General features: G+C 36.9%; 54 protein-coding genes (1 of these 54 running past the window's edge). 8 read left to right on the forward strand and 46 right to left on the reverse strand.

The window, feature by feature from the left end:
• The 4 genes from HCB45_RS07360 to mdrL all read right to left on the reverse strand — a co-directional run.
• On the reverse strand, nt 1–478 hold a 478-nt coding region (locus HCB45_RS07360; protein ID WP_185619452.1), incomplete at its 3' end, for a P-loop NTPase family protein.
• Between the two features lie 6 nt (nt 479–484).
• Entirely contained in the window at nt 485–724 is a 240-nt protein-coding gene (locus HCB45_RS07365; RefSeq protein ID WP_185607745.1) for a helix-turn-helix domain-containing protein, read from the reverse strand.
• Nucleotides 725–739: 15 nt separating this feature from the next.
• On the reverse strand, nt 740–1288 hold the full coding sequence (locus HCB45_RS07370) for a DUF2975 domain-containing protein (RefSeq protein ID WP_185607744.1): 549 nt from the start codon (nt 1286–1288) through the stop codon (nt 740–742).
• A gap of 132 nt (nt 1289–1420) precedes the next feature.
• Entirely contained in the window at nt 1421–2614 is a 1194-nt protein-coding gene (mdrL, locus tag HCB45_RS07375; protein ID WP_185619454.1) for a multidrug efflux MFS transporter MdrL, read from the reverse strand.
• Nucleotides 2615–2781: 167 nt separating this feature from the next.
• Between mdrL and HCB45_RS07380 the strand changes: the two genes are divergently transcribed.
• A complete protein-coding gene (locus HCB45_RS07380) occupies nt 2782–3312 on the forward strand; it encodes a helix-turn-helix transcriptional regulator (protein ID WP_185318733.1) in 531 nt (176 codons plus the stop codon).
• 33 nt (nt 3313–3345) lie between these two features.
• On the opposite strand, the gene pflA is transcribed toward HCB45_RS07380, so the two are convergent.
• The 11 genes from pflA to HCB45_RS07435 all read right to left on the reverse strand — a co-directional run bounded on the left by pflA (nt 3346) and on the right by HCB45_RS07435 (nt 18140).
• A complete protein-coding gene (pflA, locus tag HCB45_RS07385; protein WP_185619456.1) occupies nt 3346–4092 on the reverse strand; it encodes a pyruvate formate-lyase-activating protein in 747 nt (248 codons plus the stop codon).
• A 77-nt stretch (nt 4093–4169) separates the two neighbouring features.
• Nucleotides 4170–6401, reverse strand: coding sequence for a formate C-acetyltransferase (gene pflB, locus HCB45_RS07390; RefSeq protein ID WP_185318731.1), 2232 nt, complete (start codon nt 6399–6401; stop codon nt 4170–4172).
• A 426-nt stretch (nt 6402–6827) separates the two neighbouring features.
• Nucleotides 6828–7376: a glycerol-3-phosphate responsive antiterminator gene (locus HCB45_RS07395; protein ID WP_185318730.1), complete on the reverse strand. Its 549-nt coding sequence runs from the start codon at nt 7374–7376 to the stop codon at nt 6828–6830.
• A gap of 16 nt (nt 7377–7392) precedes the next feature.
• Entirely contained in the window at nt 7393–9204 is a 1812-nt protein-coding gene (mutL, locus tag HCB45_RS07400) for a DNA mismatch repair endonuclease MutL (RefSeq protein WP_185619458.1), read from the reverse strand.
• A 20-nt stretch (nt 9205–9224) separates the two neighbouring features.
• A complete protein-coding gene (mutS, locus tag HCB45_RS07405) occupies nt 9225–11807 on the reverse strand; it encodes a DNA mismatch repair protein MutS (protein ID WP_185619460.1) in 2583 nt (860 codons plus the stop codon).
• A 109-nt stretch (nt 11808–11916) separates the two neighbouring features.
• Complete coding sequence (locus tag HCB45_RS07410; RefSeq protein ID WP_003744056.1) at nt 11917–12279, reverse strand: YlbF/YmcA family competence regulator; 363 nt, start codon at nt 12277–12279, stop codon at nt 11917–11919.
• Between the two features lie 16 nt (nt 12280–12295).
• The gene (locus HCB45_RS07415) at nt 12296–13099 is read right to left on the reverse strand and encodes a TIGR00282 family metallophosphoesterase (protein ID WP_185323722.1); all 804 of its coding nucleotides are present in this window, start codon (nt 13097–13099) and stop codon (nt 12296–12298) included.
• A gap of 4 nt (nt 13100–13103) precedes the next feature.
• Nucleotides 13104–13601 (reverse strand): GNAT family N-acetyltransferase, encoded by a 498-nt coding sequence (locus HCB45_RS07420; RefSeq protein WP_185619462.1) that lies wholly within the window; start codon nt 13599–13601, stop codon nt 13104–13106.
• A 114-nt stretch (nt 13602–13715) separates the two neighbouring features.
• Nucleotides 13716–15278 carry a ribonuclease Y gene (gene rny, locus HCB45_RS07425; RefSeq protein WP_003721904.1) on the reverse strand — a complete coding sequence of 521 codons (1563 nt, stop codon included), beginning with the start codon at nt 15276–15278 and terminating at the stop codon, nt 13716–13718.
• Nucleotides 15279–15579: 301 nt separating this feature from the next.
• Nucleotides 15580–16626, reverse strand: coding sequence for a recombinase RecA (recA, locus tag HCB45_RS07430; RefSeq protein ID WP_003766841.1), 1047 nt, complete (start codon nt 16624–16626; stop codon nt 15580–15582).
• 266 nt (nt 16627–16892) lie between these two features.
• Complete coding sequence (locus HCB45_RS07435; protein ID WP_185318725.1) at nt 16893–18140, reverse strand: competence/damage-inducible protein A; 1248 nt, start codon at nt 18138–18140, stop codon at nt 16893–16895.
• A 410-nt stretch (nt 18141–18550) separates the two neighbouring features.
• Here HCB45_RS07435 and HCB45_RS07440 point away from each other — a divergent pair, with 410 nt between their 5' ends.
• Nucleotides 18551–18877 carry a hypothetical protein gene (locus tag HCB45_RS07440; RefSeq protein WP_185318724.1) on the forward strand — a complete coding sequence of 109 codons (327 nt, stop codon included), beginning with the start codon at nt 18551–18553 and terminating at the stop codon, nt 18875–18877.
• A 176-nt stretch (nt 18878–19053) separates the two neighbouring features.
• Here HCB45_RS07440 and pgsA read toward each other — a convergent pair whose 3' ends face one another.
• The 9 genes from pgsA to HCB45_RS07485 form a co-directional block, all read right to left on the reverse strand.
• Nucleotides 19054–19632, reverse strand: a complete 579-nt coding sequence (gene pgsA, locus HCB45_RS07445) for a CDP-diacylglycerol--glycerol-3-phosphate 3-phosphatidyltransferase (protein ID WP_185318723.1) — start codon at nt 19630–19632, stop codon at nt 19054–19056.
• A gap of 88 nt (nt 19633–19720) precedes the next feature.
• The gene (locus tag HCB45_RS07450; protein ID WP_185318722.1) at nt 19721–20656 is read right to left on the reverse strand and encodes a helix-turn-helix domain-containing protein; all 936 of its coding nucleotides are present in this window, start codon (nt 20654–20656) and stop codon (nt 19721–19723) included.
• A 45-nt stretch (nt 20657–20701) separates the two neighbouring features.
• The gene (gene ymfI / locus HCB45_RS07455; RefSeq protein ID WP_185318721.1) at nt 20702–21433 is read right to left on the reverse strand and encodes an elongation factor P 5-aminopentanone reductase; all 732 of its coding nucleotides are present in this window, start codon (nt 21431–21433) and stop codon (nt 20702–20704) included.
• A gap of 100 nt (nt 21434–21533) precedes the next feature.
• Nucleotides 21534–22820: an EF-P 5-aminopentanol modification-associated protein YfmH gene (yfmH, locus tag HCB45_RS07460; protein ID WP_185318720.1), complete on the reverse strand. Its 1287-nt coding sequence runs from the start codon at nt 22818–22820 to the stop codon at nt 21534–21536.
• Complete coding sequence (gene yfmF / locus HCB45_RS07465; RefSeq protein ID WP_185619464.1) at nt 22801–24093, reverse strand: EF-P 5-aminopentanol modification-associated protein YfmF; 1293 nt, start codon at nt 24091–24093, stop codon at nt 22801–22803. Before yfmF ends, yfmH begins: the two co-directional genes overlap by 20 nt.
• 117 nt (nt 24094–24210) lie before the next feature.
• Nucleotides 24211–25161, reverse strand: a complete 951-nt coding sequence (locus tag HCB45_RS07470; protein WP_160463862.1) for an ABC transporter permease — start codon at nt 25159–25161, stop codon at nt 24211–24213.
• Nucleotides 25158–26210, reverse strand: coding sequence for an ABC transporter permease (locus HCB45_RS07475; protein WP_185318718.1), 1053 nt, complete (start codon nt 26208–26210; stop codon nt 25158–25160). Before HCB45_RS07475 ends, HCB45_RS07470 begins: the two co-directional genes overlap by 4 nt.
• Nucleotides 26203–27744, reverse strand: a complete 1542-nt coding sequence (locus HCB45_RS07480) for an ABC transporter ATP-binding protein (protein ID WP_185318717.1) — start codon at nt 27742–27744, stop codon at nt 26203–26205. Before HCB45_RS07480 ends, HCB45_RS07475 begins: the two co-directional genes overlap by 8 nt.
• Before the next feature lie 428 nt (nt 27745–28172).
• Complete coding sequence (locus HCB45_RS07485; protein WP_185318716.1) at nt 28173–29246, reverse strand: BMP family lipoprotein; 1074 nt, start codon at nt 29244–29246, stop codon at nt 28173–28175.
• 353 nt (nt 29247–29599) lie between these two features.
• Between HCB45_RS07485 and proG the strand changes: the two genes are divergently transcribed.
• Nucleotides 29600–30439 (forward strand): pyrroline-5-carboxylate reductase ProG, encoded by an 840-nt coding sequence (gene proG, locus HCB45_RS07490; protein WP_185318715.1) that lies wholly within the window; start codon nt 29600–29602, stop codon nt 30437–30439.
• 37 nt (nt 30440–30476) lie between these two features.
• On the opposite strand, the gene HCB45_RS07495 is transcribed toward proG, so the two are convergent.
• Nucleotides 30477–32765: an FtsK/SpoIIIE family DNA translocase gene (locus tag HCB45_RS07495; RefSeq protein ID WP_185319013.1), complete on the reverse strand. Its 2289-nt coding sequence runs from the start codon at nt 32763–32765 to the stop codon at nt 30477–30479.
• A gap of 150 nt (nt 32766–32915) precedes the next feature.
• Entirely contained in the window at nt 32916–33842 is a 927-nt protein-coding gene (locus HCB45_RS07500) for a YitT family protein (RefSeq protein ID WP_185318714.1), read from the reverse strand.
• A gap of 251 nt (nt 33843–34093) precedes the next feature.
• Between HCB45_RS07500 and trhO the strand changes: the two genes are divergently transcribed.
• A complete protein-coding gene (gene trhO / locus HCB45_RS07505; protein ID WP_185318713.1) occupies nt 34094–35053 on the forward strand; it encodes an oxygen-dependent tRNA uridine(34) hydroxylase TrhO in 960 nt (319 codons plus the stop codon).
• Between the two features lie 41 nt (nt 35054–35094).
• Here the strand turns inward: trhO and fni are convergent, their stop codons facing one another.
• On the reverse strand, nt 35095–36171 hold the full coding sequence (fni, locus tag HCB45_RS07510) for a type 2 isopentenyl-diphosphate Delta-isomerase (protein ID WP_185318712.1): 1077 nt from the start codon (nt 36169–36171) through the stop codon (nt 35095–35097).
• A gap of 28 nt (nt 36172–36199) precedes the next feature.
• Nucleotides 36200–36547: a DUF1033 family protein gene (locus HCB45_RS07515; protein ID WP_185318711.1), complete on the reverse strand. Its 348-nt coding sequence runs from the start codon at nt 36545–36547 to the stop codon at nt 36200–36202.
• Nucleotides 36548–36686: 139 nt separating this feature from the next.
• On the opposite strand from HCB45_RS07515, the gene HCB45_RS07520 reads away from it, so the two are divergent.
• The 3 genes from HCB45_RS07520 (at nt 36687) to HCB45_RS07530 (ending at nt 38199) form a co-directional block, all read left to right on the forward strand.
• Entirely contained in the window at nt 36687–36968 is a 282-nt protein-coding gene (locus HCB45_RS07520; RefSeq protein WP_185607741.1) for an acylphosphatase, read from the forward strand.
• An 85-nt stretch (nt 36969–37053) separates the two neighbouring features.
• A complete protein-coding gene (locus tag HCB45_RS07525; protein ID WP_185318710.1) occupies nt 37054–37335 on the forward strand; it encodes a hypothetical protein in 282 nt (93 codons plus the stop codon).
• A gap of 36 nt (nt 37336–37371) precedes the next feature.
• Nucleotides 37372–38199: a membrane protein insertase YidC gene (locus HCB45_RS07530; protein ID WP_185318709.1), complete on the forward strand. Its 828-nt coding sequence runs from the start codon at nt 37372–37374 to the stop codon at nt 38197–38199.
• A gap of 37 nt (nt 38200–38236) precedes the next feature.
• On the opposite strand, the gene HCB45_RS07535 is transcribed toward HCB45_RS07530, so the two are convergent.
• The 4 genes from HCB45_RS07535 to HCB45_RS07550 all read right to left on the reverse strand — a co-directional run bounded on the left by HCB45_RS07535 (nt 38237) and on the right by HCB45_RS07550 (nt 43216).
• Complete coding sequence (locus HCB45_RS07535) at nt 38237–39688, reverse strand: HAMP domain-containing sensor histidine kinase (protein WP_185318708.1); 1452 nt, start codon at nt 39686–39688, stop codon at nt 38237–38239.
• Entirely contained in the window at nt 39685–40365 is a 681-nt protein-coding gene (locus HCB45_RS07540) for a response regulator transcription factor (protein ID WP_003719652.1), read from the reverse strand. The genes HCB45_RS07535 and HCB45_RS07540 overlap by 4 nt, the downstream gene beginning before the upstream one ends.
• Before the next feature lie 190 nt (nt 40366–40555).
• A complete protein-coding gene (gnd, locus tag HCB45_RS07545) occupies nt 40556–41974 on the reverse strand; it encodes an NADP-dependent phosphogluconate dehydrogenase (RefSeq protein WP_185607740.1) in 1419 nt (472 codons plus the stop codon).
• Nucleotides 41975–42118: 144 nt separating this feature from the next.
• Nucleotides 42119–43216 (reverse strand): M20/M25/M40 family metallo-hydrolase, encoded by a 1098-nt coding sequence (locus HCB45_RS07550; protein WP_185607739.1) that lies wholly within the window; start codon nt 43214–43216, stop codon nt 42119–42121.
• A 117-nt stretch (nt 43217–43333) separates the two neighbouring features.
• Between HCB45_RS07550 and prli42 the strand changes: the two genes are divergently transcribed.
• On the forward strand, nt 43334–43429 hold the full coding sequence (gene prli42, locus HCB45_RS07555) for a stressosome-associated protein Prli42 (RefSeq protein WP_003722501.1): 96 nt from the start codon (nt 43334–43336) through the stop codon (nt 43427–43429).
• A gap of 157 nt (nt 43430–43586) precedes the next feature.
• Here the strand turns inward: prli42 and HCB45_RS07560 are convergent, their stop codons facing one another.
• The 14 genes from HCB45_RS07560 to xseA form a co-directional block, all read right to left on the reverse strand.
• The gene (locus HCB45_RS07560) at nt 43587–44837 is read right to left on the reverse strand and encodes a dihydrolipoamide acetyltransferase family protein (RefSeq protein WP_185607738.1); all 1251 of its coding nucleotides are present in this window, start codon (nt 44835–44837) and stop codon (nt 43587–43589) included.
• A gap of 30 nt (nt 44838–44867) precedes the next feature.
• On the reverse strand, nt 44868–45851 hold the full coding sequence (locus HCB45_RS07565) for an alpha-ketoacid dehydrogenase subunit beta (protein ID WP_185318704.1): 984 nt from the start codon (nt 45849–45851) through the stop codon (nt 44868–44870).
• Nucleotides 45852–45867: 16 nt separating this feature from the next.
• The gene (locus HCB45_RS07570) at nt 45868–46863 is read right to left on the reverse strand and encodes a thiamine pyrophosphate-dependent dehydrogenase E1 component subunit alpha (protein ID WP_185607737.1); all 996 of its coding nucleotides are present in this window, start codon (nt 46861–46863) and stop codon (nt 45868–45870) included.
• Nucleotides 46864–46887: 24 nt separating this feature from the next.
• Nucleotides 46888–48315 carry a dihydrolipoyl dehydrogenase gene (gene lpdA, locus HCB45_RS07575; protein ID WP_185318702.1) on the reverse strand — a complete coding sequence of 476 codons (1428 nt, stop codon included), beginning with the start codon at nt 48313–48315 and terminating at the stop codon, nt 46888–46890.
• Between the two features lie 15 nt (nt 48316–48330).
• Nucleotides 48331–49398 carry a butyrate kinase gene (gene buk / locus HCB45_RS07580; RefSeq protein ID WP_185318701.1) on the reverse strand — a complete coding sequence of 356 codons (1068 nt, stop codon included), beginning with the start codon at nt 49396–49398 and terminating at the stop codon, nt 48331–48333.
• A 136-nt stretch (nt 49399–49534) separates the two neighbouring features.
• Nucleotides 49535–50401 (reverse strand): phosphate acyltransferase, encoded by an 867-nt coding sequence (locus HCB45_RS07585; protein ID WP_185318700.1) that lies wholly within the window; start codon nt 50399–50401, stop codon nt 49535–49537.
• 127 nt (nt 50402–50528) lie between these two features.
• Entirely contained in the window at nt 50529–52220 is a 1692-nt protein-coding gene (gene recN, locus HCB45_RS07590) for a DNA repair protein RecN (protein ID WP_185318699.1), read from the reverse strand.
• A 22-nt stretch (nt 52221–52242) separates the two neighbouring features.
• Nucleotides 52243–52692, reverse strand: coding sequence for a transcriptional regulator AhrC/ArgR (ahrC, locus tag HCB45_RS07595; RefSeq protein ID WP_003722493.1), 450 nt, complete (start codon nt 52690–52692; stop codon nt 52243–52245).
• A 190-nt stretch (nt 52693–52882) separates the two neighbouring features.
• Complete coding sequence (locus HCB45_RS07600; protein WP_185318698.1) at nt 52883–53707, reverse strand: TlyA family RNA methyltransferase; 825 nt, start codon at nt 53705–53707, stop codon at nt 52883–52885.
• Nucleotides 53704–55623: a 1-deoxy-D-xylulose-5-phosphate synthase gene (gene dxs, locus HCB45_RS07605; RefSeq protein WP_185318697.1), complete on the reverse strand. Its 1920-nt coding sequence runs from the start codon at nt 55621–55623 to the stop codon at nt 53704–53706. Before dxs ends, HCB45_RS07600 begins: the two co-directional genes overlap by 4 nt.
• Before the next feature lie 167 nt (nt 55624–55790).
• Nucleotides 55791–55991, reverse strand: a complete 201-nt coding sequence (locus HCB45_RS07610) for a cold-shock protein (protein WP_003719639.1) — start codon at nt 55989–55991, stop codon at nt 55791–55793.
• A 198-nt stretch (nt 55992–56189) separates the two neighbouring features.
• The gene (locus HCB45_RS07615) at nt 56190–57071 is read right to left on the reverse strand and encodes a polyprenyl synthetase family protein (protein ID WP_185318696.1); all 882 of its coding nucleotides are present in this window, start codon (nt 57069–57071) and stop codon (nt 56190–56192) included.
• A gap of 2 nt (nt 57072–57073) precedes the next feature.
• On the reverse strand, nt 57074–57301 hold the full coding sequence (locus HCB45_RS07620; RefSeq protein ID WP_003722489.1) for an exodeoxyribonuclease VII small subunit: 228 nt from the start codon (nt 57299–57301) through the stop codon (nt 57074–57076).
• Nucleotides 57291–57671: the 3' portion of an exodeoxyribonuclease VII large subunit gene (xseA, locus tag HCB45_RS07625; protein ID WP_185318695.1), read on the reverse strand. Its footprint extends 972 nt past the window's final position; 381 of the gene's 1353 nt are visible here — the last part of the coding sequence; its start codon lies beyond the right edge, outside the window — the gene reads right to left on this strand; the stop codon is at nt 57291–57293. Before xseA ends, HCB45_RS07620 begins: the two co-directional genes overlap by 11 nt.

A 57671-nucleotide genomic window follows, 5' to 3' on the forward strand; every position in this document is an offset into this window, starting at 1 on the left:
ATACATTTGCTAATAATTCTTTCGTTTGTTTACCAGAACGCTTATTATACTGCAAAGCATAAATTAAAAATGAAAAACTTAACTTTTCGTCGCAACCTGCAGTTATATCAGGACGCGTACTAAACATGTATTTAAAGCGTCTTTTGATTATATTTGCTACACATACTAATAACGGAATTTTAATCCAAATAACTAAGTCAGTGTCTTCCAGTCTTTTACTAAGGTTAAAAAAATAGTCTCCATCGATGATATACGGCTTTTTTGAACTCATTATTTCATTTACTTTCTTTTCGAATTCCAATTCAGATATATGATTCCAATTTTCTTGCCAAAAAATCTTATCAAGATGACATACTTCAAAGTCATATTTTTCGCCAATTTTTGCTGCGAAAGTTGATTTTCCAGCGCCATTTGGACCGATTACTAATACTTTGTTCTTGTTTACCAACACGGCTTCTAGTTGATTGTTATGCTTCATAGTTGTTCATCCTCCGCTTTTTAGTTTATTTTCAGGCGTATCATCAGCCACATACTCTAATATATCACCAGGCTGGCAATTTAATGCTTTACAGATTTCATTTAACGTGGAAAATCGTATCGCACTTACTTTGCCAGTCTTGATTTTAGATAAGTTAACATTAGCAATTCCGACTTCTTCGGACAGCTGGTTTAAAGATATTTTACGGTCAGCCATTATACGATCTAACCTCAATACAATTGCCATCGTTTTTCGCTCCATTCATAAAGTTTCGTCAGATTCTTTTTGCAAAGCTGCACCATAACGAAATATTTCAGTCAAACAATAAAAAATAATTGCAAAGAAAAATGCCATGTCTAGTCCTAAATGAATACTATAACCTGGGATTAAAATTGTATGCAAAACTGAGTATACAATTTGCGGACCTAACGCATAAACGAGCATTAATTGTGCAATTCTATGTAACCTTTTGATTTCAACATCAGCAAAAGGTGTAAATTCAACTGCTAAATCTTGAAAAATGGTACTAGCAATCCATAGCATCCAAGCGATTAAAATAGCCGAAAGAACTGAAATACCAACTGTGAGCCACTCTTCCGTTTGAATATATTGGGAAATGTCATTACCTGCAAAATATTCAGTATTAAAATTTAAAATAGTGTTTAATTCCATCTTATTTATACTGATATTATTACTATTAAGCAACTTCATCACAATAGCTAAAGCGGCTACCAGAATCGCGCCTACAGACAGAATCTTAAGGGTAATATGTAGAAAATAACTCATTTTTTGCAATCGTTTTAGTTTCATGTAAATCTCCCCCTTTTTTCTCGATTATACATAACAGAGCGATAGTATGTCAATAATTATTTAATGATAAACGTTAAATAATTAATAACTAGCATAAAAAAAGACTGAACAAAATTGCTCAGTCTTTCATTTTTATTCACTTTTTATTGAAGTAGATTGTTGAAGTGCAAAATGTGCCGGTTTTAATTTAATAAAAAGTAGTCCCATACCAGCTAAACAAATGACACTGGCTACAATAAATGGCATTTTCATACCAAATGCTTCGCTAAGTAAGCCGGAACAAAGTGGTGCAAATGCTGCTCCTAACCAACGTACAAAGTTATATGCCCCACTAGTGACACTTCTTGCATACGGCGAGTGCTCCATCACAGTTGTTGTAAACAAGGCGTTATTTATGCCTAAGATTAAGCCGGAAATAACTATTAAACCAATATCAATGGCTGTATTATCAATAAATCCGAGTAATGCTAAGATAACAGCACACGCAAGTAACGATCCCTTTAATATTTGTTTACTATTAAAACGAAATTCTAATGCATGAGAAACTTTTGCAGAACCAAGAGCTAAGCATAGTCCCCAAGCAAAAAATACAAAACCGATTTGAATCGCTGATAAACCAAGAATGAGTGGTGAATAAGCTAAAATAGTGAAGAAGCAATAATAATAAAACATGCCACTAAATGCGATTTGTAGAAACGGGCGATATTTAAACAAATGTAACATCTGTTTGATAGCCATTTCATTTTTTTCAGTAGGTGCTTGAACAACTTTCTTCGGTTCTTTTACTTTGAATAAAATCAGTAAAAATGCGATAAAAATTAAGCAAGCTGTAGCAAAGAATGGATAGCGCCACGAAACATTTCCTAAAATTCCTCCTAATAAAGGTCCAAATGCCATTCCAAGACCCATAGAAGCTTCATAAATCCCAATCGCATGTCCTGGGGTCTCTGATAAAGCAATTAACATTGTCATCGCTGTAGCCATGAACATTGAATTACCAAAACCCCAGCCAGCACGAAAAATAGATAAAGCGCCAATTGTATCTGATAAACCACATAATAATGCAAAAATAGTTACGATAAATAGTCCGATAACGATTAATTTTTTGTCACCCAATTTACCTGCGACAATACCGATTGGAATCATCATAATCGCCATTGTAAAAATATAAGCAGTGAATAACATTTCAACTTGTGAATGGGATGCGCCAATACTTTCTGCAATAGAAGGTAAAAGTGGATCCACAACCCCAATCCCCATAAAAGCAAGCAAACTAGCTGCTGCTGTTATCCATTTCCCCGTGTTCATTTCCTTGTCTGTCATCATAATACAACTACACTTCCCTTTCCAAAATAAAACTCAACTATTATATTACGCTTGATAAATACCAATGTCAATATTTACATATATAATTTATTACATATATAAATATTTTACTTATTGATGTTTATCGCTTACAATAAGGTTAAATAGAATTTTAGAGGTGCTACTGTATGATACCAAATGTCTTAGAATATACTTTATTGCAAATGATTGCTCGTGAAGCCTCTAGCGGTTATGAACTAGCAAACCGGCTTCGGATTATGCAAAATACGCATCACAGCCAAATTTATCCTTCTTTATCTAAATTAGAAAAGGCTGGTTTTTTAGTTGTTCATAAGCATTCTCAAGATAAAAAGCCTGATAAAAAAGTTTATACCATCACACAATCCGGCTTAGATTCTCTGCTCGAATGGTCCGAAACGCCACTTAAAATTCCTGTTACAAGGGATGAATTTACAACAAAAGTGCAACTCGATTGGTTAAATAATGCCAGAACCAAAGGACTTATTGAAGAACGAGAAAGCTATTTAAAAGAACAATTAGGTTTAATTGAAGAAACACTAGATCATTTCGTTAATTTATTTGATTTAAAAACCAAACAAGACAAGCTAAAAAACATGTCTTATCAGGTCTATGCAAGACGATTAGATTTAATTCAAACCGAATTAAATTGGTGCGAAGAAATGTATAAAATATTATAAAAAACCGGCGAACTTAGTATTCGCCGGTTTTTACTATTTATAACTACTAGTTTCTAAGATTTTATTAGCCATCGCTACCACTTCTTCTTCTGGAGCTTCGATGCCTTCTAATGGGTAACGAATGCCCATTTCTTTCCACTTGTAAACGCCCATCGTATGGTATGGAAGTACATCCACTTGTTTTACATTTGGAAGAGTTTGAATAAATTCGTGTAGCTTTGTTAAATCTTCTGGATCATCTGTTTTAGTTGGAATTAGCACGTGTCTAATCCAAATTGGTTGCTCTTTATCTCGTAAATAGTGAGCAAAATCGATAATTGGTGCGTTGGATTTCGTAGTTAGTTTTAAATGTTTTTCTGGATTGATTTGTTTAATATCAAGTAAAATCAAATCTGTTACTTCCATCAAACGATCCAATTTCTCGATAAACTCCGGATCACGAGTGAAACAGCCACCACAAGAGTCGATAGTTGTATGCACTCCTGCTGCTTTACATAACGTGAAAAAATCGATTAGGAAATCTACTTGAAGTAATGGTTCACCGCCACTAACTGTAACACCACCACCTGATGCATCCCAAAACTCTTTATACTTAATCGCTTCGTTAAATACATCTTGGGCTGAGCGTTCTGTGCCTGTACCAATTTTCCAAGTATCAGGATTATGACAAAATTGACAACGAAGTAAACACCCCTGCATAAAAACAATAAAGCGGATACCTGGACCGTCTACTGTTCCCATTGTTTCTACTGAATGAACTCTTCCTAAAACCTCTGTCATAATTCTCCTCTTCCTTTCCTAAATAACAAGGATTGCTACTGGTGAGCAATCCTTGTCGAAGCGTTCTCGCCTAATTATTACATGGATTCGTGCATTGTACGGTGAATAACGTCTAATTGTTGTTCACGAGTTAGTTTGATAAAGTTAACGGCATATCCAGAAACACGGATAGTTAGTTGAGGGTATTCTTCTGGATGATCCATCGCATCAAGTAATGTATCACGATTGAATACATTGATGTTTAAGTGATGTCCCATTTTTGTGGAATAACCATCCAGCATTGCAACTAAGTTATTGATTTGTGATTCATCTTCGCGACCTAAAGCTTTAGGTACGATAGAGAATGTGTTAGAAATACCATCTTGACCATATTCGTAAGGAAGTTTAGCTACAGAAGATAGAGAAGCTAAAGCACCTTTAGTATCGCGGCCATGCATTGGATTCGCACCTGGTGCAAATGGTTCGCCTGCGCGACGTCCGTCTGGTGTGTTACCAGTTTTCTTACCATAAACCACGTTGGATGTGATTGTAAGAACAGAAGTTGTGTGTACTGCATCACGGTAAGTTTTATGTTTTCTAACTTTTGTCATAAATGTTTTTAGAAGTTCAACTGCAATCTCATCTACACGGTCATCATTGTTTCCGTATTTAGGATATTCGCCTTCGATTTCATAATCAACCACGATACCGTCTTCGTCACGAATTGGACGAACAGTAGCATATTTAATAGCAGATAAGGAGTCAGCTGCAACGGAAAGTCCAGCAATACCAGTTGCCATTGTACGTAATACTTCTGTATCATGTAAAGCCATTTCAATACGTTCGTAAGCATATTTATCATGCATATAATGAATAACATTTAGTGTGTTAAGGTAAAGTTCTGCAATCCATTCCATCATTGCATCATATTTTTCCATTACTTCTTTGTAATCTAATACGTCGCCTTCCACTGGACGATAAGCAGGTCCAACTTGTGCTTTAGATTTTTCATCGACACCACCATTGATTGCATAAAGAAGTGTTTTAGCAAGGTTGGCACGAGCACCAAAGAATTGCATTTGTTTACCTACACGCATTGCGGATACACAACATGCGATTGCATAGTCGTCTCCCCATTTAGGGCGCATAACATCGTCATTTTCATATTGAATAGCAGATGTTTTGATAGACATTTTTGCACAGAATTTCTTAAATCCTGATGGCAAATGAGTGGACCAAAGTACAGTTAAGTTTGGTTCTGGAGCAGGTCCTAAGTTATCTAATGTGTGTAAGAAACGGAAGGAGTTTTTCGTTACAAGTGGAACGCCTTCTTCTGTAATACCACCGATGGATTCAGTAACCCAAGTTGGATCTCCGGAGAATAATTCATTGTAATCTGGTGTACGAGCAAATTTTACTAGACGTAATTTCATGATGAAGTGGTCAACAATTTCTTGTGCTTCTTCTTCTGTAATTAAGCCATTGCGTAAATCACGTTCTACATAAATATCAAGGAATGTAGATGTACGTCCTAAGCTCATTGCCGCACCATTTTGTTCTTTAATTGCTGCTAAGTAACCAAGGTATAACCATTGGAATGCTTCTTGAGCAGTTTTAGCTGGACGCCCAAGATCGAAACCATGTTTTTCGCCTAGTACTTTTAATTCACCTAGAGCACGGATTTGTTCGTTAAGTTCTTCACGTTGACGAATAACATCATCACTCATAGTACGTAAACCTGTGTTATTTAAATCTTGTTTCTTTTGATTAATTAAGAAGTCAACTCCGTAAAGTGCAACACGACGGTAGTCACCAATAATACGTCCACGACCATAAGCATCTGGAAGACCAGTGATTACGCCTGATTTACGAGCCGCACGCATTTCTGCTGTGTAAGCATCGAATACACCTTGGTTATGCGTTTTGCGGTATTCAGAAAAAATATGGCTAATTTCCTCATCCACTTTAAAACCATAAGATTCAGCTGCAACTTCTGCCATACGGATTCCACCAAATGGTTGTAAAGCGCGTTTGAAAGGTACATCCGTTTGAACACCAACAACTTTTTCTAAGTCTTTGTTTAAATACCCTGGGTCATGTGAAGTGATAGTAGAAACGATTTTGGTATCCATATCCAGTACGCCACCGTTTTCACGTTCTTTTTTAGTTAGGTCCATTACTTGATCCCAAAGTTTTGTAGTTGCTTCGGTTGGGCCAACTAAGAATGTGTCGTCACCGTCATATAAGCGATAGTTTTTTAAGATAAAGTCACGTACATCTACTTCTTGTTGCCAGTTACCACCTGCGAATTCATACCATTGTTCAGTCATCATATAACCTCCATTTATTGTTCAATCTCGAGCGTGCTTTTTTGAGCAAACTAATTTACAAATAATCTACACTGTTATCATAACATATTCTCCAAAAAATGCTACAGTTTTGTGCAATATTTTTCAAACTTTTTTATGAATTTTTTGTGTCATCCCCTTTCAAAATCGCCAAAATTCCTTTTATAATGCGGATTAGCCACTTTATCATTATTCTAATTTTATTTTGATTTTAATTCTTTATTTTTACTGTATTACTTCAAATACCGGGTTCTGTTATGGTACAGTTTTAGTTTTAGCTCTTTGTATAAAACAGGTAGAAAACGCTTAATCTATTGCACGCCAATACCTTAACCATTTATATAGCGTTTTCATTGTTTTTCATGAAAATAGCTAAGTCGCTATTAAAACGGCGACTTAGCTATTTTTTTACCATAAATGTTTATTAGATGTTGTAACAGCAATTGCACCACTAGCAATTACTTCATCCACTTGCTTCGTTGTCTCAATTAATCCCCCAGCAATAACCGGAATGTGTAGCTTTTGGGTCATTTTTTTGACTTGTTCTGGAATGACCCCAGGCAAAAGTTCAATGCAATCAGGCTGTACTTTTTGAATTAGAGCCACGCCTTTATTATAAGCGCTAGAATCTATCATAAATAATCGCTGAATGGCAAGCATTTTATGTTGTTTTGCTTTCATAATAGCATTTCCTCTTGTAGAAATAATACCATCTGGGCAAATTTCTTTACATAAGAAATCAATTGCATAGTCATCATTTTTTAAACCATTGACTAAATCAGCGTGTAGCAAAACTTTTTTCCCGCCAGCTTGTGCAAATTTTACTAAAGCTTTAAGCTGAGCAACATGAGTCTCGAGCATCACCATATAAGTCAAATCAAGCTCTAGTATCTTTTCCATGTCTTTTTGATTATGTGCAGCTGGGATGATTGATTGACCAGAAAATGGTAACTCCAATTGTATTCCTCCTCTTTTACATGACACGTTTAAACATTTTTTCGAGTTCGTAAGTTGAATATTGAATAATAACTGGGCGACCATGAGGACAAGTGAATGGATCGCTCGCTTCTCTAAGTGTGTCAAGAAGGGCTTCCATATCTTGCATAGTTAAATAGTGATTAGCTTTTATTGATTTTTTACAACTCATCATAATTGCGGTATCTTCTCTTAATTTATGAATACTTATACTTGGTGCTGATAAGGCTTCATCAATAATTTCGCGAAGCATTTCCTCTTCTTGGTCTTTTGGAAACCATGTTGGATGTGCGCGAATAATAAAGCTATTTTGTCCGAAGTTTTCAAGAAAAACACCAACTTCTTCTAATTTCACTTTTTGTTCTTCAAGTCGAACATATTCGTCTGATGGAAATTCTAACACGATAGGCACGAGTAATTCTTGCAATTCTCGACTTACTTCTCCAATTTTTTCACGATAGAATTCATATTTAATCCGTTCTTGCGCGGCATGTTGATCGATAATATATAGACCATTTTCATTTTGAGCGAAAATATACGTCGCATGCATTTGTCCGATTGGATACATTTTCGGAATGCGTTCTTTTTGATTTTCTACTTGCTCAGGTTGTGTTTCCGGATTATAAGTAGGCATCGTTTCTAAAATAAAGTCATCTTCTTTTGGTACATTTTCATCAGATGCTACGTATTCAGGAATATTTGATTTTGAAAAAAGTGTTGGCGGTTCTTTTGGCTGTCTGTTTTCTTCAAATGACATCTGAATTTGTTCGGATTTTTGCTGTTCTTTTTGTTTTTTCGAAACTTCTCCATCTGGAATTAATTGCAACTGATGAAATGCGTCTTTAATCATCTGACTAATAAGCTGGCCAAGTTCTTTTTCTTTACTTAATCGTACCTCAAGTTTTGCTGGATGAACATTGACATCTACGATAATTGGGTCCATTTCGATTTGCAGAACGATTATTGGAAAACGGCCAATTGGTAAAAGTGTATGATATCCTTCTTGTATTGCTTTTACTAGCGCGAAGTTTTTGATAAAACGGCCATTAATAATCGTTGAAATGTAATTACGGTTGGAACGGTTTACTTCAGGAAGCACAGCATAACCTGAAATTTTAAAATCAAGCGACTCTGCCTTGACTGGAATCGATTTTCTAGCGATAGACACACCATAAATAGCTGCGATTACTTGACGTAAATCACCATTTCCATTTGTTTGGAGCAAAGGTTTCCCGTTGTGCGAAAACCGGAAACTAATATCTGGATGGGCTAAAGCAAGACGATTTAAAATATCGGTTATATTTCCAAGTTCAGTTGGTAAGCTTTTTAAATATTTTAACCTTGCTGGAGTATTAAAGAACAATTGCGATACTTCGATTTGCGTGCCTTTTCTGGCATGACCGCTTTTTTGTTCGATGATTTTTCCGCCTTCAAGGGAGATAGTAGTTCCTTTTGTTTCACCTGTAGAAGTTTCTAAAGTTAAGTGAGATACGGACGCAATACTAGGAAGAGCTTCTCCGCGAAAACCTAAAGTGTGAACACGAAATAAATCCGCTTCGTTTTTAATTTTACTCGTAGCATGACGTAAAAAAGCTGTTGCAACGTCTTCTTCTTCAATACCACTGCCGTTATCAATAATGGTAATCTTATTTAATCCCGCTTCTTCCACCAAAATATCGATTACTGTGCTCCCTGCATCAATCGCATTTTCGACCAATTCTTTAACAACAGAAGCAGGTCGTTCTACTACTTCTCCGGCAGCTATTTTATTGGATAAAGCATCGGTTAATTCTACTATATGTTTAGCCATTTAAATCCCGCCTTTTCTGTTTAATGAATTTTACTTTGGAGTTCGTATAATTTGTTCATCGCATCCATTGGCGTCATCTGCATAATATTCATTGCGGCAATTTCTTTTAATAATTTTGTTTCTTTAGAAGATCCTTTTTTCTCCAGTTCTACCGGGAACATTGATAGTTGCACTTCTTCATGAATTTCTTCTGGTTGTTTATCGTTCGTAATTATTATTTTTTTATCGTTACTTTCTAATTGTTCTAAAATGCAACTTGCTCGTTCAATCAAGGATTTAGGTAGTTCTGCTAACTCAGCAACATGAATACCATAACTTTTATCTGCTGGTCCTTCTTTAATTTTATGAAGGAATACCACTTTTCCATTTTCTTCAACAGCACTCACATGAATGTTTTGTAACCCACTTAATTCTTTCTCAAGATCTGTTAATTCATGGTAATGAGTAGAGAATAGTGTTTTAGCATGAACGTTTTCGTGAATATACTCGATAATTGCCTGAGCAAGCGCCATCCCATCATAAGTAGCAGTTCCACGACCGATTTCATCAAATAAAATCAAACTATCTTTTGTCGCATGGACAATAGCGTTTCTAGCTTCTAGCATTTCTACCATAAAGGTACTTTGACCAGCTATTAAATCGTCCGCTGCCCCTATTCTAGTGAAAATTTGGTCAAAAATTGGCAGAGTTGCTTCTTCGGCAGGAACAAAACATCCAACTTGGGCACATATAGCTGTTAAAGCAACTTGACGCATATACGTACTTTTACCCGACATATTGGGACCAGTTATAAGCAAAATTTCTCTATTTCGATCTAAATCACAATCATTAGCGACATAGCTTTGCGCACCCATTACTTTTTCTACAACAGGATGGCGACCTTGTTTAACATGCAGGGAACCATCTTCACTTAAGGTAGGGCGAATGAAATGGTTTTTCTCACTAATATCTGCAAAACTTTGTAAACAATCGATTTCACTTACTGACTTCGCTAATTTTTGGAGGCGTTCTATGTAGTCTTTTACCATTTCGCGTACTTCTGTAAATAGTTGATATTCTAATTCCATACTTTTTTCTTCTGCATCTAAAATGAGTTTTTCTTTTTCTTTTAGCTCAGGGGTAATATAACGTTCTGCATTGGCCAGTGTTTGTTTGCGTTCATAGCGGCCTTCTGGGAGCAGATGTGTATTCGCCCGGGTAACTTCAATATAGTAGCCAAATACGCGATTAAAGCCTACCTTCATCGTTTTGATGCCAGTTAATTCGCGCTCTTTACGCTCTAATTCTGCAATCCATGTTTTTCCGTTACGGCTAGCATCACGATAAGTATCAAGTTGGCTATTGTAACCGTCTTTTATAATCCCACCTTCGCGAATGGAAATTGGTGCTGCGTCGACTATTGCTTCTTCTAATTTTTCTGTTAGCTCTTCACAGGGATCTAATTGGTTAGCAAGTTCTGTTAAACTCTTACTATGCATTGATAATAAAGTCGCTCGGATACGAGGTATTTGGTATAACGAATTACGTAGTTGAATTAAATCACGCGCATTTACATTCCCATAAGCAACTCGGCCAGCAAGGCGTTCTAAGTCATAAACGTTTTTTAGGTTTTCTACTAATTCAAGACGTTCAAAAAAGTGGGCCATTAATTCACTGACATCATTTTGACGTTCGATAATTTGCTTACGGTCAATTAAAGGACGATCAATCCATTGTTTTAGCATTCTCCCACCCATAGCCGTTTGGGTGTTATCTAATAGCCACAGTAGCGTTCCTTGGCGTCCTTTACCTCGAATGGATTCTGCTAATTCTAAATTACGTTTCGAGTAGTAATCCATTTTCATATAGTTACTAGTTTCATAATGTACAGCTTGTTGCAGGTGACCTAAATCCCGCTTTTGGGTTTCTTTTAAGTAATGAAGTAATTTACCTATAGCTCGCTTTTCTGATAACGACATATGGCGCGTAACTAATTTTTCGTTTTCCGCTGGGATTGTATCTTCTTCATGAACAGAAAAAGTTAGCCCAAGTTGTTCTTTCATCACATCAGAAAGAACTTCTTTTTCTGATTCAGAAACAATTAACTCTCTGGTTGAAAGGGTTGTTAACTCATTAATTAAGCGGTCTTCACTAGCTTCAATTACCGTTGATTTTAATTCGCCAGTAGATAGATCAGAGTAAGCAAAACCGTATTCCTTTCCTTCATAACAGTAAAGTGACGCGATATAGTTATTTTCTTTCGCCTTTAAGCCTCGTTCATCCATGACAGTTCCAGGAGAAATTAACTGTACTACTTCTCGTTTTACCATGCCTTTCGTTGTTTTAGGATCTTCCACTTGCTCACAAATAGCTACTTTATATCCTTTTTCAATTAACGTATCAATGTAGCCGCTCGCTGAATGATAAGGAACTCCGCACATAGGGATTTTCTCTTTTGTTCCACCTTCACGGCCAGTTAATGTAATTTCTAAAATTTGAGAAGCATTCAAGGCATCCTCAAAAAACATTTCATAAAAATCTCCTAAACGGAAAAATAAGAAAGCATCTTGATATTTATCTTTGATTTCCAAGTACTGCTTAATCATCGGTGTATATTCTGTCATTATCTCATCATCCCTTACTTCATTTTCATCCTCTCATTATATCATAAAGTTTCATTTTCCCGCGACCTCAAAAGAAAAAAACTACCAGTAGTTTGGCAGTTTTCAATGGTTAATTTTCTTTTTCAAGCTCCGTTGTTACTTTTGTAGTTATCTCCGTTGTAATAGATTGTAAAAGATCGTTAGCGTCTTCTTGAGCGCGTCTGAATTCTGTTACAATCGGAAGCGAATCTATATCTGCGCGAACATTATCAATTTGATTCTCGGTTTGTTTCATCGCTTCGAGTTTTTGATAATGCTCTAAGTTTACTGCTTCTTTTTGAAGTAGCTTTATTTTAGAAACCTTTGCTGCTACTTTGGAATTCGCATTGATTCTTTCTTCGGCTAGACGGTAGAACGATACTTCTTCCGTTTGTTGCAGCGCATCACGAAGTTCGGTTGCTTTTTTCATAATTTCGTCTTTTGAAACTGTCACAATTACATCTCCATTCTTAATCAAAGGAAAATGGGTGGTCTTCATTGATGAGAATTCGGTCAATTTTTTGTGCTTTTCCGGTTGTTTCGTCTAAAGTGATTAGACAGCCAGATAAGACTGCTCGACCTGTTTTAGGGACTTCAAATCTTGTTGGCAAGGCTGTTTTAAAACGACGAATAACAGCTTCTTTTTCCATTCCAAGGATAGCGTCATATGGTCCTGTCATACCTGTATCGGTTAAATATGCTGTACCTTCTGGAAGAATGCGGTTATCAGAAGTTTGTACATGTGTGTGTGTACCAACTACCGCAGTAACCCGCCCATCTAAATACCAACCCATTGCTTCTTTTTCGCTAGTAGTTTCCGCATGAAAATCGACAAAAATTATATTTGTTCGTTTCTTTGCTTCTTCTATTAATGCGTCCATTTTGCGGAACGGATCGTCTAAATCTGCTAAAAAAGTTCGGCCTTGCATGTTGATAACGGCTATTTCGTGTTGATTACTTTTTACAAAAACCATTCCTGTTCCAGGTGTTGTATCATCTGGGAAGTTTGCTGGGCGAACGAGATATTTAGCATCATCAATAAATTCAAAAATATCACGATTATCCCATGTATGATTACCTAGAGTTACGGCATTTGCACCAAGTTCCAGAAAATCCTTGTAAATCTTTTCTGTGATTCCTCTTCCACTTGCAGCATTTTCTCCATTTATAATCGTGATAGTAGGTTTATATTTTTTCTTTAATTGTGGTAAATATTCTGTAATGGCGTCGCGACCGATTGAGCCAACAACGTCACCAATAAATAATAATTTCATTTCGTTATTCTCCGTTTCTATTACTTCTACGTTCTAATAATGCGACATCTCGAAAAACACCATTCATTTCACCTAGTTTTTCGTGGATGCATAAAGTTTGGAAGCCGTATGTATGATGAAGTGTAATACTTGCTTCATTTTCTGGAAAAATTAAAGATTGCAAAGTCCAGAAGTCGTTTTCTTCACTTGTTTGAATAATTGCTTGCATTAGTGCCTTTCCGATGCCTTTTCCACGAGCACTTTTTGCTATATAAATGCTTAACTCAGCTACCCCGCGATAAGCATGCATACTTGAAAATGGCAACAATGCCGCCCAACCAATCACTTGACCCTCCATTAAAACAACTAAGCGGCAAGTTTTTAAGTACTTCTCATCCCAAACTTCAAAAGATAGCGTCTTTTCTTGAAAAGTAGCGTTTCCAGTCTCTATACCTTCTTGATGCACTCGAGCAACACCAGAATAATGTTCTTTTAGCATCGGCAAAATTTTCCACTCACTCAAAAAATCCGCCTCCCTTTTTTCATCTATCCTTTGATTATACCGTTCTTGATCAAGCTAGGCAACCGATTAAAAAAGATACATCGCAAAATAAATTTGCGATGTATCCTTTAACTATTATTTAGCATATTCAACTGCTCTTGTTTCACGAATGACGGTCACTTTGATATGACCAGGATAATCTAATTCCTCTTCAATTCGTTTTCTTATGTCACGAGCAAGTCGGTAGGAAGAAAGATCATCAATTGTATCTGGTTCAACGATGATGCGTACTTCACGCCCTGCTTGAATAGCATAAGATTTTTCTACACCATCGTAAGACTCAGAAATTTCTTCTAATTTTTCTAGACGACGGATGTAATTTTCAAGCGTTTCACTACGAGCTCCTGGTCTTGCAGCAGAAAGAGCATCTGCTGCTGCAACCAATACTGCGATAACAGAAGTAGCTTCTGTATCGCCATGATGGGAAGCAATACTATTGATTACCACATCATTTTCTTTGTATTTAGTAGCAAGTTCTACGCCGATTTCAACGTGACTTCCTTCAATTTCATGGTCAATTGCTTTTCCAATATCATGAAGTAGTCCGGCCCGTTTAGCAAGCGTAACATCTTCACCTAGTTCTCCTGCTAGAATTCCAGCAAGTTTCGAAACTTCGAGTGAGTGGTTAAGAACGTTTTGTCCATAACTAGTACGGTAACGCAAGCGGCCAAGAATTTTTATCAAATCAGGATGGATGGAATGAATTCCAACTTCAAATGTAGCTTGTTCCCCGACTTCACGAATGTGTTCGTCCACCTCTTTACGGGCTTTGTCCACCATTTCTTCAATTCGAGCTGGATGGATTCTTCCATCTTGAACAAGTTTTTCTAAGGCGATTCTAGCGATTTCACGTCGAATTGGATCAAATCCGGAAAGTATTACTGCTTCCGGGGTATCATCAATTATCAAATCAATCCCTGTTAGCGTTTCTAGCGTACGGATATTACGTCCTTCGCGGCCGATAATCCGTCCTTTCATCTCATCATTTGGTAAGGTAACAACAGATACCGTTGTTTCTGCCACATGATCAGCTGCACAACGCTGGATAGCTAATGAGAGAATATTCTTTGCTTTTTTATCCGACTCTTCCTTGGCCCGGTTTTCTGATTCTTTGACCATGATTGCTGTATCATGTGTTAATTCCTCTTCTACCTGGTTAAGGATGATAGATTTCGCTTCCTCTTTGCTGAGCGCAGAAATTCTTTCAAGTTCTGTCTGCTCCGCTTGAATCATCTCAGCTAGTTTGCTTTCTTTCTCTTCAATTTGTTGTTGACGTTTACTGATACTCTCCTCTTTTCTTTCAAGTGTAGCTTCTCGTTTACTTAAAGAAGTATCTTTACGGTCGAGGTTTTCCTCCCTTTGCAATAAGCGATTTTCTGCTTTCTGTGTCTCTGTTCTTCGCCCACGAAGTTCATTTTCGATTTCAGTACGTAACCTATGATTCTCTTCCTTCGCTTCAAGCAATGCTTCTTTTTTTGTAGTTTCTGCTTCTTTCTTTGCATCTTCTACAATTAATTCAGCAGTCCCCCTTGCAGCAGCCAGTTTTTTCTCTGTACTAGATTTAAAAATTAGAGAACCAACAACTAGACCGACGATTAAGAAAAGCAAACTGGAGATGATCGTGATTGCGATTGTCATCCTTACACCTCCTTTGCTATTCAATTTTCGTTATTGTTATGTCGGTGGCCAAAATTCTGGCACAAGTGTATTTTTCATCAACAACCGAGTGTTAATCTCCCCATTCAGTTGAAGCCGATTTTCAAAGGAAAAAACTTCCCCCTTGTCTCCCAGCAATATAAAATATACAACTTAATTTTATAGGTCAAAGCATACAATGTCAAGAAAAGGAATGAAATGACAGCTTATTTTCCTGAGTTTTTTTAAAATAGTAAAAAATACGTGATAGGAAGTAAATTCCCTATCACGTATTAGCTAGTTATTATTCATCATCAAGTAAACTTAGTGTCTCTTCGTTTTCGTCTAAAGGCTCTTTGTTAGTTCCATCAATTTCGTATTCTTCGCGAACGCGTTTAGAGATTTCGTCTCGGATGTCTGTGTGTTCTTTTAGATATTGTTTCGCATTTTCACGGCCTTGTCCGATACGTTCTTCTTTATAAGAATACCAAGAACCACTCTTGTTGATCACATCAACTTCAGCAGCCATATCAACAAGTTCACCTTCACGTGAAATACCTTCTCCGTACATAATATCCACTTCAGCGATACGGAACGGCGGCGCTACTTTATTTTTTACAACTTTTATTTTTGTTTTGTTACCCATTACATCAGTACCTTGTTTCAATTGTTCAGCACGTCTTACTTCTAAACGAACTGTAGAATAGAATTTAAGGGCACGACCACCAGGAGTGATTTCAGGATTACCAAACATAACACCAACTTTTTCACGAATTTGGTTGATGAAGATTGCAATCGTTTTCGATTTATTAATAACACCTGAAAGTTTTCTTAAAGCTTGGGACATTAAACGTGCTTGTAACCCAACGTGAGCATCTCCCATTTCGCCTTCAATTTCAGCGCGTGGTACAAGAGCTGCAACAGAGTCAATAACCAACATATCAACAGCGCCACTTCTAACTAGTGCTTCAGCGATTTCTAAAGCTTGTTCTCCTGTATCTGGTTGTGATAATAATAGTTCATCAATGTTAACTCCTAGATTCTTTGCATAAGCAGGATCTAAAGCATGCTCAGCGTCAATAAATGCTGCTGTTCCACCTTGCGCTTGGACTTCTGCAATCGCATGTAGTGCAACAGTTGTTTTACCAGAACTCTCAGGTCCGTACACTTCAATAATACGACCCCGCGGATACCCGCCAACTCCTAAAGCAATATCTAATGCTAATGAGCCACTAGAAATAGTAGATATATTTTGGTCTGAATGTTCCCCTAATTTCATAATGGAACCTTTACCGAATTGTTTTTCAATTTGTTTTAATGCTTGGTCTAATGCCGCTTGACGATCATTCACGTTGTTGCCTCCTTCATAATATTCTAATAGCTGTTTTTTTGCTTCTTCTCTCTTAAAAACAGTCAGAATCTTTTCCTAGAATTACTATAACGCATTTCAAAGCAAGAAGCAAGCAAAAAGCGAACGTTTATTCGTATTTTTTATTTTGTGTAAGCACCGGCTGCTTTCTTCCTCATTATAACGGGATTCTAAGCGTTCGTCTAATACTTTTTTATCGCTTATTTATATATTTTAAAGCTACTTTTTTTATTTTCTATAAAGGAAAACTATCTATTTGTATCTAAAAATTGCTTAATCAATTGAAAGCCTTGTTTTACAGCACGGCGACGGTTGTGGTTTCGATCTCTACCATAAACAAACTGATAAGCTTCTGTTTCAAAACCAGCTACATGTAAACCAATCCAAATAGTTCCAGCCGGATGGTCTTCTAAGCTATCTGGGCCTGCAACACCGGTAAAACTAATACCTATATCAGTGTTACAAAGTCTACTGACATTATTCGCCATTTCTTTTGCACATTCTGCACTTACGACTCCGTTTTCTTTTATTATTTGAGGTGAGACTTCAAGAATAGATTGTTTTGTCTCTTCGCTGTATGTAACCATACCACCTTTAAAAATTTTAGAAATACCAGGAAAACGGGCAATTTCTGCTTGGAATAATCCAGCTGTAAAACTTTCAGCAGCGGAAATAGTAATATTTTTTTCAAGCAGCATAGCTGTTACTAATTCTGGTAAAGAAACTTCGCCATAACCGTATAAAAAAGCCCCGTCTCTGCGTAAAATTTCTTGTTCCGTTTCATTCACAAGGGCACTTGCTTCCTCTTTAGTCTTTGCAGTAGCTGTAATCCGCACAACTACTTCATTATCACCTGCATACGTAGCAATAGTAGGATTTACTTGAGCTAAAATCATATCGTTTAAATCTGCTGCTAGTTGCGATTCTCCAATACCGAAAAAGCGCATTATTTTAGACTCTAAAATATTTTTTTCAGCACTATCATTTGCGAGTAAAGGTTCAGCGTAACTCGAAAACATCGGTTTCATTTCTGAAGGTGGACCTGGAAGTAAGATATATGTATGCTTATTTTCTTTTAAGAACATTCCTGCAGCGAAACCATAATCATTATTTAATACAGTGGATCCTTCAATAATTACAGCCTGCAATTTATTATTTTCAGTCATTGTTCTATTTCTTGAAGCAAAATAATCCGTGATTTTGTTCATATGAAACGCATCTTCTACTAAGTTTTTCTGTAGATGTTCTGCTAAAATTTGTTTCGTAATATCGTCTTCTGTAGGACCTAATCCACCCGTGAAAATGAGAATATCACTGCGTTTTTCAGCAATTTCTATCACATCTTTTAAACGTTTAGGGTTGTCACCAACAACAGTGTGATGGTAGACATAAATCCCGTTAGCTGCTAACTCTTCTGAAATAAAAGCAGCATTAGAGTTCACGATTTGTCCTAGTAATAGTTCTGTTCCTACTGCAATAATTTCCGCGCTTGCCATCTTAATTCATCTCCAATTCGATTTTTTGTGTAGAAAAAAAGCACACAATTCGAGTACCTCTTTTTTCATATCAAACTTGTGGCTTAATAAAGCCAACAATATAGTACTTCTAACCTGACAATTGATGCGGATAAATAAATGAATCAGCTACGTACGAGAAGCTGAAACGCCCATATAACAAGTTTTTCTTACCTTCATTCTACCACTTAGAGCTAGCACAAAGTCAAGCAGTTTGCGATGGGGTATTAAACAAATACATATGCCAATATATAATACTATGCTACTATTAATTTATGAAAACTTAATCATATTGAAGGAGAACGATTATCTATTTTTGTACAAACGTAATGTTTTATAATAAATAATTCAAACTTTTATAGTTATTTTATTAGATCATTTAGGAGGAAGTCATGGATACTAAAAATCATATAGACGCCACCCTTATTTTTTTAGATTCAATAAAAGAGAGACCTGGTATGTATCTTAGCAATTATAATGTTTTTTCAAATGTTTCAGATTTTATTAATGGTTATATTTTGGCATTATATAGTATTGATAATAAAATATTTAATCTAAAAAACATCTCATTATGGTATGGTAGAAATTATTATCCGCAAGCCACAAATATTATCATATCCTCCAATATTCAAAATAAATACCCCACTAAAAATGATAATGAATTGATAGAAATATATATTGATTATCTAGTTGAATATTTTAACTCATTTAAAAAATAGCTCAATTGCACTCAACATTTACCAACCAAATAAAGAACCAAGTATTTCAAAAGTTGAAATACTTGGTTCTTTGTATGGTGTATATTTTCTCAGTAAGGTTCGTATATTGTTCATACTATATGGTCTACGCCAGTAATCGGCTTTATCAGTATCTTAAAGAAGGTATGCTTTCTTATTTACATAGAGCCTTTAAATACTCCACGATTTTTGTAGAAATAGTCTATTCCAGACCATACTGCAAAAAATGCACATACATATAAGAAAATTAAGTCGACGCGGATACCTGTCCAAGCAAATGGGAAATTATTTAATAACATAAGTGGAATTGCAATCATTTGTGTGAATGTTTTAATTTTCCCAAGTTGACCAGCTGCTAAAACTTCGCCACCTTCCACAAGAAGTAGACGCAGACCTGTTACAGCAAGTTCGCGACTGATGATTAAAATAACCACCCAAGATGGGGCAATATGCATTTCTACAAGAATAATAAATGCAGCTGCTACAAGTAGTTTATCTGCCATCGGATCTGCAAATTTACCGAAGTTTGTAATTAAATTATATTTACGTGCTAGATATCCATCGAACCAATCTGTAAGGGCAGCTACGATGAAAATAATAGTGGCTACTAAACTTGTAACCGGAATGGTCGAATCAAGCCAGGAGACACTTCCCCAGTCAAATGGCACAACACATAGAATGACAAAAATTGGTATCATAAAAATACGGATAACCGTTAATTTATTTGGTAAATTCATCTTTTTCTCCCCTTTTTACATTTAAATAGTATGTAATGATAAAAATGTTGGCGAAACCTAATGAGTAGATTTCGCCATATAAAACAAATTATTCTGCATCTGAGTTACTAGTAGTATCACTTGCTTCTAAATTAATAGTTAACACTTGTTTAACTAGCGTTGGAGCAAGTTCTAACGCTTTACCATTAATTTTAACTGTCGTAACAGGTGAATTTCCAATAACAATTGAAACTGTTTTGTTATCGCCTAAATCAATTTCAGCAGTAGGGTTGGACGTGGATAGCGTTACGTTTTGAATAGTGCTTCCATTTGCATCCGATACACCAATCCAAGAATCACCAGTTGCGCTAAGAGAAAGTGTCATTTTATCCGTGTTTTTTACTGTATAACTAGTTTCGTTTCCAGATGTTTCACCTTTAGTTACTTCCACTTCTTTCGCCGTGTCGTCTGTTTTTTTAGTTGTATCTGTTGCTTTTTTTTCATCAGTTGTAGTATCTTTTTTCTCCGTGTCTTTGCTTGTGTCTTTATTTTTTGTTGAATCTTCAACTTTTACAGTCGGATTGCTTGTATCAGTTTTTACTTTCTCAGAGGAAGTATCTTGTTTATTAAGCAAGAAAAACCAAATAATGAAAAGAATAAAAACAATAAATAAAGCAATAAGAATTTTTGGTAAAATATCAAAGAAACGATTACGAGAGTTAGCCTGATTGCCGACCGATTGGGCAGGCATAGGATTTCTTTTACTTTGTACACGAGTTGGCTCATTATTTACTACTTCTTGTTGCGGTGTTTCAGGAACCTCGCTTTCAAACTCATCAAAAAGTGTTGCACTATCTAGTCCAACTGCTTCTGCATATTGTTTAATAAATGCCCTTGCATAAAATTTTCCAGGCATTACAGCATAGTTTCCTTCTTCTATCGCAATTAAATAACGTTTTTGAATTTTCGTTATTTGTTGCAAGTCGTCTAAACTGAGTCCTTTTTCACGTCTAGCTTGTTTCAGTTTATCACCGAGTTCTGTCAAAATTAAACACCTACCATTATTTCAATTTTCCACTTTTTACTAAAATTACATAAGCCAACCGCCATTTAAGCGCAAAACTTCTCCAGTGATATAGCTTGCTTTTTTGCTTATTAAAAATTCTACAGTTTCTGCAATTTCTTCAGGTTTTGCAAAGCGTTTCAAGGGAATTTCCTCACGAAGTACTTCTTTTTCATCCGCTGAAAATTGGTCCATCATTTTCGTTTCTACCGCTCCTGGTGTCACTGCATTAACAGTTATTCCAGAAGGCCCTAATTCTTGACTTAGCGCACGGCAAAAGGCGATTTGAGCCCCTTTTACAGTGGAATAAACTACTTCCATTGATGCTCCGACTTCTCCCCATATAGAACTGATGAAAACAATCCTTCCTTGACTGCTTTTCATTAGCTTTGGAATGAAGATGCGAATTAAACGCATTGGCATAAACATGTGCACATTCCATAATTTTGTAGTTTCTATATCTGTTGTGTCCTGGAATAAAGCATAGTGAGAATGCCCCGCTGCATGGATAAATGCATCTACTTGAAAAACTTGCTTTTCCATTTCTGCCAAACTTGACGCATCATCGAAATCAGCTTGAATAAGAAATACATCTATTTTTTCAGCTTGTAGTAGTGGTAATAAATTCTCCACAGCTTGTTTATTTTGATGATAATGAAGATACAAGTTCCAGCCAGCTTTTGCAAGTGATATACAAATCGCTTGACCTATTTCTCCGCTAGCGCCAGTAATAAAAGCATATTTTATATCTTTATCCAAAAAAAGGCAACCCTTTCCAGTCTATTTCTTTTATGATAGCATGACTCTGGAATTTATGCTATTTTTTATACTAAAAAAAGTAAAAAAAGACATAGAACATCTATTTTTCTGGAAGCAATTGGAAACTAGTAGTACGCTCTTCGCTGTCTAGGTTTTTCACGAAATTATTTACTTCTTCTAATGTAACTGTTTCCATTAAAGGTAAAATATCAAATAAAGAAGCAGATTTCATTACATATTGACTAAATTGGTTGGCAATAAACTCTGGTGAATTAAGCGAGCGTAAAAATTGTCCAATACGTTTACGTTTTACTAATGCCAAATCCGCTTCATTTAAGCCGTTTTTAGCTGCTCTTTGAATAGCTTCAATGATTTTAGTTGTTTGCATGTCTGGGTCTTTTGCATCCCCTCCAACAAGGACAAAGGAAAAACTGTCTTGCAGTGTATAATCATAACCAAAACTATCATCAATGATTCCTTCGTTGTATAATTCCAAATAAGTATCAGAGGTAGTACCAAAAAGCATTTCAAGCGCTACATCACCAATAATCTCTTGTTTAATAGCAGCTCGACCTTCTAAAGACCCGATATCTTCCTTGATACCTACCATATTTTTAGCAATTTGTACTGGAAAATGAATTTTACGTTCTTTTAAAGCAACAGTTTTTGGTTCATCTGGAAAATGGCGTTTGATTGGAGCAGCCTCTTTGAAATCTTTTTTCGCTTGATTTGCACGAATTTGGTTCATCATTTCTTCCGGCTCTAGATTACCAACAACAAACAGCACCATATTGCTTGGATGATAAAAAGTATTATAGCAAAGGTACAGCAGGTCTTTATTAATTTCTGCAATTGATTCAACAGTTCCGGCAATATCAATTTTTACTGGATGGTTGTGATACATATTTTCAATTACACCAAAGTAAGCGCGAAAATCTGGATCATCATCATACATTCTGATTTCTTGACCGATAATTCCTTTTTCTTTTTCAACTGTTTCTTCTGTAAAATATGGTTCTTGCACGAAATCGATTAATGTTTCTAAATTTTCTTCTACACGAGATGTACTTGAGAAAAGATAGGCAGTTTTTGTAAATGAAGTGAAGGCATTCGTAAAAGCACCTTTTTCACCGAATTTAAAAAATACATCGCCGTCTTCTTTTTCGAACATTTTGTGCTCTAAAAAATGAGCTATACCATCGGGTACTTTAGTGAATTCAGTTTCGCCAATTGGAACAAAATTATTGTCAATTGCACCGTAGTTAGTTGTAAAAACAGCATATGTCTTACTAAATCCTTGTTTTGGAAGAAGGTAGACTTGTAAACCATTAGACATTTTTTCATGAAATACAGCTTCTTTTACTTGTTCAAATGTGATTTTTTCCATGAAGTTCTTCTCCTCCCTTACTCAAGAAATATATTGTATCTGGCTTGATTTTATTAATAGCAGCAACTACTTCTTGTTTTGTGGCTTGTTTAATTTTTGTAATCCAATTTTCTAGGTCTAAGTTTGCTTCGCGTAAAACGTTATTATAAGCAAGTTCAATTAAACCTTGTGCTTGGTCATTCGTTTCAAGCAATTGATTAATGAGCATTTCTTTCGTTTGATTTAATTCATCTTCTGTGAAATCGCCTTGTTTCATTGCGACAATTTGCTCTTCAATAATGGTTAAAGCTTGTTTATAATTCACTTCATCAATTCCAGCTGAAATTATCATATAGCCTTTGAAAGAATCAATTCGACTGGAAGCATAATAGGCTAGACTTGCTTTTTCGCGAACATTGATAAAGATTTTGGAATTTGCAAACCCACCTAAAAGTCCATTAGCGAGTTGAAGAGAAACAAAATCATCATCTCCAAATAATGTTTCTGTTTGATAACCAAGCACTAGTTTACCTTGGTTAATTGCTTGTTTTTCATGGATGACACGAGTTTCTTTTGGTGCCTCTTTTGTATAGAAAACACCTATTCGTTCTGGACGCGGTGAAAAAGCCATTTTTTCGATAAGCGGCATAACTTCTTCTTTTGTAACATCGCCACAAATAAAAATTTCAATGACATCTTCTTTGATAAATTTCAAATAATATTCATATAAATCTTTTGCTGTAATCGCATCAACATCTTCTAAAACCCCTGCCGCCCCGTAGCGAAATTCATCGTCTCGGAACATTTCTTCAACTAGTCTTTTAGAAGCAAAACGAATTTTATCATCATAAATTCCTTCTAAGCTACTTTTTAGATTCTCTTTTTCACGGGCAACTATTTCTTCATCAAAAGCGCCATTTGTTGCATTTGGCTGAAATAGAGCTTGTTCGATAAAAGCAAATGCATCTTTTAAAATATTTTGTCCATCAGAGACATATTGGCCATCTATCATATCAAAAACGACAGTTAAAACATGTTCGTTTCCTTTTTTGGCTGTCGTAGTATAGAAATTTGCGCCATATAAGTTGGCTAACTGCTTTCTGAAAGCCGTTTGCGTTGGATATTTTTTACTGTTTGTTTCTAGCAAAATGGATAATAATGATCTTTTTGTGACTGTTTTTCTTTCTAATGGAGCGCGAAATTTAAAAACAATTTTATTAGATTTATATTTTTGGGTGGGAACGATTGTTAGTGCAACCGGGCCAACTTTTTCTTGAAATATTTTGTCTGTCATTATAATGCTCCTTTCAAGCAATGATCTCACTTTCCTATTGTATCCTAAGTTATTGCCACACACAATTTTCTAGCATAAAAAAACAGCCTAGAATAATATCTAGGCTGTGCTAATATTTTATTTTCCTTTAATGTAGTTAACGCCATCTGCTTTTGGAGCTTCGGATTTACCGATAAAGCCAACAAGTGCAAGGATTGTTAATACATAAGGCGCAATTTGTAAGTAAACGTCTGGAATATCTTTGAAAAATGGTAGTGAGCCCCCAGTAATTGCCAAACATTGCGCAAAACCAAAGAAAATTGCTGCTCCCATTGCTCCAAGTGGATTCCATTTACCAAAGATCATTGCTGCAAGAGCCATATAACCTTGACCGGAAATAGTTGCATGTCCGAAATCAAGCGTAAAGGATTGGGCATAAACCGCGCCACCTAGACCACCAAGAATACCAGAGATGATAACGCCTTGGTATCTCATCCAGCGTACTTTAATTCCCATTGTGTCAGCTGCAAGAGGATGTTCCCCTACAGATCGAAGACGAAGACCAAAGCGGGTTTTATAAATGATAAACCAAGATGCGATTGCAAACAGAATCGCCACATAACTCATCACCGGAATGTTTTTAAAGAAAATATCACCAATAACTGGAATATCACTTAAAACAGGAATATCCGGTTTACCAAAGTAATATTTAATTTGGTCAGTTTGGCCTTTATCATAAATTACTTTTACAAGGAATAAAGATAGACCAGTTGCTAAAAAGTTAATCGCTACACCACTGATTACGTGGTCAGCGCGAAAGTTAATTGTTGCAACGGCATGAACAAGTGAAAATAATCCCCCAACAAGCATCGCCGCAATAAGTGAAATCCAAGGAGTTAAATTGCCGAAAGTATCTTGGAAAGTAAGGTTAAAGACGATAGCAGAGAATGCTCCCATAACCATCATACCTTCTAGTCCAATATTAACCACACCGCCTCGTTCTGAATAAACGCCCCCGAGAGCAGTAAAAATTAGTGGGCCTGCCATAAGCAGTGTACTAGAAACAATTGTCGCTAAAATGGCTGTCATTCTGCTTTCGCCCCCTTCTTAAATTTTGCCATCGCCCAGCGGATAATGTAGCTGGATGCCACAAAGAAGATAATCAGAGCGATAATTACATTGACTAATTCGTTTGGAACGCCCGCAACTGCTGGCATGTTTAGTGCTCCGACTTTTAGAGCGCCAAACAAGATAGCAGAGAAGACAATCCCAATTGGAGAACTTCCTCCGAGTAATGCAACGGCAATACCGTCAAAACCAATCCCAGGAGAAGAAGTTAAGACATAAGCCGTTCCATATGTTCCGAGGCCTTCCATTACGCCACCTAGACCAGCGAGCGCTCCGGCAATAACCATAGAAAAAACAATTGTTTTCTTTACACTCATACCGGCATATTGCGATGCATTTTCGTTAAAACCAACTGCTTCGATTTCATAACCAAAAGTAGTTTTATTTAACATTAACCAAATAATAAGTGCAAAACCAAGGGCAATTAAAATCCCCCAATGTAGTGACGAATAATCTGTCATTGATTGCAATAATTCAGATTGTAAAGACGCAGACGCATGAATTTCTTGTGTTTTATCTAAACCGTCTGTAAGTAAATTTTGTACGACATAGTTGAAAATATACAGTGCTGTGTAATTAAGCATAATTGTTACAATAACTTCATTTACACGTAAAGTTGCTTTTAAAATACCTGGAATGAATGCCCAAAGTGCTCCAAAAACCATACCAGTAATAATCGCAAGTGGCAAATGAATCCATTTTGTTAAACCATCAAAGTTTACAGCGATGATGATAGAGCCTAACCACCCCATAAGCATTTGACCTTCTGCACCAATGTTGAAAAGTCCAGCTTTAAAGGCAACTGCAACAGATAGACCAACTAAAATGTAAGGTGTAGCTTGGCGGATTGTTTCACCAATATAGAAATTTTCTCCAACGACACCTTCTATAAGCGCTGAGTAACCAGCAATTGGGTCATATCCAAAAATAAGCATGATAATCGCACCGCAGATAAGTCCAAGAATAACGGCAGTAACTGGGATAACTAATGCTTGTAGTCGTTTAGACATGCTCTTTCTCCCCCATTTCCGCTTCCTGTTTGGATGAACCAGCCATCATCAGACCAAGTTCTTGCTCCGTTGTTTCTTTCGGATCAACAATAGCAACGATTTTCCCTTCGTAAATAACCGCAATACGGTCACTAACATTCATAATTTCATCTAATTCAAACGACATAAGTAAGACAGCTTTTCCATTATCTCGTTGTTCAATCAAGCGTCTATGAATGAATTCAATTGCACCAACATCTAGTCCACGTGTTGGTTGAGCCGCAATTAAGAAATCTGGATTACGGTGTATCTCCCTTGCAATAATCGCTTTTTGTTGGTTACCACCAGAAAGTGATTTTGCTGCTACGTATTCGCTACTTGCACGAACATCGTATTCTTCAATTAACTCACGTGCAAAGTCATACATTGCTTTATGATTTAAGAACCCTTTACTAGAAATAGGTTTCTTATAGTACGTTTGTAAAGCAATATTTTCTCCAAGTGACATCTCAAGTACTAAACCATGTTTATGACGATCTTCTGGAATATGTCCTAAACCAGCTTCTGTAATTTTACGTGGCTTTTTATTCTCAATGTGTTCACCATTTAGAAGAATGCTTCCACTTGTTACTTTAGAAAGACCTGCAATTGCAGAAATGAGTTCACTTTGACCATTACCATCGACCCCAGCAATTCCGACAATCTCGCCTGCTCGAACAGTCAAATTAAGTCCACGGACACTTTCGACACCACGGCTTTCTTTAACAACTAAATCTTTTACTTCTAAAACGTCTTTCCCAGGAGTTGCAGCGATTTTTTCTGTTGTAAAAACGACTTCACGACCAACCATTAAATTAGCTAAATCTTGCGGAGTTGTTTCTGGGACATTTACTGTACCCATGCCTTTACCACGGCGGATAACGGTTACCCGATCACAAACATCCATAATTTCTTTTAATTTATGTGTAATTAAAATAATTGATTTCCCTTCTTTAATAAGAGAACGCATGATTTGAATCAATTCTTTAATTTCTTGGGGCGTTAAAACAGCTGTTGGTTCATCAAAAATCAAGATATCAGCACCACGATACAGTGTTTTTAAGATTTCCACACGTTGTTGCATTCCGATAGAAATATCGCGGACAACAGCATTTGGATCAACTCGTAAACCATAACGGTCAGAGATTTCTTTAATTTCTTCTACTGCTTTTTTCTTTTCGATAACGCCGAATTTGCTTGGCTCTTTACCAAGGATAATGTTTTCTGCAACCGTAAATTTATCCACTAACATGAAATGCTGATGGACCATTCCGATTCCAAGCTCATTCGCTTTGTTCGGGCTATTAATATTTTCTTTCGTACCGCGAACACGAATTTCTCCACCATCTGGTTCATATAGACCAAACAAGACGTTCATTAGCGTAGATTTTCCTGCGCCATTCTCACCTAACAAAGCATGGATTTCGCCCTGCTTTAACTGTAAGGTGATGTTATCATTTGCTACAAATCCAGAGAATTCCTTCCTGATTCCTAACATTTCAATAACAAAGTCCACTTCTTCACTCCCCTTGTCGTCTAGTTCAAACTGGAAAAACAGCCACACGCGCGATTCTCTCGAAGGACGCCGCCTCTCCCCGTACTTCCTTCCAAAGAAGGTTCCGAGTTTTTTATCCGTTTGTTGTTCAATGACTTTTTCTCAAGCGCTTTGGTATGTTTCTAACTACATTTATTATACCAACTATGTACGAAACTCTGTCTTCATATTTTAAGCGATTAAAAAAGCCATCTCCTTATTTTATTTCTAAATGGCATTCATTGCAATCATAAATTCCAATATACCGATTATTTTCTTTGAGTAAAAGGGTTTACCTACCATATTAAAACGCTTACAAATTATTTTTTTATGAAAGTCGGTACAATTAATACCGACTTTCATAAAAGGTTTTACTTCGTTCATATTACTCAGTTTTTATAACTATAAAATCAAGGTTTTTCTGGAACTTTAATGTCCCCATCAACGATTTTTTGTTTGTATTCTTCTACCTTAGCTAAAACATCTTTAGAAATATTATCTTGATGCTCAGAAAGACCTACAGCATTTTTATCAAGACCATATTCAATTTTAGTTCCACCAGGGAAATCTCCAGCTTTAGTACGAGTTGCAAGGTCATCTACAGCGATATCAACGCGTTTGATTTCAGATGTAAGTGTTACATTGTAATCTTTGCCATCATTTGCTGTAACTTTTCCTTCGTCCCATTGGTCACGGTCAACACCGATTACCCAAACAGCACGGCTAGGATCTTTTTTCTTCAAGTTTTTAGCTTCTGCAAAGACACCATTACCAGTTCCGCCGGCAGCATGGAAAATCACATCAACTCCGCTTGAATACATGGAAGAAGCGATTTGTTGTCCTTTATCTGCTTTTGCGAAATCGTTTGCATATTGTACATCGATTGTTGCATCAGGATTAACAGCTTTTACACCAGCAGTGAAACCAGCTTCAAAACGGTCGATAACTGCTCCTTTTACCCCGCCAACAAATCCAACTTTATTTGATTTTGTTGTTAAGCCAGCTACAACGCCAACTAGGTAAGAACCATCATTATCTTTAAATCCAATACTTACTACATTATCACGGTCATCAATTGTGTCATCAACAATAGCGAATTGATTTTTAGGTTTTTGTTTAGAAACTTCTTCAATTGCATCTTTCAGTTTGTAACCAATTCCGTAAATCAAATCATAGTCGCTACGAACAGCAGTGTTTAAGTTTGTTTTGTAGTCTGCTTCAGAAGCTGATTGCAAATAGTTATAACCATCTGTACCTTTTTTCATGTCGTTAGCTTTACCGAATTTTTGTAAGCCTTCCCATGCTGATTGGTTAAACGAACGGTCATCAACGCCACCAGTATCTGTAACCATAGCTACTGTAAAATCTTTACTGCTCTTATCATCGCCACTTTTTTTATCGTCGCTGCTCGAACCACAAGCACCTAGGATAACGCCAGAAGCAATAATCATTGATAGTGCTAAAGCAAATGTACGCTTTTTCACCTTAAAACCCCTCCCGAGAGATATAATGTTAGTCAGAGCTTTCTGTCAAAACAAACATTCAGGCGCGTATTAAAAAATTATGTATGGTCCCTTTTTCGGAAAACGCACAAAAACATTTAACGTCTTCTCTAACTGTTCTTAATATAACATGGAAAATAAAATAAATAAATAACCAACTTCAGAAAATTTTAATGCAAATGAATTCAGAAAATTTAATTCTGTCGGAATCATTCGATTTCAAGCTTATCCTTAGGCAGAAGCGCGTTAACGTGAAAAAGCAAACAATCTAATTTATTTGCAATCCTTTTTTGTTCCCTTCATAATAAAAGCTAACGAAGAAAGGCGGGATGAAAATGACAAAAATAGGTTTTATCGGTTTTGGGAGTATGGCAACGTTAATCGCGACTAAATTGATTGAAACAAAAGTTTGTACTCCAGAGGAAATCATCCTTTACTCTAGTTCTGCAAACGACCATTTCAAGCAATTTTATGATAAATATCCTACAGCCGAATTAGCAGCCAATGAAGCAGAAGTTTTTACAAAAGCAGATCATAGTTTTATTTGTAAATTACCTTTAGCCGTTTTACCCCTTATTAAAGATTGTGAAGCTGTATTAACGGCAGACCGCCATGTGATTTCAATTGCGGCCGGAGTTAGTACCTCTGACATTTTGGAAATCTCTCCTAATTTACAAGTAAGTAAATTAATACCTTCAATCACAACAGTAGTTGGTGTTGGAACTACCTTAATTTCACACGCAGATACTGTTTCGGAAACGAACAGCACTTGGTTAGAATCCGCCTTTGAAAATTTGGGGCATGTGATGACAATTCGAGAGGAAAATATTGATATTGCGAGTGACTTAACGAGTTCCTCCCCTGGCATTATAGCGGCTATTTTCGAACAATTCGTGGAAGCAGCTCTTCGCAGGTCAACTTTGTCAGATGCAGAAATTTTTCAAATGATTAATTTTGCTTTAGCTGGGACTTCTAAACTTTTAGTGGAGGAAGATTATACGTTTAGCGGCTTAATCGACCGTGTTGCTACAAAAGGCGGGATTACTGCTGAAGGCGTTGAACTTAGCAAAAGCAACTTACCTTCTTTCTTCGATGAATTACTTGACCGTACTCAAGGAAAATATGCTACAAGTAAAAAAGAAATTGAAGCTCAAAAACGAGATTTACTTTCTTAAAAAAGAGGTTGCGACCAAAATCGCAACCTCTTTTTATTTATTCTATATCTGGAGGAAGTTCCACATTGACTCGTCGTGGTTTACTACCTTCATGGGGTCCAACTACTCCTCTTTGTTCCATTTCATCAATTAATCTTGCTGCCCGGTTATAACCAATTCGGAATTTTCGTTGTAACATCGAAACGGAAGCTGTTTGCATTTCTACAACAAGTTCGACTGCTTCATGATAAAGCTCATCTGTTACTTCCCCTTCAACGTCAGGAATATCATCAGGAATCATTTCCTCGTTGTACTGCGCTTTTTGTTGTGAGATAACATAATTAACCACATCTTCCACTTCTCTATCCGACAAAAAGGCACCTTGAATACGAGTTGGCTTACTAGAGCCAACTGGAAGTAACAACATGTCTCCGCGACCTAGTAGTTTTTCCGCTCCGCCCATATCAAGAATTGTTCTTGAATCTATCGAGCTCGATACAGCAAATGCGATTCGAGAAGGGATATTCGCTTTAATGACTCCAGTAATTACATCCACAGATGGACGTTGAGTCGCGATAATCAAATGAATTCCCGCGGCACGTGCCATTTGTGCAAGTCGTGTAATTGCATCTTCTACATCGTTAGAAGCAACCATCATTAAGTCTGCTAATTCATCTACTATCACAACTATAAATGGTAATTCCGGTTGTTTTTCTTCGTTAAGTTCATTATGTTTTTTTACGTAATCATTATAGCCTTGCATATTTCGTGTGCCTGTATGCGAAAACAAATCATAACGACGCTCCATTTCAGCAACTACTTTTTGTAAAGCTTGAGCTGCCTTTTTCGGATTAGTAACAACTGGTGCTAGTAAATGCGGGATACCATTATAAACATTTAATTCAACCATTTTTGGATCAATCATCATCATTTTAACTTCATGCGGTTTAGCTCGAAGTAAAATGCTCGTAATAATACCATTAATACAAACAGATTTACCACTACCAGTTGCCCCGGCTACAAGTAAATGAGGCATTTTATCAAGGCTCGCCATCATCGCTTCACCTGAAATATCCCTACCAAGAGCAATTTGTAATTTTTCATCTGGATTATTTTTTGGATTATTTTCTAATACTTCCCGTAAAGAAACCATTGCTACATTTTGGTTTGCCACTTCAATACCAATTGCTGATTTACCAGGTATTGGCGCCTCAATTCGAATATCTTTCGCTGCTAAAGCAAGTGCAATATCATCACTTAAGGAAACAATTTTACTCACTTTGACTCCGACAGACGGTTGGACTTCATATTTCGTAACGGCTGGTCCAAGATGCACTTGAGTGATTTTAGCTTTCACGCCAAAACTCTCAAAGGTGTCTTCTAATTTTTTCGCATTAACTTTAATTTGGTCGTATTCTTTACTTTGATCAGTTACTTTGGCAGGTTCTAAAATATCCACTGACGGTAATTGATATATTTCATTTTCAAAAGATTCTTGTTGGAACATTTCTAAATCTTTTTCTTTTACTTGGGACTCTGTTTTTTCTTCTAGAGGAGCTTTTTCTTGTTCTACTTTAGAACTAAAATTCGAAATAATTGGCGGTGTTTTTTCTTCTTTTGAAGGATCAATCGGTTGACTTACCTCGATTACTTCATCCGCTTCTACTTCTACTAATTTTTCCGCTTTCTTTTTGTCTCGTTTAGCTTTTACTTCTTTACTTTTTTCTGTAGCAGCCTTTCCTTTTGAAAATAAGTAGCGAACAAATTCAGTAATTTTTGAGAAAAATTGGCGTACAGAAATACCTGATACTAGTGAAAAACCATAAATGATTAAAAGAATGGCGATAATATTAGTCCCCAGTCGGTCTAATAAGAAATAGGTAGCCGAAGTAATAACAGCTCCAATCATTCCTGCACCAACAAAACCTACTTGATTTGGTCTAAATAAATTTTCTAGCACTAATTTCCATGTACTGGAAACAATAGGCGCATTCGCACCTAAATTATGGATGATGAAATACATATGTATATATGTTAAAAATCCTAAAACTATTAGATAGACACCTACTAACCGTTTGTTAAAAAGCTGTGGTCTCTTTCTTCTGATTAGCATGTATCCGCCAAAAATAACAATTCCAGAAAGTAATACATAACTAAGAAGACCAACAAACAGTTCAGCTAAGGCAAAGAAACCTCTGCCAACAAAACCTAATTGTAAAATCCCGATTATTCCTATCGCTATCAAAATAGCGCCAGTTATTTCTAAACGAAAAGAAGCAGATTTTTTCTTTTTTGAACGTGTGGACGATTTCTTTCGCCCAGTCGTTTTTTTCTTTTGTGTCGCCATTTCAAGTCCCACCCATTCCTTTTTTGCTTGTTTTATTATAGCATATCTATTCATTCTGTCGCTCATACTCTAGCCCTATTATACAAACAAATGTTTCCTTTCGTCAAAAAACCACATATCTCAAGTAGGAGATATATGGTTTCTGCTTTGTTATAGGTGCGGAGTTTTCGTGTTCATCAGTTTTCCGCCGCGGACTTCTGACATGCTTCCCCCAACAGCTAAGAAGGCTTCTGGATCTATTTCATCCAGAATGGCTTTCACTTTTACTTCTTCAAATCTAGAGACGATAACGAAAACTACTTTTCTTACATCACCGGAATAGCCGCCAGTTGCATCTAAGTATGTGACACCTTTTCCAAGCTGCTCCATAATTTCTGCGCCAATTTCCTCGTAATAACGACTAATAATAAAAGCACTTTTCGATTCATCTACACCTTGAATAACAATATCAATTACTTTATACGCTAAAAAGTATGTAATTAATGAATACATCGCTCGGTCCCAGTTGAACACAATTCCTGCAACGATAAAAATAACAATATTAATAAACATAATAATTTGCCCTGTTGAAAATGGTGTCCGTCCGTTGATGATAATAGAAATAATTTCTGTACCATCTAGCGCTCCGCCATTACGAATAACAAGTCCTACTCCAAGTCCAAGCGTCATTCCACCAAAAACAGTCGCAAGTAGTAAATCATCTGTCACAGGATCCATATCATGTAAGACGAGCGTGACAATCGACATAACTGCAATTCCGTACAAAGTAAACAGTGCAAAAACTTTTCCGATTTTCCGGTAACCAATAATGAAAAATGGAATATTAAGTACAAAAGTTAAAACCCCTAAAGGTAGCGGTGTTAACTGAGAAATAATAATGGAAATACCAACGACTCCACCATCTAAAATTCGGTTATTTACAAGGAAAAGTTCTAATCCTACCCCCATTAAAATCGCCCCAAAGGTAATCATTAGAAATTTATAAACAAACCACTTCAATCTTTTTCTGCGTTCTTGTTTTACTTTTTTTAAAGCTAGTTCTTCCATAAACGATTCATTTATTTGCACATAGCTCACGCCCAATCCTTACTTCATTCTTTATTTTAGGCAATGAAAACATGAATAGTTTTCATTAACAAAATTTTCGCTTCATATTTAATAAGTATACCATAGCTGTTTTGTACTTGTACATATAGTTAACTATAAGAAGTATTTATTTTACGGTTCGGTTACTTGCCAGTCTTAATTTGCTATAGTATAGTATTAATGCGCAAACTTGTGGAGAATTTTTCTTACACATGAAATACATTTTGAAGGGTGATAAGATTATGAGTGACTATCAAGTGTTGTTATATTACAAATACACAACGATTGATGATCCAGAGACTTTTGCAAAAGAGCATCTTGCTGCTTGCAAAGAAATGGAGTTAAAAGGTCGAATTTTGGTGGCTACTGAAGGGATTAATGGCACCGTTTCGGGAACAGTAGAAGCAACAAACAAATATATGGATTATATGGCAAATGACGCTCGCTTCGCTGATATGGTATTTAAAATTGACGCGGCTGATTCCCATGCTTTCAAAAAAATGCATGTCAGACCTCGTGCTGAAATTGTTAGTTTAAGTTTAGAAGAAGATGTTAATCCACTTGAAATTACAGGGAATTACTTAGAACCTGCCGAATTTCGTGAAGCACTACTAGACGAGGATACGGTTATTTTAGATGCTCGGAATGATTATGAATTTGATATCGGTCATTTCCGCGGTGCAGTTCGTCCAGACATTCAGAACTTCCGTGAACTACCAGGCTGGATTGAAGATAATCGTGAGCAACTTGCTGACAAAAAAATTGTCACTTATTGTACTGGCGGCATTCGCTGCGAGAAATTTTCCGGTTGGTTGAAAACAGCTGGATTTGATGATGTGAGTCAACTTCACGGTGGGATTGCCACTTATGGTAAAAATGAAGAAACAAAAGGTGAGCTTTGGGACGGTCAAATGTATGTCTTTGATGAAAGAATCGCCGTTCCGATTAACCAAGTAAACCCTACTATTGTCGGAAAAGATTACTTTGATGGTACACCTTGCGAACGTTATATCAATTGTGCAAATCCATATTGTAATAAACAAATCCTAGCTTCCGTCGAAAATGAAGAAAAATATTTGCGCAGTTGTTCGCATGAGTGCCGCGTTCACCCAGCAAATCTTTATACGAAAGATTTATCTAAAGAAGAATTTACTGAACGCCTTCAAGTAATTGGTGAAACTTCGCCAGAAATGGTTCAATAAGCATAAAAACCAGCTTTGCTAAATAAATAGCAGCTGGTTTTTTATTTTCTATTTGCAAGTTGAACCATATCAATTCCTCGTAATTTACCCCACTCAGCTAGTTCTCCACTTATGATTATAGAGGTTTCTTTTAGCTCCCTAATATTTTTCGCATTTGCTAACACGAATAAACCACGTAATTGTTCTTTCCAGAATTCTAATTTTTCAATGGTTTTTAAGACGCCATCTTTTTTGAGTGAATAAATTACTTGTCCAGCCATGCCAACGCTATCTGCTCCGAGCGCTAATGCTTTCACGATATCTAATGGATTTCTGATACCGCCAGATGCTAAATAAGCGATTTTTGGAGCATCTCTGTGTTGCATGTCTAGTAAAGCTTGTCCAGTAGAAACGCCCCAGTCAAGCAAAAAGTCATAAGCTTGATCTCGGCGGCGGTCATTTTCAATTTTAGCAAAATTTGTCCCACCTTTTCCAGCCAGATCTACTGTTTGAACGCCGATATCAGCAAGCGTTTTTACTGTTTCTCGTGTCATTCCGAAACCAACTTCCTTTACGACAACTGGTACTGGAGAGAGTTTAACATACTCTTCTATTCTAGTTAACCAGTGACTGAAAGACCGGTCTCCCTCTTGCATAACTAATTCTTGTGCTGGATTAATATGAATTTGGAGAGCGTTTGCCTCTAACATATCGATTGCTCGAAGTCCATCTTGAATGGCTACTTCTGGACTAATGTTTGATAGAATCACCCCGTTTGGATTGGTTTCTCTAACAATTTTATATGTATCTATTAGCGAACTATTTTTTAAAGCTGCAGATTGTGAACCAACGGCCATTGGAATAGCTACTTCACGCGCTATTTCGGCAAGTTCGGCATTAATTTTTTTCGTGTGCCGACTTCCTCCTGTCATTGCATTAATATAGAACGGGAATGGAACTGTGGTCCCCAAAATAGTAGTTTTTAAATCAATATCTTTCACGTTATAGCGCGGTAGAGAAGTTCCAATCAGTTGCAAATCCTCTAAACTAGACGGCGCTAATTGCTCATTTTGTTTTACCCCAAGAGCAACGTGTTCATCTTTTCGACGTTCTCTTAATAAGTCATCGTTCTTCTGCATATATTAATCCTCCAAATTTCTTTTCACCTCAAGCAAACGTTAAAACTTGTTTAAAAATCGTTTCTTTTTCTTCTAGAGTTGGCTGATATACTTCTCCTTCAAAAAATAAAATCAGCCCATGAAATGTTTGAATATCATCTTCACAATCCTCGCAGTACTCTACTTCTTCTTCATTCCAAGCTGCTAACAAACAATCTTTTTTTGTTTGATGTTTGGGATAATTTTGCAGTAATGCTTCTGCTAGTTCTTGGTACTTCAGAAAAGCTGCTTCTTTACTCGAAAAAGAGAATTCCTCTTGAATGGATGTTTCCCACTCTTCGAAAAACCACCAAGGCTCGTATTCTCCTTTCGTTAGATAGACATTCCATTTTGTCATATCAAAAACTCCCAACAGTAAATATAATACACTTATTATAGCATAAGCTTTCCTGAAATACTGGAATGCAAATTTTTGAAAGTAACACCAAAAAAAGATACACTAGTAGTAAGGAAAAATAAAAGGAGTTGGTTTCGCCATGGCTAGAGATACAGCGATTTTGAGAGTAACTGGATTTGTGCAAGGTGTTGGATTTCGTTACACAACCAAACACGTCGCTTACAAATATGATATTAGTGGAACAGTGAAAAATTTAGAGGATGGTTCCGTAGAAATCCATGCAATTGCGGAAGAAGAAAACTTAAATAAATTCATTGATGCTATTAAGAAAGGCCCTTCACCTGGTTGTCGTATCGAACATGTTTATATATACAAAGGCGCCCCTGTAGAAGAACGAAAAACATTTGATATCGTTTACTAAAATCCCAAAATTAGTAGTTGTGCTATCGCTCTTTTTGCATTATAGTTAATGAGTATTAAAACATTGAAAGGAGCGACTGCGTGGCATGATTTCCATTTTGCAAATTTTACTTGAACCAGAATTCATTTCACTCACAGTGACGTTTTTATTAATGTTGACGATTTTCAGTTATTGGTCAGCAATTACGTTATTAAAACCGAAAATGGTGCTACCCGCTGACGCTACCTGCTTAAAGCCAGTTAAGACTTTACTTCGAGCATGTTTTGTTAGAACCTCACCTAATTTTGTTATTAATTGGTTGGCTATAACTCGGAAATGTAGCGCTATTACTGATGATGAAGACAGTTTTTCATTTTCCAACAGATGAAATAATTATTTTACTATTTAGGAGGAAAATGAAACATTGAAAAAGAAAAATATTATTTTAATTAGCGTTTTACTTGGTGCTTTACTATTACTTACAGGTTGTAGTTTGGATCCATCACAAAATACAGATGGTTTTTTCAGTACCTACCTTATTCAACCATTTACTAGCTTTATTATGTTCGTTGCATCGTTTGTAGGCGATAATTATGGAGTCGCGATTATTATTACAACTTTACTTATTCGCGCACTAATTATGCCACTAAACTTACGTACTGCTAAAGCGCAAATGGGTATGCAATCCAAAATGGCTGTTGCTAAACCAGAAATTGATGAAATTCAAGCTCGTTTAAAACGTGCTACATCGAAAGAGGAACAAGCAAATATCCAAAAAGAAATGATGGCTGTTTATTCCAAGTATAATATCAATCCAATGCAAATGGGTTGTTTGCCATTACTTATTCAAATGCCGATTCTGATGGCGTTTTATTATGCCATTCGCGGCTCTTCCGAAATCGCTAGCCATACATTTTTGTGGTTTAACTTAGGTTCACCTGATATGGTTCTTGCGATAATCGCTGGGCTTGTCTACCTAGCACAATATTTTGTTTCGATGATTGGCTATTCACCTGAACAAAAGAAACAAATGAAAATTATCGGCTTAATGTCACCTATTATGATTTTATTTGTCTCCTTCACAGCTCCTTCTGCTCTAGCTTTATACTGGGCTGTCGGCGGGCTCTTCTTAGCTGGCCAAACATTACTAACGAAAAAACTGTATATGAATAAACATCCAGAAATTAAAGTAATGGAACAAGAAGAAAAAGAATTCGAGCAAATCGTGGAAGAACAAAAGAAAGAAAAATAAAAAAAACCCGCAACCTCGTCATAAGGTTGCGGGTTTTCTATTTGGATTTTGGTTCAATGTAAGGAAGTGTAATTTTAATCGTTGTACCTTTATCTGGTTCACTAACCGCATTAATCGTTCCTAAATATCCCTCGACTAATTGTTTAGCAATCGCAAGTCCGAGACCATTACCACCTTTCTCGCGACTTCTAGCTTTATCTACACGATAAAAACGATTAAATATCTTATCAATCTCTTCCTGTGAGATACCTTCCCCGTAATCACGCACATCAATATGGATTTGCTTTTGCTCTTTATAGACATGCATATCCACTTCCGTTCCATCACCTGAATATTTCACGGCATTATCCATAATAATAATTAAAATCTGCTCTAAATGATTGTGCTGAATAAGCGCTCGTAAATCAGTATCATCTTCTTTTAAACTAAAAGTGAAATTTTCATACATCACTTCAAAATTACGCCTTACTTGCTCTACTGTTGCATTTACATCCGTAATTTGTAATTCTTTCGTTTGCGAAATCTGTTCTGCTCTTGATAAATCGAGCATTTCTTGTACTAATTTTTTCATACGTTCTAATTCCGTTAAAGAAGCATTTAGCGATTCATCCAGTACCGCAGGGTCATCTTTTCCCCACCGAGTTAGTAATTTCAAGTGCCCTTCCATGATTTGAACTGGCGTCCGAAGTTCATGAGAAGCATCTTCAACGAATTGCTTTTGCTGTTCAAAACTAGTTTCGATTCGGGTCATCATATCATTAAAAACAACGGTCAATTCGCCAATTTCATCTCTGGAATTCGTTTTCGTTTCGATTCGTTTTTGAAAACCATTTTTACGTATATCATTCATAGTTCGAGCTAGACGAGTTAGTGGGTTTAAGAAATTTTGTGCTAGTAAGTAGCCGAGCATCCCACTAATAAAGAGCGCCACTGCCCCAAGTAAGATCATCGTAACTAAAAGCCGGTCCATCATCCGATTATAAGAAGTAAGCGGATTTACCACCTGTGCATAGCCAATAACAGTCGTATTATCATCTGCTACAATCGGCATTTGCGCCGTCATCATCTTCTGCCCATCGATTGTTGGTTTGTTCATTATAAACTTATCTGTCCCGCTAACAAAATACTGTGAAAAATCAATGCTAGTAATATCTTGATTTCTTGAAAAATAATATTTATTAATAAAATGCCCATCTTTATCATATAAATTAATCACTTGATCTTGGAGTTTGCGGTTAACGGTTTTATCATTATTGAATAAATATTTAATTTCCTCATTATCACTCAGATCTTGATTCGTTAATGTACTTGTTGTTGCTAGAAGCAGTTCTTTTACTTCTGGTTCTTCTTCATTTAGCAACATTTGCCCAATTCCTTGGTAAATGGCATAGGAAAATAAGAAAAAGGTTAGAAAAATTGCTGCACTAGCTCCAAAAGTCCATTTAAATTTCAAAGAACGACTTTTTAAGGAAAATGGGCTAGTCGTCATGTACGCATCACATACCCTGTCCCGCGAACTGTTTGGATGTAACTTTCTTCGTCAGGATGATCAATTTTATTTCGCAAGTAACGAACATACACATCTACTACATTCGTTTCTACTTCCGTTTCGTAACCCCATACTTTGTTGAGTAATACTTCTCGAGTAAGAACGATATTGACATTTTCCATTAAAGTAAGTAGTAGTTCATACTCGCGTTTTGTTAAATCAATAATTTCTTCATCGCGTTTTACAATCCGATTTTCTTTTTCAACGATTAAGTTGCGGTATTGTAGCGTTGTTTGTTTAGCTGATTGTTCTGCATTTTCTACCCGGCGTAACAACGAACGCAGACGTGCAAGTAATTCTTCAATCGCAAATGGTTTAACGATATAATCATCTGCTCCGTGATCCAGTCCAGATACACGATCAATCACAGAGTCACGTGCGGTTATCATAATAATGGGTGTTTGTTTCACTTGACGTACACGACGACAAACTTCTACACCATTTAAATGTGGCAACATTAGATCGAGTAAAATAGCGTCCCATTCTTCATTTAGTGCGAGTTCCAGTCCAGCACGTCCATCATTAGCGACCGCTGTTTCATAGTTTTCATGCTGAAGTTCTAGTTCAATAAAGCGCGCTAAGTTCTTTTCATCTTCTACGATTAATATTCTATTCATTTGGCCTAACCCTCTCTTTCGGTCATTACACTACATTCCTATTACTATTGTAACGAACTTTAGCTCAAAAACAACTAATAACAGCGCATAAATAGATATTTTCACTATTTTTTAGCACTTTACCATGATTTACTAATTCAAATCTCATAAAAAAGGCACCCACTCATTAAAGTGGATGCCTTATCTTTCATCAATCTTCTACTTCTGGCCATTCTGTATGGAATACACCTGGTTTGTCAACTCTTTCATACGTATGAGCACCAAAGTAGTCGCGTTGAGCTTGAATTAGATTTGCAGATAATACTTCAGAACGATAGCTATCATAATAGCTGATTGCTGCAGTAAATGTTGGTACTGGAATACCAGCTTTGACTGCTTCTGCAACAACTGTACGAAGATCGCCTTGGTAGTTATGGGCAATATCTTTGAAATATGGATCTAGTAGTAAGTTTTTAAGGTTTTTATCTTTGTTATATGCATCAGTAATTTTTTGTAAGAAACGAGCACGGATAATACAACCAGCGCGGAAAATTTTCGCGATTTCGCCGTATTGTAAGTCCCAATCGTTTTCTTCGCTAGCTGCTCTCATTTGTGCAAAACCTTGTGCATAAGATGCGATTTTGCTGAAGTAAAGCGCGCGACGAACAGACTCAACAAATTCTTTCTTGTCGCCTTCAAAACGATAATTAGATGGTCCAGATAAAACAGTACTTGCATAAACGCGTTCATCTTTAAGTGCAGAGATGTAACGAGCAAATACAGATTCGGTAATTAAGGAAAGTGGAACGCCTAAGTCAAGTGCGCTTTGGCTAGTCCATTTACCAGTTCCTTTTTGTCCAGCTTTATCAAGAATAACGTCGACAATTGGTTTGCCTGTTTCTTCGTCTTTTACTTTTAGAATATTTTTAGTGATTTCGATTAAATAGCTATCTAATTCCCCGTTATTCCATTCTTCAAATACGTCAGCAAGTTCATCATGGCTTAATCCGCCAATTTCTTTCAAAATAGTGTAAGCTTCTGCGATTAATTGCATATCGCCGTATTCGATACCATTATGCACCATTTTAACGTAATGTCCGGCACCATCTGGACCAATATAAGTCACACACGGTTCCCCGTCTGCTACTGCAGCAATTTCACGTAAAATAGGTGCTACCAGGTCATATGCCTTACGTTGACCACCTGGCATGATAGAAGGACCTTTCAGCGCGCCCTCTTCTCCGCCTGATACACCAGTTCCGATGAAGTTAAATCCTTCTTCACTAAGTTCTTTGTTACGACGAATCGTATCTTTGAAGAAAGCATTACCGCCATCAATTAAAATATCGCCTTCATTTAAGAAAGGTTTAACTGCTTCAATCATCATATCTGTAGCATCGCCAGCTTTTACCATAATAAGGATACGGCGAGGCACTTCAAGAGATTCGACAAATTCCTCTAAACTATAAGTTGGTACTAATTTTTTGTCCGCATTTTCTTCCATAACTGCTTTCGTTTTTTCAGTCGAGCGGTTAAAGATAGATACTGTATGACCGCGGCTTTCAATGTTTAGAGCCAAGTTCCGACCCATAACGCCCATTCCTATAACGCCAATTTCTTGTTTTGCCATTTTGCACTTCTTCCTTTCCGGTTTATTAAGGCAGAAAAATCTGTCTTACTTCAACATGACACATAAAAGTATCAACATCATTTACTATATCAAAGAATTGCTTCTTGGACAATGAATCAATCCGAATTATTTGACTTTTTTTCACTAATTTAGTTTTCTGAAGAGAATTTTCTCATTTTTTGCGGATTCAGCTAAGTCAATGATGAGTTGTGTAAGTTTTTCTAACTGTTTTACGGAAATAGTTTCTTTTTCTGAGTGTGCATTTTCATATCCTGCTGATAAGAGCATGGTTGGAATGCCTTTTTCATTTAGCACGTTCGCATCTGTCCCACCCTCTAAAAAGATTTCCCTCACTTGTAATGATTGTTTTCCAGCTGCTTTTTGAAAAATATTCATTAGCGGATGCTTGGAGCGAATTTGGTACCCTTCATAAATTAATTTTGTATCATTCGACAAGAGAGCACCGTATTTCTCACAAGTTTGCGCAAACCGTTCTCTAATGAGTTGAATATGTAAAAGTGCTTTACGAAAGCTTGCCGCTGAGGTGAAAAGAACTTCTAATTGAGCATCTTGTTGATTTTCATCATTTATCCCACCAGAAAAAGACTGAATTTCCCACTTGTTTTCGCGGTCAATTCTGCCTGGTCGTGTGGCATGTAACGCCATTCTAGCTATAGAAATCGGCGACATTTGAGCGGCATCAGAACTTGAGATAGTAAATTCTAATGCAACTAATGTATTTGCTTGAAGTTGGTAATTTCCGACTTCACCTGGTGCATCTAAACAGTAACCGTATGCTGCTGTAATTTTTTCTTCTGGAAATAATCGCATTCCAATCATGCCAAGTTCTTCTTTCGCCGTAAAAATAAATTCGATTTCCCCATGAGGCGTTTGTTCTGCACAAAAATAATCAATAGCCGCTAACATAGCTGCTACTGCTGCTTTATCATCCGCACCTAATAAAGTGCCTTCCCCTGCCGTAAATATATCCTGCTCCACCTGAAAAACTGGTGCTATCGCATTCGGATGGGTATCTACATGACTACAGAAAAAAAGCGTTGGGAATTTCTCTTTAGTAGCAGGAATTCGCGCAATTAAACCATAATTTTCATCCAAACTATATTCGATGTTTAATTTCGCTAGATGTTTTTTTATATATGTTAAAATGGCTGTTTCATTTCCAGAAACAGATGGAATTTGGATTAATTCAGTAAAATATTTTTTTACATTGGATATCATCATTTTTTCACCTACATTCTTCCTATTTGCTTAAAAATCAATAAATGACTTGAAATTTGCTGTAATTATAAGTAAGATAGATATATCTGAAATGCTTTATGAGAGGAGTTTTCTTCCGCAATGACTAATAAAAAAGTAGTTCGCGTTGTCGTTATTTTAATGTTAATCGCGATTGTATTATCAAGTGTTTTAACCGGGGTATTAATGTTTTTATAAATATCCGACGTCTGGGCCGATTCGGTTCAGACTTTTTTTATTTTTCTCCTCAAAAAAAGAGCAGCACCCGAAAGTACTACCCAAGACATCTAGGGAGTTTAGGGGTATGGATCTAGATGTACTAAACAATACCCGCTAAACCTAGATTAAAACATTTTTAATACAATGCTGTATTTTCTTTAGAAATTTTTTCGACATTGGCTTTAATTGCTTGTAAGAATTTACCAGCTAGTAAGCCGTCTAAAATACGGTGATCGATGGATAGACATAGGTTCACCATATCTCGTACAGCAATCATGTCGTCAATAATGACAGGACGTTTAACAATCGATTCCACTTGAAGAATTGCTGCTTGGGGATGATTAATAATGCCCATTGATTGAACAGAGCCAAATGAACCTGTACTATTTACAGTGAAAGTACCGCCTTCCATATCGACTTGACTTAGTTTACCAATACGCGCTTTTCCAGCAAGTTCACTTATTTCGCGAGCAATGCCTTTAATGGATTTTTCGTCTGCATTTTTAATAACTGGAACATACAATAAATCGCCAGCTGCGATAGCTATCGAAATATTAATATTCGCATGTTCGATAATTTTATCGCCTGCCCACGTGCTATTAAGTTGCGGGAATTCTTTCAAGGCTTGCGCAACGGCTTTAATGAAAAAGGCAAAATAGGTTAACGAATAACCTTCTTCTTTTTTAAAGCTATCTTTAACTGCATTACGGTAACGAACAAGGCCAGTTGCATCTACTTCCAACATCATCCAAGCATGCGGAATTTCTTGTTTACTTACGCTCATATGTTTAGCAATGGCTTTTCTTACGCCATTGATTGGGATTTCTTTATCGCCAGCTGCAGAACGAACAGGTGCAGCAGTTGGTGCTTTTTCTTGTGCTCTGTTTGTTGATTCCTCTGGTTTAGTAGCTACTGGTCCGTTTTCAATGACTTGAAGTAAATCTTTTCTTGTAATTCGGCCACCCTTACCTGTGCCTTCTACAGTGGATAAATCAATATTGTTTTCACCAGCAATTCGCAGTACGGCGGGTGAAAATCTCCCACTAGCTGGTGCTTCTGCTAATTTCACTTGTTTTGTTTCTTGTTTTTCTGGGGCTTTTGCTTCTGTTTGTTCTACTTCTTCAGCAGGATCAGAATTTCCTGCATCTGCTGTTTCAATTGTACAAATAATCTCGCCCACTTCAAGCGTTTCATCTTCTTCTGCCAAAATTTCTTTAATTGTCCCGCTAAAAGAAGATGGGATTTCTGCTGTTACTTTATCTGTTAAAACTTCCGCGATAGCATCATATTTTTCGACTGTATCGCCAGGTTTAACTAACCATGAACTAATCGTTCCTTCTGTTACACTTTCCCCTAATTTGGGCATGGTGATTTTTTCAACTGCCACGGGTCTTCACTCCTTTAATTTAAAACGGGTCTAAAATTCCGCTAATTCTTTCATTGCATCCGCAACTTTATCTGGATTGATCATAAAGTGTTTTTCCATCGTTGGTGCAAAAGGCATTGCTGGTGTATCTGGTCCTGCGAGTCTCGCAATCGGGGCGTCTAAGTCGAATAGACAGTGTTCCGAAATAATTGCCGCTACTTCACTAATAATACTTCCTTGCTTATTATCTTCTGTTACAAGAAGTACTTTGCCAGTTTTTTTGGTTGCTTCTATAATTGCTTCTTGGTCTAATGGATAGATTGTCCGTAAATCAAGAATATGGGCTTCCACACCATCAGCTGCTAAACGTTCTGCAGCTTGTTGGGCAAATTGAACAGCAAGTCCGTAAGTAATAACTGTAATATCGTCACCTTCACGAACAACATTTGCTTCACCAATGGGAACAATATAATCCGTTTCAGGTACTTCGCCTTTTAGTAAACGATAAGCACGTTTATGTTCAAAGAAAAGAACTGGATCATTGTCGCGAATCGCTGCTTTTAAAAGTCCTTTTGCATCATACGGGGAAGATGGTACGACAATTTTTAAACCAGGTTGTCCAAAAAACACTTTTTCAACTGATTGAGAATGATAAAGTGCTCCGTGTACCCCACCGCCAAAAGGTGCACGAATAACCATTGGGCAAGACCAATCGTTATTAGAACGGTAACGAATTCTGGAAGCTTCTGAAATGATTTGGTTAACAGCCGGCATAATAAAGTCAGCAAACTGCATTTCTGCTACTGGACGGTATCCATACATCGCCGCTCCGATTCCGACTCCGGCAATCGCGGATTCAGCAAGTGGTGTATCAAGAACTCGGTCTTCACCAAACTCATCATATAGGCCAGCAGTTGCTTTAAATACGCCCCCTTTTTTTCCTACATCTTCACCTAAAATAAATACTTTATCATCGCGCTCCATTTCTTCTTTAAGCGCCATTGTTATTGCATCAATATATGAAATGACTGGCATTCAAATTCCCTCCTAATCAGCTATTCGCTTCTTCATCGTATACATAAAGTAAAGATGATTCTGGCTCAGCGTATGCTGCACTTTCCGCGTAATCGGTCGCTTCATTAACTTCTTTAGTAATACTTTTTTCGATTTCAGCAATTATTTCTTCTGTTAAGTAACCTTCTTCAAGTAATTCTCTTTGAAAAATTTTCAGTGGATCTTTTCCTTTTGCTTCGTCTACTTCTTCTTTTGAACGATAGCTACTGTCATCGTCATCAGAGGAATGTGGTGTGAAGCGGTAAGAAACCGTTTCGATTAATGTTGGTCCTTCGCCATTTCTTGCTCGATCGGCCGCACGTTTAAAGGCAGTATATACCTCTCCCATATTTGAGCCATCTACACGCTCACCTGGAATACCATAACCGATTGCTCGGTCCGATAGTTTTTCTGCAGCATATTGTTTTGATGCTGGTACAGAAATCGCATATTGGTTATTGTGAATAACGAAAACAACTGGCAACTTATGTACAGATGCGAAGTTGATTCCTTCATGGAAATCTCCTTGGTTAGAAGATCCTTCACCTGTTGAAGCATAAATTGCAATGTCATCGCCAGCCATTTTCGCCGCAAGACCAATACCTGCTGCGTGTGGAAACTGGGTAGTTACAGGTGAACTTTGTGTCACGATGCGGTTTGATTTTTGACCAAAGTGAGCTGGCATTTGACGACCACCAGAATTTGGATCTTCCGCTTTAGCGAACGCAGATAACATAATATCTTTTGCTGTCATCCCAAATGCTAACACCACTGCTAAATCTCGGTAATAAGGTAATGCGTAATCTTTATCTAAATCAAAGGCGAATGCTGCGCCAATTTGTGCTGTTTCTTGTCCTTGTCCAGAAATGGTAAAAGGAATTTTGCCAGAACGGTTAAGCAACCACATACGCTCGTCTAGTCTTCTTGCCATTAACATTGTTTCATACATTTTAATTAATTTATCTTCTGTTAATCCTGCTTCTTTTAAAGTCATTTTTGTTCCTCCTTTAAAGCTGTATTACCCATGAATTGCATTACCATCCACAGCAAGGGCAGCTTCTCTAAAACTTTCTGATAAAGTTGGGTGTGGGTGAATGGTGTTGCCCACTTCCCACGGCGTTGCATTTAAAACTTGTGCTAAAGCGGCTTCGCTAATCATGTCTGTTACATGAGGGCCAATCATGCTTACGCCTAAGATATCCTCTGTCTTTTTATCTGCAATAATTTTAATGAAGCCATCTGATTCTCCGTAAACGAGTGCTTTCCCGATACCACGAAAGAAAAATTTACCTTTTTTCACTTCATGACCGCGTTCTTTTGCTTGTTCTTCTGTGATACCGACACTTGCGATTTCTGTAGAAGTATAGATACAGCGGGGAACTAGGTCGTAGTCAAGTTTTTCAGTCGCTTTTCCAACAATATGGTTGGCTGCAATCGTTCCTTCTTCCATTGCAACGTGCGCAAGTTGAATCGTTGGAATGCAGTCACCAATCGCGTAGATATGACTTTCTTTCGTTTGATAAAAATCATTTACTTGGATAAAGCCATTTTCGGTCGCGATATCCGTGTTTTGTAGACCAATATTTTCTGTATTAGCTGAACGACCGACAGAAACGAGAATTTTATCTGCTGTGAAAGTTTGTTCTTCGCCCTTAATGATTGCTTTAATTTCTACGCCAGTCTCTGTTTTTTTATAACTAGCTGCTTGAACTTCAGCAGATGTATGCATGTTTAATTTTTTCTTTTTATAAAGTCTTGCTAATTCTTTGGACACTTCTTTATCTTCGGTTGGTAAAATTCGGTCTGCATATTCAAGTACCGTAACTTCCACACCAAAATCATGCATCATTGACGCCCATTCCATCCCAATAACTCCACCACCAACAATAATAATTGATTTTGGTAAAGTTTCCAGATTGAGAGCTCCATCAGATGATAAAACATTTTCTTCATCAATGCTTAAGCCATTTAATGTACGTGGTTTAGAGCCCGTTGCAATAATTAAATTTTTAGGAATTAACATTTCATTTTCAGAACCATCTTCAAATTCGACTGAAACCGTTCCAGCTGTTGGTGAAAAGATAGATGGTCCTAAAATCGTTCCCGTTCCAACAAACAAGTCGATTTTTCCTTGTTTAAATAATTGATGGATTCCTTTTTCTAATTGATCAACTATTTGCTGTTTTCTTTCTTGTGCTTTTAAAAAGTTGATTCCAGCAGTTCCTTCTACAGAAACACCAAATTCACTTGCTTTTTTCACCGTTTGCAGAACTTCGGCTGACCGTAATAATGCTTTTGTTGGAATACAGCCTCGATGAAGACAAGTTCCTCCAACTTTTCCTTTTTCCACTACTGCTACTTTTTGGCCATTCTTAGCTGCCTGGATTGCTGCGACGTATCCGCCTGTTCCTCCACCAAGAATAACTACATCATATTCTGTTGCCACATTATCTCCTCCTTTTTAATACACTTTTTCTTTCTCAAGACCAGCAAGTACACGTTGCACACCACTATTTAGCGCTTCTAATTCGTCTTCTCCTGGTTCTATAATTACACTAGTTATCCAGTTTGTTTGCTCGATAATTTTACTTGTAAAAAGTTGACTTCTCGCAAGTCCGCCAGTTAAAATAATGGCGTCAATTTTACCTTGTAAGACAACAGAACATGCGCCAATTTCTTTGCTTACTTGATAAGCCATAGCATCAAAAGCTTCGATAGCTTTCTCATCTCCTGCTTGTATTTTCGCTTCCACTTCTAACATGCTGTTGGTTCCTAAATATGAAACCATTCCCCCACGGCCAACAATCAGTTCATGTAACTCACGTTTTGTCCATTTCCCGCTAAAACACGCTTCTAGAAAATCATTCATCGGTAATGAACCAGAACGTTCCGGACTAAAAGGACCATCCCCATCTAGTGCATTATTCACATCCACTGCTTTTCCTTGTCGATGAGCGGCGACCGAAATTCCTCCACCAAGATGTGCAATAACAAAATTCATTTTTTCATATTCTTTTCCTAGCTTTTTGGCAATTTTTCGACCTGCCGCTTTATGATTTAATGCATGAAAAATACTTTTCCTAGTAACAAAAGCATTTCCAGATATTCTTGCAATTTCCTGCAATTCATCCACGACAACCGGATCCACAATAAAACTAGGTATAGCAAGTCCATCTGCTATTTTTTTCGCAAGCATTGCACCTAGATTCGAGGCGTGCTCTCCGTATTTATTATCTTTTAAATCATCTATCATTTTCTCTGTAACCATATATGTACCGCCAGCAACTGGTCGAAGTAAACCACCTCTTCCAACTACCGCTTGTAATCTCTTTACATCATAACCATGTGCATCAATCACTCGACGTAGAACTTGCCACCTAAAATCAAATTGTTCCTGTACATCATTAAAGTCGGCTAGTTCTTGCAATGTGTGTCTGACGGTTTCTTCAAAAAGTACTTTATCGCCATGGTAAACAGCGAGTTTGGTAGACGTGGAACCAGGATTTATGGTTAAAACATCAAAAGACATTTGCTTTCCTCCAAATTTAATTGTGAAAAATGCAGTAGGTTATCATTTTCCCATGGACTATTGTAACACGTAGGTTGTAATCAAATAAAAGCCTTTGCATTCAGATTGTTAAAGTCCGTCTATTCACATTATTTCATCATTTCTTAACTAGTCTTACAGTCAGTATGAATGAAGCTAATTTGTTTTCAGGTGTATCATTTCTTGAAGAAATAACAATAGGTACTTTCGCTCCAACGACTGCACTGCCAACTTTAGCTCCTGCAAAGTAAACTAACGATTTGTAAAGTGCGTTTCCAGTTTCAATATTAGGCGCTATTAAAATGTCTGCTTCGCCGGCTGAACTATCCGTTATTCCTTTATGGAGAGCTGCTTCTTTGGAAATAGCTACATCAAGAGCTAACGGACCTGTGACAGCTATCTTATTTCCGAAATACTGCACAACTTCCTGCGCTTCTAATGTAGATGGCATTTTTGCTGTAACTTCTTCTACGGCACTAAGTAGAGCAATTTTAGGATTAATGATACCGATTTGATGAGCTACTGCTACAGCATTTTCTGTGATAGCAATTTTTTCCTTTGTTTTTGGTGCTACATTCATGGCGCAGTCGGTTATTAGTAATGGTTTGTGATAAGCAGGAATATCAAAAATGGCAATTTGGCTCAACAATTGGTCCGTACGAAGGCCATTTTCTTTTTTTAATACATGGTGCATCAATGTAGCTGTTGGAATGAACCCTTTTACTAAAATGTCTGCCTCTTTATTTTTCACAGCTAAAATGGCGCCTTGTGCTGCCGCTTCTGCTGTATCCGTTTGAATCCACGTAACACTTTCGTTCGCCGTTAAGGTTTTGTCTTCTTTCTTACCAAATAAAAGAAATTTACCTAGTTTTTGTTTTAATGCAAGACGAATGGTTTCTAATACTACTTCATCATCCGCGCCAGCTACTGCAAAAACAAATGAACTTGTTTCTGCTACCTCTGAAAAAAATCTATTTTTTATCATAAAAACAACTCCTTTATCACACAAAAAAGCCGCATTTCGAATTAGTAGTTGTTTTTATGACCAGGTAATAATTTCTACCTTATTCATTTTAAGCAAAAACTATTCGATATGCAAGCAATTTCGTTTTTTAATATGTTTGTTTTACTTTTTCCGCTTGTTCAATCATTTCTTTTGCATGTTGTTTTGTTAGTTCTGTCACTTCTATTCCAGCAATCATTCGGCTAATTTCTTCTACTTTTTCTTCTCCTTTTAGCACTGTAACAGAAGTCGTTGTGCGTTTGTTTTGGACTTTTTTCGTAATATAGTAATGGTGATTTGCCATTGCTGCAACTTGAGGCAAATGACTGATACATAGTACTTGCGAGCCGACTGAAACAGCATAAATTTTTTCTGCAATTGCTTGACCGACGCGACCACTTACCCCCGTATCTACTTCATCGAAAATAATCGATGTAATGCCTTGATGTCTAGAGAAGATAGTTTTTAAAGCTAACATCATTCTAGATAACTCTCCGCCAGAGGCAATTTTTGCTAATGGTTTTAAGGGCTCTCCTGGGTTGGTCGACATATAGAAAACGACACTATCTTGTCCTGATTCTGTTAGTTCCATTTTGTTTGCTTCAAAACGCACACTAAAAATGGCTTTCTCCATATAAAGTTGATTTAATTCTTGTTTAATTTGTTTTTCTAACGTGATTGCCGCTTTTTTACGGATATCAGTGAGTGCAGTTGCTTGTTTTGTTAGTTCTTTTTTGAGTGTAGCTAATTTTGTCTCTAAATGACCTACATGCGATTCACTATCTGTTAGTTTTTCCATCTCGCTGCTTATTTCTTGTTCGTATTGGATGATATCTTCAATTGTTTTACCATATTTGCGTTTTAATTGGTTTAAATCATTTAAACGCGATTCAATTTGATTAAGTTCTTCTGGCTGGAATTCGAGTTGATCAAGCGATTGTCTAATTTGGCTCATGCTATCTTCTAACATATAGTAACTAGAAGAAATGGCCTCACTGACTGCTTTATAATCCGTATGAATACTTGCAGCTATCTCCATTTGACGCATCGCTTCCCCGATAAATTCAAGCCCGCCCGGCTCGCCTTGAATTGCCGCATAAGCACCTTGTAAATTTTCGTTAAGTTTTTCAAAATTAGCCAAGATGTTTTTTTGTTCTAATAAACGATCTTCTTCACCAGCTTGCAAATTAGCATTTTCAATTTCTTGTTGTTGAAAACGAAGCATATCAAGCCGTTGTGCTAATTCTCGCTCGTTTTTTGTCCAATTTTGCCATTCTTTCTCAATAGTTTGATATTCTTTAAAATTAATTTGGTACTTCGTTAGTTCTGGCTTCATTTTGTCTGAAGCAAACCGATCAAGTAACGATAGATGAAACTCCTCGTTCATCAATTCCTGGTGCTCATGCTGACTATGAATATCTATTAACTTCGAACCGATTTGGCGTAATAGAACAGTAGTGACAAGTTTCCCATTGATTCGGCAACTATTTTTCCCTGAGCGAAACAAGCTGCGTTCTAGGACGACCATATCATCTGAAGCATCTATTCCATTCTCTATTAAAGCATTTCTACAAGCAAGGTTATCTTCTGCTAACGCAAAAAGCCCTTGAAGTTCTAGACGTTCCTCTCCGTGACGGATAAAATCAGCTGATCCGCGTCCGCCAACAAGAAGACCAAGCGCATCAATAATAATTGATTTACCAGCGCCGGTCTCCCCAGTTAGTACCGTCATCCCTTCTTGAAAAGTTAAAGAAAGCGATTCGATGATAGCAAAGTTTTTAATTGTCATTTCTTGAAGCAAAATCTTTCACCTCCAACCATTTTTAAAGCATATCTATAAAACGATCTGTTAATGTTTTTGCATTTTCTTCCGAGCGACAAATAATTAAACATGTGTCATCTCCACAAATAGTTCCAGCTTTTTCTGGCCAGTCCAAGTTATCGATTAGCGCACCAACCGAGTTTCCATTTCCTGGCATTACTTTTAAAATAATCATAAATTGCACATTATCAATCCCAATAAAGCAATCAATCAAAGCGCGTTTTAATTTTTGATGTGGGTTAAAACTATTATCGGCAGGTAGACTATATTTGTAGCCGCCTGTTTGTGTTGGAACTTTGACAAGATGAAGTTCTTTAATATCACGGGAAACAGTTGCCTGGGTGACTTTAACATCGCGTTCTAATAGAAGTTCTACTAAATCTTCTTGCGTGTCAATCTCATTAGATGTAATCAATTCTCGAATAATAATATGACGATGACCTTTATTCATTCCTTTTTCACCTCACGATAATTTTCTACTTACATCTTATCCGAAAAAACGCATAAAGTCACGGAATTAGTGCAAATTTATGCAAGAAAAGTTTCTTTAATACTTTATACATAGGAAATACATTGCAAAACAGGCAAAAAGAGCATGGTAAACGCAAAAACCGGAAAACATCACTGCTTTCCGGTATACATTATTTATCTAATTTAGTATGCGCTTTTTCGATAAGTTTTGCAATCGCATCTGGTTCCAAATGGCTTATCCCAGTTTCCCCGCCAGTCCATTTAAGATGCGCAATAAATTCGATGTTTCCTTCTCCACCAGTAATAGGGGAAAAATCTAGCCCCATTAAGTCATAACCATTCTCAAGTGCAAATTGAACAATATGTTCAACTACTGATGCATGTACAGCTGGATCACGAATAATTCCTTTTTTACCGACCTGCTCTCGTCCCGCTTCAAATTGTGGTTTGATTAGTGTCATCACATCACCGCCAGTTACAAGCACGTTTCTAAGTACAGGCAAAATTAATTTAAGTGAAATGAAAGACACATCAATAGTTGCAAAATCAGCCAAGCCTTCTACAAAGTCAGCTGGTGTTACATGGCGAAAATTAGTTCTTTCCATCACAGTGACACGTTCGTCGTTGCGAAGCTTCCATGCGAGCTGATTATAGCCAACATCCAGCGCGTAGGAATGCCTTGCCCCGTTTTGTAGAGCACAGTCTGTGAAACCGCCTGTAGAAGCTCCAATATCAAGCATTAATTTGTCTTTCACATCAAAATCAAATACTTGTAAAGCTTTTTCTAGTTTTAAACCACCACGGCTTACATATGGCATTTGTTTTCCTTTTACTTGAAGTTCGCTATCAACAGGGATTTTTTCTCCTGGTTTGTCCACACGTTCCTCTTTCCGGTAAACAATCCCAGCCATAATAGCTCGTTTCGCTTTCTCTCTCGTTTCAAATAAGCCTTGTTCTACTAGCAGAATATCTGCACGTTCTTTTTTTATTGTCATAGTCTCTTCGCCCTTAATTTCTCGCTTTGTGCGAGCATTTCATTTATTTTTAATACTATTCCAGATTTAGAAATACCATATGATTCCAATATTAACGGTACAGAACCATGACGAATGAATTCATCCGGTAAACCAATTCGATGTATAATAACATCCGTATAATTATTCGCCTCCACAAATTCTAACACACTCGTACCGAATCCACCTTTTAATAAAGATTCTTCTACTGTCAAAATAGGAATTTTTTGCTTTAAAATCTGATGCAATAATACCTCATCTAGCGGTTTGATATAGCGCGCGTTAATTACTCCAACATGACATCCTTTTGCCTCTAACTCTTGAGCGGCTTGAATGGCTAATTGAATGGTCGGCCCAAAACTTAAAATAACAGCATCAAGGGGTTGAATAAGCGTTTCCCACTGCCCAATTGGTATAAGTTTGGTTGATTCAACTAAAGATGCACCTGGTCCATTTCCGCGCGGATAACGAATCGCAAATGGACCATCGTTATACGCAAAAGCAGTATCCATTAATTGCTTTGCTTCTATTTCATCTTTTGGCATCGAAATAATCATATTCGGGATACTATTCAAAAAAGAAATATCAAAAACACCTTGATGTGTTTCGCCATCAGCTCCTACGAGACCAGCTCGATCAATCCCAATTACGACATTCAATTTTTGTCGACAAACATCATGTACTAGCTGGTCATAAGCTCTTTGTAAAAAGGTAGAATATATCGCAAGGAACGGTTTCATTCCCTGTGACGCTAAACCTCCAGCCATTGTTGTTGCATGTTGTTCAGCGATTCCAACATCAAAAAAACGTTCTGGGTATGTTTTAGCAAACTTTTCTAATTTTGAGCCAACTGGCATTGCCGGCGTTATCGCAACAATACGCTCGTCCGTTGCTGCTAATCGCATTAATTCATTGCTAATGACTGAACTCCATGATAACGTCTTCTTAACCGGCTTAATAAAACTACCTGTTTCAACTTTATAGGGACCTGTACCATGCCAGGTGCCGCGAGAGTCTAATTCAGCTGGCTGGTATCCTTTACCTTTTTTTGTGACGATATGAAGCAATACAGGCCCTTTTGTGCGTTTGGCAAATTCCAAGTTAATGATAATGTCTTCTAAATTGTGTCCATCAATGGGTCCCAGATACATAAAACCTAGTTCTTCAAAAAAAGTTCCTTCTACAAGTAAATGTTTTATGCTATCTTTTGCTTTCTCGGCTGTATCTGCCAATTTTTCACCAGCAGTAGGGATTTTTCTCATTAGTTTATCTAAATTCGTTTTGGTTTGCTGAAATTTATTAGAGGTTCTTAATTTCCCAAGAATGTTGTGGAGTGCACCTACATTTGGTGCGATGGACATATCATTATCATTTAAGATAACAATCATATCCTTACCCATATCACCAATATGATTTAAAGCCTCTAAAGCCATGCCACCTGTTAGCGCACCATCGCCAATCACTGGAATTACATAAAAGTCCTCTTTTTTAATATCTCTAGCAATAACCATTCCTGCCGCTGCAGATAAAGAAGTGGAACTATGGCCCGTTTCAAATACGTCATGAATAGATTCTTTTCGTTTTGGAAATCCGTCTAAGCCGCCATGCTCACGTAAAGTATCAAATTGGTTTGCCCTTCCAGTTAGGATTTTGTGCACATAAGACTGGTGACCAACATCCCAAATAAACTTATCTTTTGGACTATTAAAAGTATAATGCAACGCAATTGTTAGTTCTACCACACCAAGGTTAGGACCGATATGCCCACCTGATTTGGAGGTAGAAGTAATTAAAAAAGCGCGAATATCCGCCGCAAGTGCTTCTAATTCTTGTATATCCAATTGCTTCATAAAGGAAGGATCCTTTATTTTTAAAAGATCCAAATAAAAACAACTCACTTTCCAAAGAACCGCTCGCATTCATGCGCGCAAGGACTTTTTTTCTTGATTAATTGTTCTTATTATAGCAAACAATTGTCGTTAAACCAAACAACGCAAAATAATTTTTGGCAAATAAAAAAGCAAATCACCGAAATGATTTGCTTTTTCTTATTCAAAAAATAGAATTACGCTTTTTGAACGTTAGCTGCTTGAGGTCCGCGTTGGCCTTCTTCAACGTCGAAAGTTACTGCTTGACCTTCGTCTAAAGATTTGAATCCGTCGCCTTGGATAGCGCTGAAATGTACGAATACATCGTCACCGTTTTCGCGTTCGATAAAACCAAATCCTTTTTCTGCGTTAAACCATTTTACTGTACCTTGTTCCATGTTCATGTTCCTCCTCGTGTGTTATGCACACTAATTATTTACTATTCTTGCTTAACGGCACGAGATGGAAAGTTGTTCACAATCGTATCTTTCACCCACAAAAATAATCTTACATTAGTATAACACGGTATTTTAGGAAAAGCAAATCAAATTGAATTATATATGTGAAAATTTTTTGAAATTACTAGATAATTAAGATTAATATTCTCTAAGTGCGATTAAATCAGCAATTTCCAAGAGAATTCCATCATCAAAATCATGCCCTGAAAGCGCTGACTTTGCAATCGTAACATGCTCATTTAATGCCCTTTTGGCACCATCAAGCGTGAGTAATCCGGGATAGGTACTTTTATTCAGAAAAGCATCCCCCCCTGTCTTTTTGCCCATTTTAGTTTCATCACCAATTACATCTAAAATATCGTCGCTAATTTGAAACCCAATCCCAATATTTTCTGCAAAAATTCGTAAACGTTTCGTTTGTTCTGGATCAGCTCCTGCAATTTTTGCAGCGGCGGTTACAGCATAAATTAATAATTGACCCGTTTTTCGTGCATGAATGGATGATAGCTCTTCTAACGTCACTTGATTGTTTTCCGCTTCCATATCTGCAAGTTGACCGCCAACCATTCCTTCTGCACCGCTACTAAAACTGAGTTGATTAATCAAAGCAATTCGTGTTTCAAAAGATAAATTTTCATCTCTAGCTAAAATAGAAAAAGCAAGAGTTAGCAATGCATCTCCTGCCAAAATCGCAGTTGCATCCCCAAAAACTTTATGATTAGTCCATTTGCCGCGACGATAATCATCATTATCCATTGCTGGTAAATCATCATGAATAAGGCTATACGTGTGGATCATTTCTAATGCTGTTGCTGTTTTTACACCTAAAAGCGGATTTACCTTTAAAGCTTGAAGTGTAGCGAAAACCAGCATTGGTCGAATCCTTTTTCCGCCTGCTTGAACAGAATATAACATAGATTCTTTTAATTTAGGCTCGATATTTCGCTCGCTTATTTCTATAAAAAGCGACTCATCAATTACTTTTTTATATTTTTCTAGAAAAAGACTTAAATCTTGCAAATTTATTCACCATCCGCTTCAAAAGGAATTTCTTCTCCTGCATCTGTGACTACTTTTGCCATTCGTTTTTCTGCTGATTGTAATTTATCTTGGCATAATTTTGTTAGTTCGATTCCCTTTTGGTACATATCAAGAGAATCTTCGAGTGAGGCACTACCATTTTCGAGCGCTTCTACGATTGTTTCTAATTCCGCAATTGCTTCTTCAAAAGTTTTCTTTTTAGTTGCCACTTATATCTTCCTCCTTTGCGGTAATGAGTGCATCTATATGTCCACCTTGCATTTTCACTTGAATGTTATCGCCGACTTCAAGCTCCTGTACCGATTTGACCAGTATATTTTCTTTATACGTTACACCAAATCCTCGTTTCAATAAAGAAAGAGGACTTAAATGTTCTAACGCATCTACTTGCCTGAAGAAAGATTGTTGTTTGTCTTTTAAAAGCTGCTTCATCGCTTTATCTAATGCTTGAAGTCGTGAAGTCATCTGTTCTTTTTGTAGTTCAATTTCTTTGTTCGGGTGATAGTAGTGCAGGCGATCATTTAATCGGGTGAAAGTCGTTTGTTTAATAAACAATTGCTTAGAAAAAGCACTATTTAA

The sequence above is a fragment of the Listeria farberi genome (genome assembly GCF_014229245.1).
In the GTDB taxonomy this organism is placed as follows: Bacteria; Bacillota; Bacilli; order Lactobacillales; family Listeriaceae; genus Listeria; species Listeria farberi.

Coding starts and splice junctions, on each gene's coding strand:
- rny (WP_003721904.1), bottom strand. CDS start 15,278: ATGACAATCGCAATCACGATCATCTCCAGTTTGCTTTTCTTAATCGTC.
- HCB45_RS07415 (WP_185323722.1), bottom strand. CDS start 13,099: ATGAAATTATTATTTATTGGTGACGTTGTTGGCTCAATCGGTCGCGAC.
- buk (WP_185318701.1), bottom strand. CDS start 49,398: ATGTCTTTTGATGTTTTAACCATAAATCCTGGTTCCACGTCTACCAAA.
- HCB45_RS07550 (WP_185607739.1), bottom strand. CDS start 43,216: ATGATGATATCCAATGTAAAAAAATATTTTACTGAATTAATCCAAATT.
- yfmH (WP_185318720.1), bottom strand. CDS start 22,820: ATGGAAAAAATCACATTTGAACAAGTAAAAGAAGCTGTATTTCATGAA.
- yfmF (WP_185619464.1), bottom strand. CDS start 24,093: ATGACAGACAAAATATTTCAAGAAAAAGTTGGCCCGGTTGCACTAACA.
- HCB45_RS07495 (WP_185319013.1), bottom strand. CDS start 32,765: ATGGCGACACAAAAGAAAAAAACGACTGGGCGAAAGAAATCGTCCACA.
- mutS (WP_185619460.1), bottom strand. CDS start 11,807: ATGACAGAATATACACCGATGATTAAGCAGTACTTGGAAATCAAAGAT.
- HCB45_RS07585 (WP_185318700.1), bottom strand. CDS start 50,401: ATGATAAAAAATAGATTTTTTTCAGAGGTAGCAGAAACAAGTTCATTT.
- trhO (WP_185318713.1), top strand. CDS start 34,094: ATGAGTGACTATCAAGTGTTGTTATATTACAAATACACAACGATTGAT.
- HCB45_RS07440 (WP_185318724.1), top strand. CDS start 18,551: ATGGATACTAAAAATCATATAGACGCCACCCTTATTTTTTTAGATTCA.
- HCB45_RS07370 (WP_185607744.1), bottom strand. CDS start 1,288: ATGAAACTAAAACGATTGCAAAAAATGAGTTATTTTCTACATATTACC.
- HCB45_RS07565 (WP_185318704.1), bottom strand. CDS start 45,851: ATGCCAGTCATTTCATATATTGATGCAATAACAATGGCGCTTAAAGAA.
- gnd (WP_185607740.1), bottom strand. CDS start 41,974: ATGGCAAAACAAGAAATTGGCGTTATAGGAATGGGCGTTATGGGTCGG.
- pflB (WP_185318731.1), bottom strand. CDS start 6,401: ATGACTGAACAATGGTATGAATTCGCAGGTGGTAACTGGCAACAAGAA.
- fni (WP_185318712.1), bottom strand. CDS start 36,171: ATGCAGAAGAACGATGACTTATTAAGAGAACGTCGAAAAGATGAACAC.
- HCB45_RS07520 (WP_185607741.1), top strand. CDS start 36,687: ATGGCTAGAGATACAGCGATTTTGAGAGTAACTGGATTTGTGCAAGGT.
- HCB45_RS07380 (WP_185318733.1), top strand. CDS start 2,782: ATGATACCAAATGTCTTAGAATATACTTTATTGCAAATGATTGCTCGT.
- mdrL (WP_185619454.1), bottom strand. CDS start 2,614: ATGATGACAGACAAGGAAATGAACACGGGGAAATGGATAACAGCAGCA.
- HCB45_RS07435 (WP_185318725.1), bottom strand. CDS start 18,140: ATGGCAAGCGCGGAAATTATTGCAGTAGGAACAGAACTATTACTAGGA.
- HCB45_RS07525 (WP_185318710.1), top strand. CDS start 37,054: ATGATTTCCATTTTGCAAATTTTACTTGAACCAGAATTCATTTCACTC.
- HCB45_RS07365 (WP_185607745.1), bottom strand. CDS start 724: ATGGCAATTGTATTGAGGTTAGATCGTATAATGGCTGACCGTAAAATA.
- HCB45_RS07600 (WP_185318698.1), bottom strand. CDS start 53,707: ATGACAATAAAAAAAGAACGTGCAGATATTCTGCTAGTAGAACAAGGC.
- HCB45_RS07535 (WP_185318708.1), bottom strand. CDS start 39,688: ATGACGACTAGCCCATTTTCCTTAAAAAGTCGTTCTTTGAAATTTAAA.
- HCB45_RS07475 (WP_185318718.1), bottom strand. CDS start 26,210: ATGTCTAAACGACTACAAGCATTAGTTATCCCAGTTACTGCCGTTATT.
- prli42 (WP_003722501.1), top strand. CDS start 43,334: ATGACTAATAAAAAAGTAGTTCGCGTTGTCGTTATTTTAATGTTAATC.
- pgsA (WP_185318723.1), bottom strand. CDS start 19,632: ATGAATTTACCAAATAAATTAACGGTTATCCGTATTTTTATGATACCA.
- mutL (WP_185619458.1), bottom strand. CDS start 9,204: ATGGCTAAACATATAGTAGAATTAACCGATGCTTTATCCAATAAAATA.
- HCB45_RS07515 (WP_185318711.1), bottom strand. CDS start 36,547: ATGACAAAATGGAATGTCTATCTAACGAAAGGAGAATACGAGCCTTGG.
- HCB45_RS07610 (WP_003719639.1), bottom strand. CDS start 55,991: ATGGAACAAGGTACAGTAAAATGGTTTAACGCAGAAAAAGGATTTGGT.
- pflA (WP_185619456.1), bottom strand. CDS start 4,092: ATGACAGAGGTTTTAGGAAGAGTTCATTCAGTAGAAACAATGGGAACA.
- HCB45_RS07540 (WP_003719652.1), bottom strand. CDS start 40,365: ATGAATAGAATATTAATCGTAGAAGATGAAAAGAACTTAGCGCGCTTT.
- proG (WP_185318715.1), top strand. CDS start 29,600: ATGACAAAAATAGGTTTTATCGGTTTTGGGAGTATGGCAACGTTAATC.
- ahrC (WP_003722493.1), bottom strand. CDS start 52,692: ATGAATAAAGGTCATCGTCATATTATTATTCGAGAATTGATTACATCT.
- HCB45_RS07470 (WP_160463862.1), bottom strand. CDS start 25,161: ATGACAGCCATTTTAGCGACAATTGTTTCTAGTACACTGCTTATGGCA.
- HCB45_RS07570 (WP_185607737.1), bottom strand. CDS start 46,863: ATGACTTTAAAAGAAGCAGGATTAACAGAAGATAAATTAATTAAAATG.